Here is a 52,354-nt window from a genome sequence, read left to right as displayed (position 1 = left end):
CAGAGGAGTTCGAAGGTCTCTACTACGCTCAACACCACCCCAACGAACCCATCGCAATCAACCGCTGAGGTCTCCATCAAATTCGGGGCGATTCAGTGTCCATCGTGAAGAAGTCACAAGCCAGCGTGCTGGCGGCGTGGGCGCGGAGGAAATCACGCCAGCGGTCATCGGCACGTCGCGGTGCCGGACCCAGGCGCGCCCGGTTCAGTACCCGGCGGATCGTCGCACTACTCACCTGATGGCCCAGAAGCCGCAGTTCGCCACGGATGCGCTCGTAACCCCAGCGGGGATTCTGCCGTGCCAACTGCTGGATCAACGCCACGACCGCCGGATCGGTCGCTGGCGGTCCTATGTTCCGGTGCATGGTAAGTACAGGGACTTGCGATCAGATGCTGGTGCCAGCGCAGCTGCGTCCCTGATGTGCTCAACCGGCGGCCACGCTGGCAGTTCTCGGCCCAGCGCGGACAGCACAGCTCGGTCCGCCCATGACAGCCGTGGACGGTGGCCTGGCGGCGCAGCACGGTGGCCTCGTGCCGCAGGACGAGGATCTCCATGTTCTTGGAGGCGTCGCTACGGGCCAGCAGCGTCAGCCAACCTACGATGCGGCAGAAGATCATGTAGATGAGACGGAGCGTCACGAGCCTCGAGCATGCCTGGCCCAGGCCACTGCTCCGACCAGGAAGCCGAGACAAACCCGCAGCTCACGACCGTGAACGGAGTATTAACACCCTTCAGGCATAGGCGGTCTCCACTCGTCCGTGGAGGAGAGCTGGTGCGGCATGATGATCGTTCGCGCTTCTTCGCCTGGCCTATCTCACCGTCACGAACGCGTTCGCCGCACTTCGGCCACTGCCGATGAGTGATCATGATTAGGATGTCGAGACTCTTGTCCTGCGTCACCAGGTCATGGTCCTGCAACAGCAGCCTGGCACCAATGCACGGGTGAGGTTCGCCCCTGAAAACCGTCTCTTCATGGGGGCGCTCCTGACCTTTCCGCCCCCAGCGGTCCTACGTCGAGGCCGGCTTGTCGTCCGCCCAGACACCATCCTGCACTGGCACCGCGAGTTGGTGAAGCACCAACATGCCCGTACCTGCCGGCCGAAACGCCGTGAGCGCCCGCCGACCGTCCGCTCCATCTACACACCCATTCTGCGCCTGGTCCGAGAGGACCCCTCCTGGGGCTATCGGCGAGTGCACGGCGAACTCAGCATGCTCGGCCTCAAGGTTGCTGCTTCCACACTCTGGGGATCCTCCAATGGGAAGGTCTTGATAGGGCACCCGAGCGGGCCTCCACCACCTGGGCCCACTTCCTACGATCACAAGCCGACGCACTTCTGGCTTGCGACTTCATCGAGACCATCACCCTCAACGGCAAGCGCCACTACATGATGGCCGTCATCGAGCATCCCACCAGGCGCATCCATGTGCTCGGCACGACCGCCTACCCGACCGCGGTCTGGGTCACCCAGACGATCAGGAACCTCGTCATGAATCTCGAGGACGCGGGCTGCAGGGCGCAGTCCCTGATCCGAGACCGGGACGGCAAGTTCCCTCTCTTATGGATGAAATCCTCGCCGACGCCAGTATCCAGGCTGTACTCACCGGCACCCGGATGCCGCGCATGAACTCCATCATGGAACGGTGGGTGCAGACCTGCCGCCGCGAACTCCTGGACCGCTGCCTGCTCTGGAATGATGGCCATCTACGCCACTCCCTGGGCGAGTACGAGAAGCTCAACAACGAGCATCGCGCTCATCAAGCCCTCGACCAGGCGGCCTACTCCGCGCCGCCCCGACCCGCTCACCGAACCGGCGCGCATCCTGGGCCTGAATATCCGCCGGCACGACCGGAGGTTGTCACTTCAAGTGACACCCTCCACGACCGGCTCGGAGCAATCCTCCACAAGTACCCACATGCCGCCTGAACTGCACGGACCCCAATTTCCGGCAGGCGCAGCGTCACCTTGCCGACACTGTCGTCCGCCTGCGCGAATACACGACGATCACGGCGGTGAAGGCAAGCGACGTCAGGAGAGCCAGGAAGACCGCTGCAACACTTGGCAAACTGCGACAGAAGATGGCACAGCACAGAAGAAACATCGCCAATGCTATGACCGTGGTATTGATCCCGGTGAAACTCCTGATAACCCGCGGATAGCCGCCTCCCGCATGATTGAAGGACAGAAGGATGATGGAGGTCGTAGGGAACATGATCGCGAGACCGGTCCACCCGCTGTCCAGCATTCTGGAAAACAAACTGATCGCAAATACGACCACAAAGGCTATGCCCGCTCGAGCCGAGAGCCGTGGCGATATGATTTCATGAACGCTCGAGAGAACGTCCGATCTCCGACAGACCCTCCTGGCTTTCAGCCAAATCACAGGGAAAGAGGCCATCGCCACCGTTACGCCAACTATTGGGCCGACAAGACTCATCCCGATGGCGCATGAGACCCACACAAGAATGGCTAGGCCAACTACGACGGCCGTGCTCCGCTTCCGGACAGTAACGAACACGAGCAGGCTCGCCTGGAACGGAAAAACACCGGCTACCGCATATACAGCAGCATCGCTGAAGAACTCCGCCGGTTGGCTGAGTGAGAGATAAAGCATCACCGGAAAGGCCACGATCGGAGTCCCTTGCAGAAGCCCGCCTACCGTAGGTCCGAACCATTTTTCGACCAGCGCGATAGTTATGACGATCAAAAGAGCCAGAGCCGGAGACAGGGCAACCTTTATAAGCTCTTCAAAGTGGTACAATGAAAGGTCCGTAATCTTCGACTATTTGACGGCAACGCTCCTGCAATTCTGGCCGATCCCACATTTCGTACAGTTCTCGATCGAGCCAGTCCCTCAGTTCATCACAGTTTGCTCGGACGAAGACGCCGCAGGGCACGAGAAGGAGGGGCAGGTCCGCGAAAACACAGCACAGATTGATCTCCGCTGGATCGACGTCCTTGCAGTACTGCAGCCATCGTGTTCCCGAAACAAGGGCGATGTCCGCATTTCCCAGCGCGATCTGGAGAAACACTCCGGGAACATAATCTGTGTCGATGGTTATCAGCCTCCCGTTCTCGCACGTCGCCCCATAGCGAGTCCGGGCGACCTCCTCTCCCACTTCACCAACGACGGCGGCCACGATTGTGCTTCTGTCCCTGAGCCGTTGGGGGTTCCACTTCGCCACTCCCTCTTTGCGAACGACCCCGATGACTGGGACCCCGAACCTGGCATCTACAACCTCACCAAGGTGCCTTCTTTGCGGGGTCTCAAGAAGGCAGGCGATCGCATCGACCTGCGCGTTCTCGAGCTGGGGAACTATTTGGCTGGCACGGGTCGGAAGGAACTGGACATCGATATTATTACGTCTGCCGATCTCCTGCAGCACCTCGACATAGAGCTCACTGAATGATACGGAGCTGCCGTCTCTATGGAATTTGGCGAAAGGAGGCCAATTGATGCATCCGATCACCAACTTGCGAGACGCCGTGATTGCAGCAAGTGGGGCACCATCAGCCCCCATGGCTGCCGACGTGTCCGCGCCCTTCCGAGCAGGGGCTCCGGGGCTCTTCGTCTTGCTGGATGCATAGTATGAAGCCGCAGTATAGATGGTTCCCACAGCGCCCAGGATCAAGCCGATGATGGTAAACGGATCCATTTGTGCTATTCTTCTCTAGAAATATGATTTAGATCATTAAGGACGTCGATCCATACCTTTCCGTGAACGGGGAAGGGAGACCCTTTGATGATTGAAGAACAGAAGCCTTCAAGCTGCCGGCGGTAAGGGTTCTCGAAAACATAGGTGGATGGCATGCCGTTCAAAGTGACGATTCCGGGCGCTGATCGTCCAAGCAGTCCATCGCACGTGATGCTCCCCTTGTCGCCAAAGAACGACAGCTCTGATTGCGATGGGAAGAGAACGGAGGAAAGGATCTGCGCGGTAAGCCCTTGTTGAAAGATGGCCGTGATCAGAGTGGTTTCCTCGTTGCGGCTTCCCAGAATCCCGCTCATGCACGAGCCGGACAGGAACGAGCGCGTCCAGCCGAACCGATCCATGAACATGCGCATGAGATCGAGGCAGTGAGAGCCCACCCCAGACAGTGACCACCACCGACTGAATGCGGGATCTGCCCGCCAGTCGGCCGTCGTATCACGTAGGAACGTCCACCGCATAGCGATATGACGCACGTTGCCGATCTCTCGCTTTTTGATCAGGTTCAGTACATGTTCGATTCCTGGATGCCAGCGCAAGTGAAAACCCACTCCCAGTTGGAGTCCAGTCTTGTCCGCCAACTGAATCAAGGCGAGGCTCTCGTCGAGAGTCAAGGCAAATGGTTTTTCTACCAGTACATGCTTTCCTGCCTCTAGACACGCCTTTGCCTGTTCGAAGTGCAGTGAGTCAGGACTGGCGATGATCACCGCGTCCAGCGAGTCGTCAGCCAGAAAAGCATCACGGTCGATGAAGGACTTCACCTTTCTGTCCAATACGAATGATGAAGCAAAATTGTCGGCGTTCTCCGCAGTCCTACTAAGTACACTGTTTAGTTGAGCGCCGGCTACCTCGACGCAGGCGGGACCATGTTGATCACGCGCAATGCTGCCCGTGCCGATAATTCCGATTCGGACGGATGTGCCATCTTTCACGTATACGCCCCTTCATCCCCGTCACCTTGGTGAAACTATCAGATCATCATCTTACGGTTGTGCACCACCAGGGCGTGAAGGTATGTGGCGAAGTTCGATCCCCCGGTACCATAGTTTCCTCGAAAAGCGAGGCCCGCGTTCCCTCGGAGATAGATGCCGACATTGTGTAGGTGCGCTTCCCTGAGACGAGCCACCTGCTCAACGACGCGATTATAACTTCTCCTGCAATGAGGGCTTTGGAGAGCCTTTTCCCGTATCCTTGTGGAGGCCGCAACCCATTCAAGAGTGGACCGATGCCACTTCGGTCGGTACTTGTCGAAGTCCCAGTATGTCTGCAGGTTCTCATTCTCGTCAGCCTGCTCTACGTCATGCATAATGGACATGAAGCGGTCAAAAAAGGGAAGAAGCGCACTTCCCGATCCCGTCTCGCCGCGAAGCTCAGAGGCGTTGATGCGGGCGCCCTCGAAGCGAATTGACGGAAGGTTATTCCGCCACCCCATCAGATACAGGCGAATATTGCTTTGAAAGATTTTTGGCGAGACGACGTCTTTGACCTTTAGGAATTCATGCCGCATCTGCTCGATCGTCGCTGCGATCGCGTCGAGACCATCGCTCAGATCGAGGTGGCTCTGCGTCATCAGGCTGATTGCTTTACGGACAGCGGGGAGACCGACCTGCTCATATGCGGTATGGACTACTACGAACTGATTTTCGTCGCTGGTTCCTGAAAACGTGTAGACCGATTTCAGGTTTTCGAGTATTGCAGGTTTCCCAGAATCGATGAGCCTGCTGTTCCGAATCGTGTGGTCGGAGTACAAGTACGTGGGAGGCTCGTCAAGCTCGGCGGATATCGAGATGAGCGGCTTCGCCAGCTGCATGGGAACGGTTGTTCTGGGAAGGCCGCTTTGATCCAGGTGGATCGGCTCCCAGACATACGCCTGCACCAAGAAGCTATACGCCATCTTGAACAGCTCCAGCTCATCGGCGGGCACAGGTGCTTCGATGATGGGAAGCCGCGCGATCTCCTCGCCCAGATCACCTGCCCGCAACAACTGGGGAGCATTCTTGGCCAGGTTGTGGATCACATCGTAGGGCGGCGACAGGTGATCTGGCTGGTCAAGCCGGCCGCTGAAGCCGAAGCGGTTGACGTACTCTACGTCGTGCGGCAGATGTAATTCGCTATCCACGTGAGCTCCCGCTCGATACAACCCAGGATCGGCTATTGAAGCAGAAAGGTCAGAGGTTGACAATGAGGTACGCGGTGGGATTTACGTGACTGATCGACCGTAGCGGTGATCATAGTTGTCGACACGGACGGTTGATGCCCTGAGCAGGAGATATGCGCCTTGCTCTGGCCATTCGCTATTCGTGTGATACTACTGCGTGAGATACGCGATCTGAACTGCTCAGGTTCTTCTGGATTCTAAGCACACGGGAAACGAGATTTAGGTCGGCCTCAATCTGTTTCTCGATGCCCAGGAGGCGAAGGATCACCATGATTTTCGAGATCTTCATGAGTCGAGAGCTTGAAGTTCGTCTTGAAACCTGGGCGGAGCGAGTCTATCCTCCTTCGTTGATCGGCAGGACGTTCGCAGAGGAAGTGGTCAGGCGCTCGGCGCAGGGGTTGCGCATCCTTGACGTCGGATGCGGAAGCGGTCTGATCGGTATAGTCGCCTCCCTGTGCGGAGCTGACGTCACTTGCGTGGATATCGACCCAGCAGCAGTACAGAATACGATCTACAACGCCGGCCTCAACGACACGGAAATTGAGGCATGGGAGAGCAACGCCTTCGAGGCTGTGGGCGACAGGAAATTTGACCTCATCGCCGCGAACTGCCCACACCCGGATCTTGACCTCTTCACGAGAGTGGTCAGCGAAGGAGCCGAGCATCTCGAAGTTGGAGGTTCTCTACTTGTGTGGACGACCAGTGCCTTCAGCATTGAAGAGTGCGAGGCCCTTATCTACGGGACGTGGGATTGCGTTGAGATCGTGCGGGAGCTCAAATATGACTTCCATAAGATCGGGGCTGTATCGCCTGAGGTGTCTGCCGCTATTCCAGCCCTGCTGGAGCAGGGGCGCTTGGAGAAGTATGGATCTCGGCACGTGGCGGTTGCGCGCTGGTATGTTCTCCGAAGAATCTAAATACTCTACGGCTACAGCGGAGGCTGCCATTCGTTGTATGTTGCTTGGGGCCTTTGGGGGTGTCAAGCCAACTAATGCTCGTTCGTTGGTAGACGTCACTGAACTTCGGGCACAACGAATCCCTTTCAACCCTCTCCTGCCGAAAATCCATCCACGCAGGTCAAGCGACGTGTGAGTATTCGTGGAGAACGCCGCCGAGCCGGTCTCGTCGGCGTACATTCAGGTCGATGATTTGAGTCGGATCCGAGATCGGGTCAGGGGCGGAACGCAGCGGCGCTGCTTGGTCCAGGGCTTGATGGGCCCGGTGCTGGTTGTAGAAGTGTCCGTACTCGCGCAGGGCGTGCCGCGGGTGGCGTTCGTTCCAAACGAGGCAGCGGTCGAGAAGCTCGTTGCGACACGACTGCACCCACCGCTCCGTGACCGAGTTCATCTGCGGCATCCGAATGCCGGTGAGCACGGTCTTGATGCCGGCCTCGGCGAGAATCTCTTTCATGAGCACCGAGAACTTCCCATCCCGATCTCGGATCGGAAGCGCGCCCGGCAGCCCGCGTCGGTCAGATCCATCACCAGATTTCTGATCGCTTGGATGACCCAGTTGGCGCTCATGTGAGCGGTGGTGTCGACCACGCAAATGCGTCTGGTGGTGTGCGCGATGACGGCCTGGATGTACTGGCGTTTCGCGGGAGATCTCGGTGAGGTCGGCGGCGTACATGCCCGAAGCGTTGAAGCGGTGCGCGCCGGAGATCTTGAGACCCTCCGAGGGCGGAGGGCCGCCGCGTCGCCTAACGGAGAAGTGCACGGTGCTCTTCTTCGCGAACTGCTTTTTGATCGCCTGCACGACGGAGTCGAGAGACTCCGATGCGGAAGCCGCGTGCACGGCGCCGCCCGGAATCGTCACGCTCAGCAGGCCGGCCACGACCAGCGCGACGCTCATGCGCTTCACGCCTCGATCATCGCAGTCGTTGATCTCTGTCTCATCACGCCAGGGTGCCGGCCCGACGCCGTCGTTCGGCAAGAAGCGGCGCGCAAGCACGGCGGCGATGAGAGGTGGTCTGGTCGGGTGTCCCTCGGCAGGACGGCGTACGAGGGCGAGCCTTGGAGAAGCCGGCAGGGACGGGTGGCCAGGGCGAACACTGATGCCAGCGCGCGGCGCAGGGCTTGCTGTGTTGTGGCTGGACAGAGGTATCGCCTTACGCAATGCTGAACGGTTGGCCTACTTAATCGTCCGTCTGCCGTCCTCGCTCGTGGTAGCGCAACTGTGGATGCGGCTTCCGCGGACAGCAGAGTTCGGAGTGCTCGTGCCGGGTCTGAACGCCGGCTACGAGGGTTTGGGGAGCACTCGCGACAGCGCAGCGAGTACCACCCGGTCTTGCGAGCGGAGATCGGGCCGGTTCACCTGACGGCGCAGCACGGCGGCCTGATGCCGAAGCACCACGATCAACGTCATTGCTGCGGTCTTCACGGCTGAGTAGGACCAGTGGAGGCAGGACGGGTCCGAGGATCATGTAGAGCGAGGACCACCCCACCACCAGCAGGACGCCTCGAAGCGCTCTGTGCTTGAGCCGCATAGCTACTGGTCGACCACATTTTCTAACCCAACAGGTGTCGCCCGGCGGGAGTAGCGTCAGCGAGCCGAGCAACCGGACCAGGAACAGGTACAGCGGGCGTAGGAGCGCGTGTGCCGAGGGTAGAAGGCCGGATCAGATGCCATGGGCGAGTTGTGGCATCGTACAGTGCTCCGATGTCGCCATGCCGGGCCTCCTGGGCAGGAGGCCCGGCGGTGTGTATGTGTCAGTAGTCGCGCAGCTCTTCCTCCGCGCGTCGTGACCACCGCGAAACGAATGCGGGATCCAGCCCTTCCTCGAGAACCGTCACGCGGATCTCTCCGGTCACCGACTTGTGGATGTGCATGAGTTCCCCACCGTTCGGCGCTAGATCCCAGACCTCGGCGACCCAGTCCTCAGTTCCCGGAACGCTGAGGACAGAGAGCTCGATGAGCCGTTCCCCTTCTTTTGCCACGATCACGATGTCATCCCATTTCCCTGAGCGAATGCAGCGTCCACGACCCCGTCCCCCGGGCTGCCGGGCACGATTCGGACACTGTGGAAGCGGTATCGTCACTGGCCCTGGCTGTCTCGCGGGCAGCAAGACGTCAACCGCGACCCACGCCCGCATCCGCGCCATTGGCGAACGCGTCGTCGAGACTTGAAGAGCTGGAAGGTGCTGACCAAGTTGCGCTGCTGCCCCGCGTCGAGCGACTGCGGCCGCTCGGCCGGAAGTGCACCGAGGCCACATCGCTTACATCTGGGACCCTTGGTGCCTGGAAGCGGCTGCCCTCGCTTTGCCTCCCTGGCAACGCCCAGGTCAGGTGCTGCCCCCTGTCCCTGAAGCCGGTTCAGGGGGACGCGCCTACATTCGAGGGATCAAGGATTGCCGGGGTACACGTAACCTTCCTCGGCGATCTCCTCCAACCTCTCGTCGCCGATCACCGCTTCCACAGCGTCACCGACGAGTCCGCGCGCCCTGGCCAGGCGCTGGAACAGCTCACGGTCGACCATGTAGTCCACCAAGATTTGCGGGCTTGCGTCGGCGAAGGCGATCCTGGAGCGGATCCGGTCGAGCGACACGACGAACTCGTTCAGATCGCTGAAGAGCTCGATCGCATCAGGGAGCGGCAGCGTGACCTCTGGTTCACTCATCGCACCACCCTGATGTTCGAGATCGGAGTATCTCCTGTCGCTACCCACTCCGTGATGCCCATCGTCGGATTGGGACGACTGCTGACCAGATCTTCGGCTACATCGAATTCAAGCACATGACGACCACGGCCTCGATTGATGCCGAGTTTGGCTTCCGCGTCCCGTGGAGACATGGGCTTGCCCTTCGCGGGGACCATGAAGACCTTGTTCTGGTCGCTCGCACGGATTACGCCGCTCTCCACGATTCCCGCCTTGCCCTTCGCATTGGTGTAATGACGCATACGAAGGGTGTCGGCTGCTGCGTCAGCGGTTCCGCAGTTGTGGACGAGGACGCTCGGGCCGTTGACGCCGACGTGGTACGTGTGGACACCGGCGACGGTCAAGTTGTGAACGCGCTGGACGGCGGTCCACTTCTCGATCGCAGTGATCTTGACCCAGGTGCCCGCTGCCGTGCGCAGCCGCATCCCGGGGGCGAGCGCCTCCGCTGCAATCCAGGCCTTACCGGCCTCGATCCAGAACGGGTGGCCGTCGGTGGCGACCACGACGCCGGTGGCCTTGCCGCGTTCGCCATCGGTGTCGACGGTGATCTGGACGAGGTTCTTCTTGCCTTCGCCGGTGATGACGTTGACGACGGGGCGTGAGGTTGTCTTGCCTGTCTTCGGATCGGTCGCCTTGACCTTGTCGCCGAGTTCGACCTTCTCGATGGGCTTGGTGCTGCCGTCGGCCATCAGGACGGCCGTGCCGGGGACGAAGCTGTTGGTCAGGCAGTTGGCCAACGTCCGTTCGGCGACGGCGAGCTCGTCCTTGGCCTTCAGCCAGCCGACGAAGGAGTCCTTGGCCTTGACCAGCAGGCCGCCGACCTTCTTGCCGAGTTCGATGGCCTTGCCCCACTTCCAGGGCAGGCCGTACTTGACCGCGGCCTTGCCGAGGACGCCGCCGGCCACCGAGGTGAGGACGTTGACCGCGGTCTCACCGCAGGCGGCCAGGTCGCCGGTGGTGAAGCAGTCGATGCCGGCGGTGAGTCCGACCTCGTCGGCCGCGATCTTCGCCAGCGCCACCACGGTCTGAATGATCTTCTGCTTCTCCGCCTCGACCTTGGTCTGGGCGGCGGCCACCGCCTGCTGGGCGGCCGCGGTGCCGGCGGCACGGCTTCCGCTGGAGGTGGACGTGGGCGTGGAGGTGGACGGCTTGGCCGCGGGCTTGGGCTTGGGTTTCGGCGTGTAGGTGGTGTCGCCCGACTCGCAGAAGGAGGCGCAGGCCGTCAGCAGGCCGGTGGGGTCGCTCCAGGTGAGCGGGTTGTTGCCGGCGTAGGCGTAGCCGTGGATCTGCTGGGGGTCGGTCAGGTCCATGACAGGGTCCACGCTGACGAACCGTCCGAGGAGCGGGTCGTACTCGCGGGCGCCGAGATGGGTCAGGCCGGTGCTGTCGTTGATGCCGGTGCCCAGGAAGCCGTGGTCGCCGGGCCAGACGCCGGTCGAGCCGCGCAGCGCGCCGAAGGGCAGGGTACGGCGCAGTGACACGATCTGGGTGGCGCCCTGGATGGCCACCTGCCCGGTGCCCTGGTGGTCGGGGGCGAGGAAGGTGACCGCGCTGGCTCCGACGCGGACGGCGACGGTCTGGCCGTCCAGGTTGTAGTAGCGGGTGCCGGAGACGACGGTGGTCTTCTTCAGTTCCATGCCGAAGGGCAGGTACAGGGTGACGGTGGTGCCGTCGCGGCGGATCAGCCTGTTGCCGTCGGCGTCGTAGAGGTAGGTGCTGGTCTTGGTGCCGTCGGTGACCTTCTCCAGACGGCCTTCAGTGTCCCAGGTGAGTGTCTGGCTGGTTGTGCCGATCTTGCGGGTGGTGGTGTTGCCGACCTGGTCGTAGCCGAAGCTGTCGGTACGCGCGCCCGCCGCGCCGGTCTGGGTGACCGACGAGAGCCGATGCTGGCCCTGGCCTGCACCGGGGTAGGTGTAGGTGCGGACGGTGTCGGCCGCGCCGCCCACGCCGTGCTGGGTCTCCTTCGTCCGATTGCCGGTGGCGTCGTAGGCGTAGGACTGCCAGTACGGCTGGATGCCGCCGATCACGCTGGAGGCGGGGGCGGCGGAGCAGTCGGTGTCGCCCTCGGTCCAGGCCTCGGTCAGGCGGCGGAGGTAGTCGTAGCCGAAACACTGCGTGTCGGTGCCCGACTTGGACACGTCCGCGATGGAGGTGATGTTGCCGGCCGGGTCGTAGCGGTAACTGGCCGAGCGGTCCACGCCGGCCTGGTTCTCGCGTTCCACCCGGGAGTTGGCCAGGCGCTGGGTGCCGAACTCGTAGGAGTAGGTGAACCAGGAGCGCTTGCCCGCCGTGGTGCCGACCTCGTACTGGCCCACCTTGCCGGTCAGGCCGTAGGTGGTGGCCGTCACGTAGGTGTTGAGGTTGGAGGTGAGGGTGGTGGGCCGGGCCAGTTCGTCGTAGCCGTAGACGGCGTTCTCGGCGTTCATGCCGCCGGCCTGCGGATAGCCGATGGACTGGACGGTGCCGTCCAGGTTGTAGCTGGTGCCGAACTGGTAGCTGCCGGCGAGCGTGCCTTCGGCCGACGGGACGGTGACCGTGGTTTGGGTGGCCCGGCCCATCGTGTCGTAGGCGGTGACCGCGCTGGTGTACGCCTGCCCGGCCGACCAGCGGCTGGTGGAGGTGATCGCGCCCTTGCGCAGGGTGTCGTAGACGAACTCGGTCAGCAGGGTGCCGGTGGCCGAGCCGTCGCGGGTCTGGGTGACGCGGTCGAGGTCGTCGTAGCCGGTCCAGACGGTCTTGCCGCGGGCGTCCGTGCTGGAGGTGACGCGGTCGAGGTCGTCGTAGGCGGTCTTGGTGACGCCCTTGTCCGGGTCGGAGCTCTCGATCAGGCGGCCGCGCTGGTCGTAGGTGTACGTCCAGACGTTGCCGGATCCGTCGGTGACCTTGCCGACCCGCCCGGCCGGTGTGTAACCGTAGGTGGTCGAGTCGTAGGCGCCGGTGGGGCTGTCGCCCTTGTACTGGCGCTTCTCGCTCACCTGGCCGCGCGCGTCGGTGATCGTCGTGACGGGCGTGCCGCCGGCCGGCGGGTCCACGTGCACGCGGTCACCGCCGTAGCTGGTGGTGGTGCGCCACTTCTCCTGGCCGACGCCGTTGCCGGCCAGCAGTTTCTCGACCGTGACGCGGCCCAGGCCGTCGTACTCGTAGGCCGCCTGCGACTCCACGCCGTCGGTCACCTTGAACAGTGACGGCTCCGGCGCGCCGGTGGCGTAGTAGGCGGCGTAGCTGCGGTCGACCAGGCCACGCTCGTTGTAGAGGGTGTCGGTCAGCAGGCGGCCGCCGTTCGGGCCGGGTGACTGGGTCTGGCGCGGGCGCAGCAGGCCGTCCATGAGCGTGTAGCTCCACGGGCGGTAGCCGCCGGAGTTGTTCAGCGAGCGGGTGCCGACCGCGACGATGGCGCCGCTCTTGATCGTGTAGCTGTACTCGGTGTTGGCGTTCAGCCCGGCCGACTTGGGGTTGTTCGGCAGCCACACGCCGATGAGGCGGCCGAGCCCGTCGTAGGTCAGGTCGGTACGCGACCCGGCCCCGTCGATGTTGGCGGTGGGCAGGCTCCAGGCGGCGTCGAGTTCGGTCGTGGTGGTCAGGGCCGTTGCCGCGTCCCCGGCCTTGGCGGGAGGAGTGGTGCTGGCGATCGACGTGGCCAGGCCCTTGGCGGGCGTGTAGGCGGTGGTCGAGGTGCGTCCCGCCGCGTCCGTCGAGGTCAGCTCGCGGCCGTAGGCGTCGTACGTGGTGGTGCCGACCGTTGCGTACGTGGCCGTGGTGCCGTTGTGCGTGGCCAGCTTCTCGACCTTGGTCGACTGGCCCTTGGACGGGGCCGCGCCGAGTGCGCCGTTGTCGAAGTAGGTGCGTACGTCGGCGATGACCTGCTTGGAGCGGTCAGGGGCCGTGGCGCACGCCACGGCGACGGTCTCCTCACGGGAGACGTAGTTGATCAGCCAGTCACGGGTGTTGGGCGTGGCGTAGGTGATGCGGACACACTGGTCGTCGGCCGTGGTGGCGACGTCGCCCTTGTCGTCGGACTGGGTGCGCAGGCCGTAGGTGGTGTCGTAGGCGTGGTCGACGCGGGTCTCCCGCCAGCCGCCCGCCTCCAGTGCGGTCCAGGTGCGGGTACTGCCGATCCCGGTCAGGGCCGCGTTGACGGTGCCCCAGGGGCGGGTGCGGCTGGCGGACTGGTGCCGCCACGGCGTGTTGACCGTCTTGGACACCACCGCGCCGCCGGGCTTGTCGTACGTGGTGGTCTTGAGCAGGAAGCCGTCCAGGCTCTCATGGTCGGTGTGCGTGCCGCCCTCGCCGTCGGAGACGGTCACGGTCTTGGTGTCGGAACCGTCCTTGGTGGCCCGGTCGCCGTTCATGCCGCGCAGGTACAGCGAGGTCTGCTCGGTCTTCATGCCGACCTCGGGGCCGCCGCCGGTGCGCGTGGTGACCTTGCCGTAGCCTCGCCACTGGCCCCACGTCTTGTACTTCTCCTTGACCAGGCCGTCGTCGTCGTCGAAGTGCCAGGCCGCGCCGCCCTCGTAGGCGTAGCTGGTGACCATGTCGGGCGCGAGCCCGGTGCGGTCGGAGGCGATTACCTTGGTGACCACGTACTTGTGGAACCAGTCCCGGACGGGGTTCGCGGTGCCGCCTGGCTCCCAGAACACCGGGAAACAGCGCTTGCCGTTGTCCGAGGGCGCGGGGAGGCTGTCCAGGGTGCATTCGGGCTCGCTGTAGCTGACGTCCAGCTGGCCGCCGGACTCGTCGTAGATCGTCCCGAGCCGGTACTTGACGAACGGCGGGATGTCGTCGCCCTGCTTGTCCAGCCGGTTCATGAGCTGGACGTGGTTGAACGTGACCGGAGGCAGGCTGACCGGGGTGCCGGTGGCCAGACCGGTGTGCTGGATGGACTTCAGCAACAGTGCTTTGTCGGCGTCCGCCTCACCCCAGCTGTGGTCCAGTGTCCAGGAGTCGACCGGGCGGTAGGAGCCGTCGGCCTTGAGAACGCTGGTGGTGACCTTGGTCAGGCGCTTACGGGTGAAGAAGGCGGGCGCGAAGACCTTCTCGCATTCGCCGTCGGCGTTCTTGCACTGCTGGTCCCAGGGCACGTCCGGCCACTGCTGCGGCTGGTTGTCGATCTTGTCGGGAGCGCAGTCGAACCCGGACTCGGGGATGCAGCGTTCGGCGACCTCGAAGTCGACCCGGCCCAGCGGCTTGCCGGTGTAGACGGCGTCGGAGCGCAGGCCGTAGTCGATGTGGTCCAGCCAGGAGCCGCGGTCGTAGGGGGTGTCGTCCGCCTTCTTCAGGTTGCGGCCGTAGTGGTTGCCCTCGACGTTGTAGTAGTACGCCATCGCGTTGCCGGACGGGTCCACGACGTAGTCGAGGTTCCAGCGGTAGGCCTGCTGGCACCAGGAGTCGGCGAAGCCTCCGCCGTTGCAGGGCTCGCCGGAGTTGTTGCCGAAGACCGGGACGGTGAGGGCCGACTTGGTGGCGCCGCTGCCGTTCCAGCCGGGCAGGCGGTTGAGGCCGAAGAAGTACTGGGTGCCGTCGGTGGTGGTGATCCGCCAGTGCTCGCCGTTGTCGTCGCCGTTGGTGGTGCCCGTCAGGTGCTCGATGCGGGTGCCGTCATCGTCCTTGAGCTTCCAGACGTCCGAGCCGGGGACGGTCTGGACGAGGTCGCCGCCCTTGCCGTTCCAGGTGAGGGTGGCGTTGGGGTAGGCCCAGCACAGGTCGCCGGGCTTCTCCAGGTCCGTGCCCTCGCCGTCGTCCTGGCAGGCTTTGTAGCTGCGCTCGATGAAGCCGGGGGAGAGCTGGAAGCCCTCACCCACCCACGAGGTCTGGCTGTTGGTGTTGGCGGTCTTGCCGTCCACACTGGCCGAGGAGTAGGAGACGGCCAGGTCCGGGGTGAGGTCGCCGGGCACGGGCGGCACGCGCATCGGGTAGGACCAGGTGAAGTCGCCCGTGTTGGCGCCCGCGGACCAGGTCGCCGAGGCCGACAACGAGGTCGCCCGGTAGTCGCCCTGGCTGCCCGAAGGCCCGGTGGTGGCGGCCAGCACCATCGGCCCGCTCGCGGTCAGCGCGCGCGCGTCCGCGGCCAGCGTGATCTCGCCGGTGAGCGTGCTCGCCGCAGGGTCGTTGGCGGACGCGATCGGCGTGGCCTGACGGCATTCCGGCTTGTCCGGGCTGGTCAGGGCGCAGGAAGGCAGGCTCACCAGGCGGAGCCGACTGCCGTACGAGCCGCCGTATGCGTGCTTGAACGACGAGTAGTCCAGCTTGATCTCGGCTCGGCCGGGCTGTCCCTCGCTCTGCGACAGGCTGAAGAGCGGGCCGTCCAGGCCGACTCGCTGCGCGGCGGCCCGGTCGTGCACCTGAAGCTTGACCTTGCCGCCCGCGGCGGGCGCGGTGCTCTTGATCTTCGGCGTGGCAGGGACGCTGAGCTGGAGAGGTGAGTCGCTGAGAGGGGCGCCCAAGTCCGCTTCCACCGTGACGGCGCGCGGCCAGTCGATGGTCGCGGGGATCGGCGTGTGCTTGGTGGCCGGATCCGGCTTGCGGTCGCGTACGGCCACCTGGCCGCCCTTGGCGACGCGGTCATGACTGGTGACGTCCGGCCGGCCGTTCTTCTGCGGCTCGGCGCTGACCGGTTGGGCGTGCAGGGTGGTCAATCCGACACCGCTGAGCGCGAGCACGGCCAGTGCCCGGATCCAGCGGTCTCGCCTGCGTGGCAGCGTGCTGCCCACGGGTTACCTCCAGAAAGCCTGTGTCAGGCGGGGAAGGGGGAACGCGGGCTGGGCCCCTGAGGGCCCAGCGGCGTCAGGAATTGGCGAGGAGGGTGATTTCCTCGGCGGTGAGGGCGCCCTGGTAGGCGTGGACCTCGTCAAGAGCGCCGGGGAAGGCGTTGCCGTAGCTGCCGCTGACGAACTTGGTCCGGCCGATCTGCAGCGCGCCGCTGCCGTTCCACGGGGTGTCATGGGCGGCCGAGCCCTGGAGGACGCCGTTGACGTACAGGCTGATCTTCTTGCTGGTCGGGTCGTAGACGCCGGCCAGGTGGGTCCACGTTCCGATGGCCGGCGCGGCGCTGGAGAGAGCGGTGCGGGCGGCGGCGGTCGAGGTGTCGTTCGCCCTGATGCGCATCATCCAGCGTTGGGTGGCCTGCTCGTAGCCCAGGTAGAAGGCGCTGCCTCCGGCGCTGTCCTGGGACACGGCGGCGTGGTTGGCGGTGGCGCTGTCCAGCTTGACCCAGGCCGTCACCGAGAAGGCCCGGTCAGTCCGCACTGGTGAGGTCGAGCTGGCGTAGGCGCCGCCGGTCAGCTGGGCGGCGCAGCTTCCGCGCACGTCCTCCACCCAGCTCGCGGTGCCGTTGAGCGTGGCGTCGTGGCCCTTGCCCGAGTAGTCGTAGACGGTGGTGCCGTCGCACTCGTCGAAGGTGAGCAGCAGCTCGGGCGCGGTGGGCGGGTAGGTGGTGATCTCGGTGCTGTTGGCGAGGGTCTGGATCTGGCTCTCGCTCGCGATGCCGGTGAAGGCCCAGGTGTCGTCGAGCTGGCCGGGCCAGTACTCGCCGTACGCGCCGCCGGTCTTCGTCCGGCCGAGCTGCAGGCCCTTGGCGGCGCTGAAGGCCACCGTGTTGTCGCGGACCGACACCGACTCCTCGAGCTGGCCGTTCACATACAGCCGCAGCTGGTCGGCGAACGCGTCGTAGACCACCGCGAGGTGGTCCCAGGTGGAGTTGGTCTGGAAGCGGGGGTGGCTCGCGGTCTGGGACACCGCGCCGGTGGCGTCCTTGTCCGGCACGTCGATCTGCCAGGCGCCCTGGTTGGCCGGATCGGCCCGGTCGGGCACGTAGCGCAGGGTGAAGGCGCTGTTGACGTTGCCTTCCTCGCTCAGCACGGCGACCGGCTTCTGCGGGCGTCCCGCCGTGCTCGCCCAGGTGGCGACGGTGAAGCTCTCACCGGTGTTGACGACCGGGGCGGCGGTGGCGGCGTAGCCGCTGGTTCCGTTCAGCGTCAGGGCGCCGGTGCCGACGGCGACGTTCGCCGTACTGATCGAGGCGCCGCCGCCCAGAGTGAGGTTGCGGGCCTTGCCGCTGTCGTCGCCGCTGACGGCGGGGGTGCCGGAGGCGGAGTTCAGCTTCCAGCGGGCGGCCACGGTGGGGTGCGTGGTGAACAGGTCACGGGCTTCGGTGCCGGTGACCACGCGGTCGTACAGGCGGACGTCGTCGATCGAGCCGCCGAACAGGGTGCCGGGGCCGCCGCTGTAGGCGCCCGAGCCGATGAACACCGCGCCGGTGGCGTTCCAGCCGGAGGTGAAGGCGGTGCTCTCGGTGAGCGTGCCGTTGACGTACAGGCGGAGCTGTCCGGCGGTGGCGTCGTAGACGCCGACCAGGTGCTGCCATTCGCCGCCCTGCGGGGCGGCGGTGCTGTTGACGCGGACGCCGGTGGCGGTGCTGGTGTCGGTGGTGGTGCGCATGAAGCTCCACCGGTCATAACCGGGCGAGTAGAACAGGTCGAAGCCGGACTTGACCGCGCCGGCCTGGGCCATCACGTTCATCTGCTTGCCGGGCTTGGACGTGGCCAGGCGCACCCAGGCGGCGATCGAGAAGCTCTTGGTGGTGTCCAGGGCCGGGCCCGCGGTCTTGGCGTACGTGCTGGTGCCGTCCAGGTCGAGGGCGGTGCCGTCGGCGCCGGGGATGCCGAGGGTGGCGTTGCCCGTCAGCGTGGCCGGGATCTGCCCGGACAGGGTGGTGGAGCCGGCCGGGTCGTCCATGTTCCACTCGGCCTTGGCCGGGGTGCCGGCCTTGACGCGGAACAGGTACTGGGCCACCGCGCTGGCGTTGCCGGCCGCGTCCAGGGCCTTGACCCGCAGGAAGTTCACGCCCGCCGTGGACGGCATGATGCTGACCGTGACCGGGCCACCGCCGGTGGTGGTGCGCTCGAAGGCCGACGACGGGTCGGTGTTGAGCCCGATCTGGTACTTCACCACGTCGGTCGCGGTGGTGCTGATCGTGAAGTCGCCGTACCTGCCGACGCCGTCGATCCACGGGTCGTCCGGGTTGTCCGGGTCCGATTCCGGATAGCTCGTGGAGGTGATGGTCGGGGCGGTGGGGGCGGCGGTGTCGTACAGGAAGGTGCAGAAGACGGCGCCGGTGCCCTCACTGCTGTAGGCGCTGTAGGTGGTGCCGTCGTAGGAGCGGGCGTCCCAGGAGAGCGTCTTGCCCTGCGGCGGGTTGAGCGTGGCCGGGATCGTCATCTGGAACTGCGAGCCGGACGCCTTGGCGTCGGTCAGCGGCGAGGTCCACTTCAGCGCGCCGTCCCAGAACAGCCGGAACTGGCCGCGGACCTTGGCGGCGTCCTCGGTGTCGGCGTCGCGCAGGGTCGCGTACAGGACCGGCACCTTCTGCAACTTCGGGCCGTTCGGCGACACGCAGGCGCCACCCGGGTTCATGCTCAGGTCGGCGGGCTTGGGCTGCTGCGGCGGGGTGTTGTAGTTGACCCGCAGGTACGCGTCGTCGCCGAACCGCTTCCAGCCGATCATGTCGCTCTCGTTGGCGGCGCGCAGGCCGAAGGCCATCCGCGACTGCCCGGCCGCCAGGGCCTTGGTCAGACCGGCCTTGGCGTCGAACTCGACGTTCTTGGCCGGGCAGTTGGCGTCGTGGCCGTAGGCCACGTCACGGGAGTCGAGCTGCTGACGCCACCAGCCGGACGTCTTCTGCTTGTCCCAGTCCAGGGCGTCGGCGAAGTTGTCGGTCCACCACAGCTGGACGGACCGGTCCTCGCACGAGGCCGACCAGACCTCCTTGGCCTGGAACTCGGCCGAGATGACGGTCTTGCCGGCGTAGGCGCCGATCGGCATCTCGTAGTGCAGGCGCTTGACGTGGTTGCTGCCGCAGCGCGAGTCGAGGCTGGTGCTGCAGTAGCCCATGCCCTCGTCGTTCTTGCCCTTGAACTTGTAGTAGGGCGTGGACGGGAAGGCACTGGTGGTCATCGCCCACTCGTTGGCCTGCTCGGTCTTGAACACCGGGTCGATGTAGACGGGGAAGGTGGTGTTCGCGCCGGTCAGCAGGCTCTGGTCGGGCACCAGCGCCAGCTCGTCCTGGGTCACCTGGACGCCGAGCTCGGCCACGTTGGCGCCCTCGCCCGGGCCCTCGGCGGAGCTGACCTGGCCGGGTGCCGCCGCCGGAGCGGACTTGAGCGTACGGGCCGTCGCGGCCTGGGCGGGCGCCGAGTCCCACATCAGCGGGGTGGGCGCCCTGAAGACGACGGCTCCAGAGGCCGTGTCGACCGCTGACACTGCGCCGGTGTCGTCCTTCCTGGTGGTCAGCCCCTTGCCGGACAGGCTGTAGCTGAGCTGGGACAGCGCGGGGTTCGCGGCCGCCTCGCGGGTCTTGACGACCAGGACGTGGGAGAAGCCGTCCACGTCGGCGCGGGCTCGCAGGTCCACGCCGGGCAGTACGTCGGCGTAGACGGCGGTGTCGCCGTCCAGTGTGGGCGCAGGCAGCGTGTTGTTCCAGCCGAGCGACAGTTCCCGGCCGGCCAGGCCCATCGCCGCCAGCGGCGCGTCGCCGCCGGTGGAGAAGCGCAGCTCGACGGTGGAGGCCACCGGGCCGATGGAGCCGTCGGGCTTCTTCTCCAGGCGGGCGTCGGTCCTGACCCAGCGGCCGGCCTGATGCGTACGGACGGGGCGCAGGTGTTCTACGGCGGTGTAGGTGCCGTCGCTGTTGGCGAACACCTCGCGGGACTCGCCACGGAAGGCGCCGATCTCGACGGGCTTGCCGGTCTTTCGGGCCAGCTTCAGCGCTGCGGCTTCGGTGGCCACCATGGTCTGCGTCGGGTCGGTCTCCGCATGGGCCGCGGAGGGGGCGACTGCCGCCAGAGGCAGCTGAAGGAGGGCGAGCGTGAGCGCCCCCGTCAGCGCAGCGGATACACCGCGCGTATTGATCACTTAAATTCCAAACAAGAGCAAAGAGGACGTAAAGCGGCGATAAAATTAGCAGCTCAGAGGGTCGCCCTCGTGCCGGGGAACCTCGCGCTTATCGATCAAGAAATGGGCGGGAAGCCTTGTCTCATCGATCGTTTCGGCGGGTCGGCATGCTCTTGATCGTGGTTGTCACAGATATGTCACAGTTGGGGGCTGGCCTGCAGGAAGCTGGCGAACACGATCACGTTGTCCGCGTAGCTGCGCGACGTGGTATTGAAGGCGCCGCCGCAAGTGATGATGCGCAGGGCCGGATTCGACGTCGAGCCGTAGACCTGGGCGCTCGGAAACGCGGTTTTGGCGACCCTTTCGACCCGGTCGACGACGAACACGTCACGCCTGCCGTCCGTATGGGCCACTGTGATCCGATCCTGTGGCCGCAATTCCTTCAGGCGCGCGAAGACCGCCGGAGCGGTCCGGGTGTCCACATGGCCGAGCAGGACGGCCGGGCCCACCTCGCCCGGTGACGGGCCGAGGCCGTACCAGCCCACCAGGTTCTCCTCGTCCAGAGGGGGCGGCTCGATCACCCCGCCGGCGTCCAGGCCGACCTGGACGATCGGCGCTGACACGCCGATCGCCTCGATGTCCAGCCGGGTGGGCGGGGCCACGGCCTCGGCGGCTGAGGGCGGGGACGGTTGCGCCGCGGGCGGAGGAGGCGCGGGTATGACGACGTACTGCGGAGGCGGGGACGCGGACGCGGATGCGGCGTCGGCCAGGACCCGGTAGGTCATCGCCAGCGGGGTGCCGACCAGGACGATCACTCCGGCAATGATCATCACCCAGGAGAAGGCGTTCAGCTTCCTGCCCGGCGTCCCCGAGGCGGGCGACGGAGGACAGGCCGCCGGTCGGCTTGCCTTCGCGGCAGCGAAGAAGACCAGCCACGAGTACTCCGAGTGCCGGTCAGAGTCCATGCACGCGCCTGCGCCTCAACTCCCAGCCGATGCCGATCGCCAGCAACAGCACGACGCCGCCGCCCGCCACGTACGGGAGGGGATCCGGCGCGGCCAGGCCGCCACCTCCGGTCGGCGCGCCACCCACGGGGGTGACGACGGCGCCGCCCTGATCGGTGTCCGTGGGTGCTGCGGTCACCGTGACCGTAGGAGTGGGGGTCGGGGTGGGTGTACTCGACGGCGTGGCGGTGGTCGCTGCTTCAGTGCCCTTGACGGTGACGGAGCCCAGGGCGGGGGCTGCGGCGTCGGCGGTGCACACCGTTTCCTGGACAGTGCCGTTACGGGTGATGAGCAAGGAGATGTCGCCAGGGACGACGCTCAGCGTGCCGGCCTGACGAGGTGTGTAGGTGCCCTTCATGGCGCCGCCGTTCAGGGGTTGGCCCTTGGTGATCGCGGCGCTGTTGGGCGGTGAGGTGGTGACGACTGTGGTGGCGGGATCGGCTGACGTGGTGGCGCTGCTCGTGGAAGTGGGTGCCGGGCTGGAGGTGGTGGTCGCGGTAGGGATCACGGTGGAGATCTTCAAGGTGCCCTTCTGCGTCACCGCGCCTGCGGGCAAGGCGTCCGGGGCGAGCAGCCCTGTGTCGACGGACCACTCCAGGTCGAGGTTCTGCCCGATGGACGCGGTGGCCGGAAGGGTCGCCCGGACCTGGACCTGCACGGGCGCGTCCGTGCCCAGGGGCGATCTGCAGATGTAGGTGACGGCCGTGTCAGCGCCGGCCGGAGTGACGCCGAAGCCGAGGACGGCGGCGAACGCGACGATCGGTGGCGTGATCCATCGGGAGAGCATGAACATCCTTTGCGGAGAGGAAGCAGTGAGGGAGAAGTCAGTGGGCCCGGTGCTGCCCGATGTGCGCCTCGCGGCGCGGGCGCGTGATCCTGGTACGCGCCTCGACCAGCACCAGTCCGCACAGCACGGCCACGATCAGGACGATCGCCGGGACGGCCAGCAACATGTCCCGCCATCCCATCCCGGGGCGCGGCGAGGGAGCGCTGACCAGCCGCACCGCCTGCTGGACCGAGGACGAGGAGGACGGTGCCGGCGACAGAGTCGGCGTGCTCGGCGGAGCCACCTGGGGCAACGTCACCTCGGGCGTCGGCGTCCCCACACCAGGCGTTTCGGCATGGATTGGTGGCAAGCTTGCCGCGGGGGGCTGGCTGACGGAAGCGGGTTGCGGAACTGTGGTGACGGTGACCGTGGGCGCCGGTGTTGGCGGCTTGACCGTCTTGGTGATGGTGGGTGCTGGGCTCGGCTTGGCGGGTGGTGTGACGGTGATGGTCACGGTGGGAGCCGGCCTGGGGAAGTCCGGATCGTCCTCGACCGTTCCCCAGTCGGGTTCGACCGTCCCCGGCTGCGGGTCCGCGTGGGCGGTGCCTGGGAACACGCTCAGGAGCAGTACGGCCGACAGGATCAGGATCCTTCTCACCCGACTACTGGCATCGACGTCAGCCTGCAAGGGCAGGTGATCGGAGTGGGCACGGGCACGAGGACCTTACAAGTCGGCGATAGGCGGCCCGAGGAGATTAAGGCAAAGATTTGCCCATGATTGTCCCGTTTGATGTCGAAAAGAGAACCTTTGGGTAGATCTTCTTGGTCCCGCTCGCTGCTGGCCGATCACATAGAGCCGCTGCGGAGTTCGCGAAAGGCGTCGCTTCCGGCGCTCTGCGGGCGGCCGTCCAGGCGTAGGTGGATGCTGGAACCAGCGACGGCGCCTTCAATAAGCGACAGCTTGCGGTGTGAAGATCATTGGCTTGTGCACGGGTTGGAGCGCGCCGAGCACTTTGGTCGTCATCTTTTGATGATGCGGAGACGGCTTGGCGCGCGGGATCCATTCCGGTGCCGTAACGGCGGTGATCGAATGGGGGCGGCCGTGCTCGGCGCGTGCTCGTACGCCCCGTCACGCGCCGTCAGGACCCGGCGCTGCCTGACACGCGAAGTACGCTGAGGTGGGACGAAACATCATCTAGCGTCACTGCGCGACACCAAAAGATCTTGCTTCTAATCCGACGGTCGCAGGTTCGAATCCTGCAGGGCGCGCTTTGATCATGGCCTGACCTGCGATAACGCGGCGTCGGATGCGTTCTAGAATTTTCGTCTAGCGGTTGCGTGCTCCGTGCGTGCTCGGTTGCACCAACCCTGCACACACCATGATCATCCGGCATCTCCGAGCCTGTGCGGCAAGAGCAGCAGCCCCGCCTCGCCGCGAGCAGGCGGCGAACGCGGGGCCGGATGCTTGATCCGACTGTCAGCTCCTCAACGAGACGACTCTCCCCGCCTCGGCCTGCTCTTCCTTGCCGAACAGCAGGGCCGCGGTCTTCTCGGCCGCGGCCGTGGCCACCTGCGGGTAGACGGAAGTGTAGGTGTCGGCGGTGAACGCGCTGGAGGTGTGGCCCAGCGTTTCCTGCACCACCTTCATCTCCACCCCGGCCGCCAGCATCAGCGAGGCCGCGCCATGGCGGAGGTCGTGGAGCCGGATGGGTGGCAGGCCGGCCAGGTAGGCCAGCCACAGGGGTGTAGGTGATCAACCTGCAGTAGCCCATCGCGCGGGCGCCCCGCCAGGCGGCGCCCAGCAGCGCGAAGCAGGCGTTGGGTGTGCCGTCGGTGGCCAGCCGGGTGACCTCAGCGGTGCGGCCGTCGGCGAAGGTCCGGGCGACGGGTCGTCCGACGAGCACGACGCCGACGAGGGTTTCGTCGGTGATCTGGACGGCGATCGCGAACTTGGCACCGGGCGGCGGACCGAGACGCCGGTGGGCCCAGGCGACGAATGCGCGTGCGGTCCGGATCGTGACCGGCGAAATCACCAGCCGCGGGTTCCCCCGCCGCTCCGGATTCTGCTCAGCCTCACCGACCCCGACACGAAAGGTCGAACCTGCGCAGGAACGCCTGCCAGAGGTTGTCCACATGAGACGGACAGACGCCGGTGCGGGACGACCGCAGCCACAACGGTCTCGGGTCACGGTCACCGGGCAGGTGGTGCACCGTGAGCCGGATCAGCATGCCTTCCAGCACGGGCAGGTCGCCGTGGTCCAGCCAGGCAGCCCGGCGGGTCAGGCAGGGATGCAACCGGTCCCACGCCAGGGCGTTCGCGGCGCCGTAGGTCATACCGTGCGCAGGAAGTCGTCCAGCACGTCGACGCCGCTGCGCAGGGATGCGATCGGCACGCGTTCGTCGACGCCGTGCATGCCGGCTGGTGTGCGGCCGTCGGGGTCCTCGCCGAGCGGGGCGAAGCCGAAGCCCGCCAGCCCCAGCTCGGCGAACGGCTTGGCGTCGGTGCCACCGCCCATGCAGAACGGGACGATCACGCCGTCCGGGTCGTGGCGCAGGACCGACGCGGCCATCGCGTCGTACCAGGCGTTGTCCCAGCCGGCCCCGATCGCGGGGCGGTAGGACAGGAATGACCGGGTGACGGACGGTCCCAGCAACTCGTCGATGATGGCGAGCTGTTCGTCCTCGGTGCCGGGCAGCGAGCGTACGTCGATCTCGGCGTGCGCCTCGCCTGGTACCACGTTGAACTTGTAGCCCGCGTCGAGCACGGTGACGTTCGTCGAGCAGCGCAGCGACGGCTCGACGTACTCGCGCAGCGGCCCGATCCGGTCGAGGACGGCCTCGACGCCCTCGTCGGAGGAGAGGTCGGCGTCGAGGCCGAGGGTCCGCACGGCGGTGTCGAGCAGCCGGCGCACCGGTGGCGTCAGCGTCAGCGGCCACCGGTGCGCCGAGATCCGGGCCAGGCCGGTCACCAGGCGGGCGACGGGGTTGTCCGGGTTCGGGCGTGACCCGTGGCCCTCCGTACCGGTCGCGCGGACGCGCATGTGGAGGGAGCCACGCTCGGCGACAGCGATCGGGTAGAACCGCCGTACCGTCCCGTCGGGCGCCCGTACCGGCACGGGCCGCCCGCCCGACTCGCCGACGGCGGTGGTGACCCCGGCGAAGAGCTCGGGTCGGTTGCGCACCAGCCACTCGGCGCCGAGGGCACCGTCCTCCTCCTCGTCCGCGACGAAGGCGAAGACCACGTCGCGTCGTGGTCCGGTCGCGTCGGCCGCCCACCGCAGCAGAGTGGCGAGCATCATCGCGACCGTGTCCTTCATGTCGGTCGCGCCACGGCCCCACACGTAACCGTCCGCCACCCGGCCCTCGAACGGCGCCACCGTCCACCGCTCCGGCTCGGCGGGGACGACGTCGAGATGCCCGTGGACGAGCAGGCCGGGCAGCAACCGGTCGGCGCCCGGGACCCGGAGAACGACGTTGGCCCGGGTCGGTTCGGACTCGATGATTTCGGGGTCGTACCCCGCCCCGCGTAGGAGACTGGCGACGTACTCGGCCGCGGCCAGCTCGCCCTTGCTGCCCGCCTTGCCGTAGTTGCTGGTGTCGATCGCGATGAGGTCGGAGCAGATCGTCACGACGTCCGGGTGGTCTTTCATCGTTCTCCTGTCTTGGTTGGGTAGGTGATCAGGTAGCCGTGCCGCCGGTCGAAGGCGGCGATCTCGGCGCCGCCGGCCAGGGCCCCGGCCAGCACGTCCCGTACGTGGGCACGCCAGGCCCGCGCGAGGAGGGGGTTCTCGACCCGGACCCGTTCGATGTCCTCGGGGACCGGGACGAAGGCGGGCCCGCCGGTCCACGGAACCACCTGGAGCGCGTCGTCGCGGACCATGATCAGCGGCCGATGGTCACCCTCGGGCGGCCCGGCGGCGGCGGGGGAGAGCAGGTCCCACTCGACGAACAACCGGTCGCTGGCCTCGCCGCGGTTGAGCCCGTCGTGCATCGGGCCGTAGCAGTCGGGCAGGTAGTCCGTCGCCCGGGCACCGAGCTTGACCAGGTTGAAGTACGCGTTGCGACGGACCAGGGGGTCGAACGTCCAGGTGATCGAGCCGATGCCGCGGCCCAGCGCCCAGTCGCGCTGGTGGCACTTGAGCAGGTAGCCGATCTGCTGGGCGCGGTACTTCGCCTCGACCCCGGTGATGTGGCTGTGCAGGGATCCGTTGTGCGGCGCGAGGAACCCGACCGCGGCGCCGGCCAGATGCTCCCCGACGAATGCGACGGCGACGTAGTTGCCGGTCATGCTGAAGGCGCGCAGCAACGCGACGGTGATCTGGCTGGAGTCGGGCGCGCCGTCCCAGACCCGGTTGAAGAGGGCGGCGATCGCCTCGAGGTCGGCGAGCCCGGCCGCCTCGCGGACTGACACTTCGTGCTCCGGCGTCATCGCCTGGCCTCGCCGAGCAGGTCGGCGAGCAGCCCGGTCAGCAGGGCGAGACGGTCGCCGAGCCGAGCCACGTCGACCCACTCGTGGCGGGCGTGCGCCCCGCCGCCCACCGCGCCCAGGCCGTCCAGGGTCGGCACCCCGGCAGCGGCCGTGAGGTTGCCATCCGATCCGCCGCCGACCGCGACGCCGGCGAGCGGGCCGATGCCCAGCCGATCCGCCACGGCGCGGGCCCGCTCGAACAGCCCGGCCGTCATCGTGGCATCGAGCGGTGGACGGTCGATGCCACCCTCCATCTCGACGGTGACGTCACCGTTCGCCGGCGCCAGGCCGCGGATCGCGGCGTCGACCCGCCGCAGCTCCTCGGCGGTCCGGGCGCGAACGTCGATCGTCAGCGTGGCCCGGTCCGGCACCGTGTTGACGGCCGTACCGGCGGAAGCCATCGTCGGCGTCACGCTGGTCCCCGCCGCGTCGTCGGCCAGCGCGGCGACGGCGCCGACGGCGGCGCCCAGTGTGATCAGCGCGTTCGCGCCCAGGTGCGGTTCCAGGCCGGCGTGGGCCGCGCGTCCGGCGAAGGTCAGCTCGTAGTGGGCACGGCCCTTGCGCTCGGTCTTCAGGGCGCCGGAGTCGTCGCCGGCCTCCAGTACCAGGGCCGCAGCGCAGCCCCTGGCCTCATCCTCGATCAGCTCGCGGGAGGTCGGAGAGCCGAGCTCCTCGTCGCCGGTGACCAGCAGGGTGACCCCGGACGGGTCGTCGAGCGCGGCGATGGCGTGGAAGGCGAGGGCGAGGCCCACCTTCATGTCCAGGCACCCGGGCCCGCGGATCCGGTCGCCGGCCGTGCAGGGGATCGTGTCGATCGTGCCCAGTGGCCAGACGGTGTCGTGGTGCCCCAGCACGAGCACGCGAGGTGGTTCCTTTCCCCACCGCCAGCGCAGGTGGGTGCGGCCGGCGGTGACGATCGGCTCGGCGGGGCGGCCCAGGATCTCTTCGCCGACCCGCGCGACGCAGTCGGCGCTGCGGGCGACCGCGGCGAGGTCGGTGGAGGGTGACTCGCAGCGGATCATCCGGATCGACGCCGCGACGACGCCGGCGACCCGGGAGCGGGAGCCGACGGACAGTGCGTTCATGGGTTTTCCTCCGGCGCTTTGGACGGCGCCGCCAAGTTTTCATCGGGTGCGGTGGCGACTCTTGTGGCCCGACATGAAAGGCGGTCCCGAGGTTGGGTGTTCGACACCGACGGCGGCCGGCGCCGCCGGTTAGCTTGCTCGAACGAGACGGGTCGCAGCGGGCGGCCCGCGTGTTCAGGAGGACCAGGTGGCGGAACGGGTGGCGGACGTGGTCGTCGTGCCGGTCGGGACCGATGGGGTGGTGCCGGCCCCGGTCGCCGGCTTCCTCGCGGAGGCCGGCGTTGATGTTGACGTGCACGCGATCGGGGCTCGCCTCGGCCCGGCCGAGCCCGGCGACGTGGCCCGGGTTCCCGTCCTCGACGGCCCCGACCTCGTCTACGTGACCGTCGGTGATCCCCGGCCGGGTCTGGCGTTCGACCACGTGCGGGCGGCCGCGATGGCGGCGGCCCGGCACTGCGGGTCCGCGCCGGCGGTGCTCGACGCGATCGGGTGCTGGGAGGCCGACCCGGATTGCGCGGTCGCCGCGGCGGAGGGCTGGACCCTCGGCACGTACCGATACCGCCCCGACTGGACCGTCGCCGACCTGCTCGCCCGGCTCGACCCCGGTCCGCGTCGGCACGGGGGGCCGGAGCATGCCGTACGGGAAGGGGTCACGCTCGGCGCGGCCGCCAACCTCGCTCGGGACCTGATCAACACGCCGCCCGGCCAACTCGTCCCGGCGCGGCTGGCGACCGTGTGCCAGGAACTCGGCGAGGCGCTCGGGTTCGAGGTACGCGTACACGACGCCGCGACGCTGGAGCGCGAGCAATTCGGCGGCATCGCCGGCGTGGGCCGGGGAAGCGTGCATCCGCCGTGCCTGATCGAGCTGCGACGCGGAGGCGACGGCCCGCACACGGCGCTCGTGGGCAAGGGCATCACCTTCGACGCGGGCGGCCTGTCGCTCAAACCCTCCCGGGGCATGCTCACCATGAAGGCGGACATGGCCGGCGCCGCCGCCGTTCTCGGCGCCCTCGTCGCGCTGGCCCGCCTGGGCTCCGACGCGCCGGTGCGGGCCTATCTGCCGTGCGCCGAGAACATGCCGGGCCCGGACGCGGTCCGGATCGGGGACGTCCTGCGCCATCGCGGTGGCCGGACCGTCGAGGTGACCAACGCCGACTGCGAGGGACGGCTCGTGGTCGCGGACGCCATGGCGTACGCCGTGGAGGCCGGCCCTGCCGCGATCGTCGACCTGGCGACGCTGACCTCGGCCACCGGCCTCGGCCCCGACATGTGGGCCGGTTTCGGCACCGACGACGCCCTGCTGGCGCAGGTGCTGGCCGCCGGCGGCGCGGCCGGTGAGCCCGGATGGGCGATGCCGATGTGGGAGCCCTACCGAGCCACCCTCGCCTCCGACGTGGCGGACACCCGGAACTTCGACCCGGACGCGCCCCAGCCGTACGGCGCCATCACCGCGGCGCTGTACCTCGAGCCGTTCGCGTCCGGTGTGCCGTGGGCGCACCTCGACCTCGGGCTCACGGTGATGCGCCCGGCCGCCGACGCCCGGTGGGCCGCAGGCGCCAACGGCCGCGGGGTGCGCCTGCTCGCCCGCTACCTGACCGCCGGCGTGCCGGCACCGGAGGAGAACGCATGAGCGTCGTGGACGGTCCCTGGTTCGACGACCTCGCGGTCGGCGACACCTTCACCGCGCCGGCCGTCACGCTGGATACCGGGCTCCATGCTCAGCATCGGGCGATCCTCGGCGACCGGCTCCGGCTCTGCCTCGACGAGACGCTCGCCGAGCGGGTCACCGGACGTCCCGGCCTCGCGTATCCCGGCGTGGTCTGGGACGTGGCCGTCGGCCAGTCGAGCGTCGTGACCCGCCAGGTGGTGGCGAACCTCTTCTACCGGGGACTGCGGCCGCGGGCGACGCCGTACCTCGGCGACACCCTCGTCACCTCGACCGAGGTTGTCGCTCTCCGCCGGGTCCGGTCCCGGCCCGACCGGCCCGAGCGCGGCAAGGCGGTGCTGAGCATCGTGACCCGGGACCAGACCGGACGTGTCATCCTCGCCTTCGACCGGTGCGCGCTGCTGCCCTGCCGCGACGGGTCCGGACCGGCCCCGGAGGCGGGCCCCCACGTCGACGGCCTTTTCACCGCACCGTCCGTGCCGGACGTGGCGACGGCCCCCGACTGGCTCGCGCAGTGGTCGCTCAAGCCGCTGGCGCCCTCTCCCGGCGGTCTGCCGGCGGCCGGCGACACCTTCGAGCTGGCGGCCGGCGACGTCGTCTCGAGCGCGCCGGAACTGGCGCGCCTCACCGTCAACATCGCGGCGGTGCACCACGACGCGGAGGCCGCCGGCGGCCGCCGGCTCGTCTACGGCGGGCACACGATCGGGCTCGCGCTCAGCCAGACCTGCCGGATGGTCCCGGGGCTGGTGATCGTGACCGAGTGGTTCGCGTGCGACCACGTCGCGCCCGTCTTCGAAGGCGACACGGTGCGCAGCCGTGTCACGGTGCGGGGCGTCACGCCCTACCGGGACGGCACCGCGATCGCCGTGCTCAACACCCAGACGTCGGTGGCCGGTCGCGGAGCCGTCCTCGACTGGACCTTCGCGGCGCTGGTCGCATGAGCACCGTACGAGGCCCGGCCTGGCTCTTCGTCCCGGGCGACCGCCCTGAGCGCTTCGCGAAGGCCGCGAGCGCCGCCGACCAGATCATCTGCGATCTGGAGGACGCCGTGGCGCTGACTGCCAAGCCGGCGGCCCGGGACCACGTCGCGGGCTGGCTCGCCGCCGGCGGATCCGCCTGGGTGAGGGTGAACCCGGCAGGATCACCGTGGCATGCGGACGATCTGCGCGCGCTGGTCGGCTGCGCGGGCCTGCGGGGCGTGGTCGTGCCGAAGGCCGAGTCCGCGGCGGACCTGCAACGAGTGTGCGACCTGCTCCCGGTGCCGTCGGCGGCCCTGGTCGAGTCCGCCGCCGGCGTCGGGCGAGTCGCCGAGATGCTCGCCGTCGAGCGGGTGGAGCGGCTCATGCTGGGCACTGTCGACCTCGCCCTCGATCTCGGCTGCGAGCAGGAGTCCGACGTCGTCAGGCAGGTCCGGAGCCGGCTGGCTCTGGAGTCCCGCGCGGCTGGGAAGCCCGCGCCGGTGGACGGGGTGACCATGGCGCTGCGGGACTACGACGCCACGTTCGCCGACGCCGGGCGAGCGCGCCGCGAGGGCTACGCGGGCAAGCTCGCAGTCCATCCGGTCCAGGCCGGCGCGATCCGGGCCGCCTTCGCGCCGTCGCCGGAGGAGGTGTCCTGGGCGCGCGAGGTGATCGCGGCGGCCGGGCAGGGTGCGGTCGCCGTCGGGGGCGTCATGGTCGATGCCCCGGTCGTCGAGCGCGCGCGCCGGTTTTTGGCCGGGTCGGCCATCGATGAGAAAAGGGGAACTGGGGACTGAGATGGCGCACTTCGAGAGTAACGTCCTGTGGAACCCGGCGTGGTCGGCCCTCGACGGCTGGGCGGAACGCCCTCCGGACGCGATCGAGCACTTTCACCGATCGATCCCGGGATTCGCCGAGTCCGCGCTGGTGCCGGCGCCGGCGATCGCCGACCAGGTCGGCGTCGCGCACGTGCTCGTCAAGCACGAGGTCGAGCGCCTCGGCCTGCCGTCGTTCAAGGTCGTCGGTGCGAGCTGGGCCGTCAGCGTGGCGATCGCCGGCCACATCGGCCGCGTGCCCTTCCCGACGTTCGACGCGCTCGCCGAGGCGGCCGGCGCCCTGCGCGCCTCGATCGTCCTGTCGACCGCCACGGACGGCAACCACGGCCGCGCCGTCGCGTACCTGGCGCGCCGACTGGGCCTGAACAGTCGGATCTTCGTGCCCGCGGACATGGCCGAGGCACGCGTCGACGCGATCCGCGGTGAGGGCGCCGAGGTCGAGGTGGTCGCCGGATCGTACGACGACGCCGTTCGCCGGTCGGCCGAGAGCGCGGAGTGGGACCGGCCCGACGGTCGGCACGAGCTGCTCGTCTCGGACACGTCGTGGCCCGGGTACACCCGGATCCCCGAGGCCGTGGCCGCCGGCTACTCGACGATCTTCGCCGAGACCCGGCGTCAGCTCGCCGCGGCGCTCGGCTCGGACGCGTCGATCGACCTGGCGCTCGTCCCGGTGGGCGTGGGCGCGTTCGCCTCGGCCGCGGTCCGCAGCCTCGCGAGCGGGTCGTGCAGCGTCGTCACTGCCGAGCCGGCGGCGGCCGACTGCCTATGGCAGTCCCTGGCGGCCCGGGAACGGGTGACGGTGCCGGGACCGCACGAGTCCACGATGGCGGGACTCAATTGCGGCGAGGTCTCGCTGGTGGCATGGCCGGCGCTGCAGCGGGGCGTCCGTGCCGCCACCCGGGTCTCCGACCTCGAAGTGGCCGCGGCCGTCCGCGATCTCGCCGCGCTCGGCGTCGCGACCAGCGAGAGCGGCGCGGCCGGCCTGGCCGGTCTCCGGCGGCTGCGGCTCGACTCGCGGGCGGGTTCGCTGCTGCGGCCCAGATCCACGCTCGTCCTCTTCGACACCGAGGGGGTCACCGATCCGGCCGGATACGAGGCGGTCCTGGCCGGATCGTCGACGGCGCGGGGTCGTACCGAAGAAGGGGCAGGTCATGTCGCGGGTCGATGAGCTCATCGCGTATCTCTCCGAAGCCGTTCCCCGCGAAGCGAGGTCGCGGGGGATTCCGGGGGTCGCCGTAGGGTTGTGTGATGCCGACGGCGTCCTTTGGGCCGAGGGATTCGGCGGCGGCATCGGCGTCCGCACCATGTTCAGCGTCCAGTCGACGTCGAAGCTGGTCACCGCGACCGGCGTGCTGCTGGCCGTGCAGGAGGGCCTGGTCGACCTCGACCAGCCGATCCTGCGCCACCTGCCGGACTTCACCGTGCACAGCGACTTCGAGGAGCGGCCCGAACGCCGGATCACCCTGCGCCACCTGCTGACCCACACCGCCGGCTTCACCCACGAGGCGCCGGTCGGGTCCAACTACGAGGTCGGCGACGCCACGTTCGAGGAGCACCTCGCCAGCATCTCCGAGACCTGGCTGCGGTTCCCCGTCGGCCACCACCACGAGTACTCCAACCTCGGGATCGACCTCGCCGGCCAGGTGGTGGCCACTGCGGCGGGGGAGACGTTCGCCGAGTTCATGCGCGGGCGGCTGTTCGAGCCGCTCGGTCTCACCCGGTCGACGTTCGACTTCGGCGCCTTCGACGGCGAGGAGGACCGGGCGCTCGGGCACTCCCGCACGTTCGCCCGCGCGGGTCGCGACGTGCCCCGGCGAGTGCCGATGGTGCCGTCGGGCGGTCTCTACACCAGCGTGGCGGATGTACTGCGCTACCTGCGATTCCAGTTGCGCGAGGGCGACGGCGTCCTACGGCCCGAGTTGGCCCGGCAGCACCTGGACTTCCCGAGGCTGACCGAGGAGCAGACCCAGGGGTACGGGCTGGGGCTCTACGTCGACCGCTGGGCGCCCGGGGTCCGGGTGCTGCACCACGGCGGGTCCGGCTTCGGCTTCCTCTGCCAGGTGTTCTGGCTGCCGGACCTCGGCATCGGCGGTGCGGTGCTCACCAACTCCGTGGACCACGACCTGCAGAACGAGCTGGCGGCCGACATCGTCCGGCGGCTCGCGGACGGCCACGGCTCGCAGGCCACCCCACCCCCGGCGGCGGCTTCGCCTCACCCGCAGGACGCGGTCGGCCGGTACGTCGGGCGCCTTGGCGACATCCGGGACATCGTCGCCCGCGACGGCGTGCTTCACGGCGTCGACGGCCGGTCGGTGTTCCTGCGCGACGCGGCCGGGCACGTCCGTTACCAGCTCGACGCCGTCACCGGCGATGTGCGGTACCGGACCGTCGTGCCCGAGCTCGGCCCGTCGACGCTCGAACCCGGCCTGGCCGGCGACTACGAATCCCGGGTCGGGGAGGTGCCGATGGCGCCGTACCGCCTGCGGCAGGACGGGGATCACGCCGTGATCGACCTGCCCAGTGGGGGTTCCCTCGACGACCCGATCACCCTGCAGCTCACCGCAGCCGGCCCGGGACGCTACCTGTCCGCGACCGGCGAGGTGCTGACGGTCGGCGACGCCGGCCCGGCGTACGCCAACATCCCCCTGACCCGGACCGAGGACTGAGGTGACCCTGATGGGTAAGGTATCCGCACTGGAAGGCATCGAGATGCGGCGGCTCCGGCTGCCCCTGGTGTCGCCGTTCCGCACCTCCTTCGGCACCCAGACGACCAAAGACGTGTTGATCCTCCGCGCCGTCACCGCCGACGCCGAGGGCTGGGGCGAGTGTGTCGCCGCGCAGCACCCGCTGTACGCCTCGGAGTACGTCGGCGCGGCGATGATCACGCTGCGCGACTTCCTCGTGCCCGCGCTGCGCGACCTGCCCGCCATCGACGTCAACCTCGTCAGCGCCGCGCTGGATCGCTTCCGCGGGCACCGGATGAGCAAAGCGGCGCTCGAGATGGCGGTCTGGGACGCCGAGCTACGGGGTCTGGGGATGCCGCTGAGCCGCGCGCTCGGCGCCGTCCACACGTCGGTGCCGGCGGGCGTCTCGGTCGGCATCATGGACACCCTCGACGAGCTGGTCACCGCGGTCGGCGCCTACCTGGCCGACGGATACCGGCGGATCAAGCTCAAGATCGAGCCAGGCTGGGACGTCGCGGCGGTGCGGGCGATCCGGGACGCGTTCGGCGACATCCCGTTGCAGGTCGACGCGAACGCGGCGTACACGCTCGCCGACGTCGACCAACTCCGGAAGCTGGACGATTTCGACCTGCTGCTCATCGAGCAGCCGATGGCCGAGGAGAACGTGCTGGGCCACGCCGAGCTGGCCCGCCACCTGCGAACCCCCATCTGCCTGGACGAGTCGATCACCTCCGCCCGGGCCGCGGCCGACGCGATCAGACTGGGCGCGTGCCGTGTCGTCAACATCAAGGCCGGCCGGGTGGGCGGCTACCTCGAGGCCCGGCGCGTGCACGACCTCTGCCAAGCCCACGACGTCCCGGTCTGGTGCGGCGGCATGGTCGAGACCGGCCTGGGCCGCGCCGCGAACGCCGCCCTGGCCGCCCTGCCCGGCATGCGGCTGCCAGGCGACATCTCCGCCTCGTCGCGCTTCTACCACCAGGACATCACCCCGCCCCTCGAACTCAGCGACGGCTACATGTCAGTCCCAGAAGGCCCGGGCCTGGGCGTCACCCCCGACCCCGAAGCCCTCGCCGCAGCAACAGTTCACACCGAGTGGCTACCTCTATAGGAGGCCGCTGAAGAATCGGCGTATCGTCTGTCGTGATTTATGCCGATATGCGATGATTTCTGGGTGCGGGATGTGGAGCGTGCAGACCGGGAGTCGACGCCGCCGCACTGGTGGGGCGACCGGTGCTCATCCCGCAGCGACCCCGAAGCCCCGGACAGATGGTGCTGCCGCACCAGATCGAGCAGGCCGATAGTGCCGTGGAACAAGATCGGGCGAACCGGCCGTGGCTAGAGTCACGGCTGTGGGGCGCCCGGAGCAGCCGGAAGCATCCGTCGTGGTGGACGGACCGTCGATCACGCTGGCCCGGATCCTGGAGGACGCCGGCCACACCCTGCTCCGCCCGGCGTTCGACGGCCAGGACCTCGACCGGATCGTCGACGGCCTGGTGATCTTCGACCCGGCCGACCAGGTCGCCTGGTCGCGGCGCCCCCTGGTTCTTGCCGTCGGGGTTCAGGCTGGTGAGCAGCTCACCGCCCTCAGCGAGCGGGTGGCACGCCAGGGCGGCGCGCTCATCGTCCACGAGAGCGTCGTCGCCTCGCTGACCGGCCCGCGGACCGTCGTGCCGGTGCTCGCGCTCGGCAACGAGAACTCCTGGATCCAGCTCGCCGCGACCCTCGCGCCGCTGGTGAACGGCTCGTCCGGCCCCGCGCTCGCGGCGCCGCTCAGTGGCGTCCCGACCGGCGACCTGTTCGCCCTGGCGAACGCCATCGCCGAGATCCTCGACGCGCCGGTCACGGTCGAGGACCGGGACTCCCGGGTGCTCGCCTTCTCGATCCGGCAGGAGGAGGCGGACCCGTCGCGCATCGGCGCGATCCTCAACCGCCAGGTCACGCCCTGGGCCACGCAGGATCTCACCGAGCGCGGCATCTTCCGCCAGTTGTACCGCACCCAGGAGCCGCTCTTCGTCGATCCGCCCGAGAGCGGGTACGGCGGTTTCACGATGCCCCGCGTCGTGCTGGGCATCCGGGCCGACGACGAGATCCTGGGCTCAGTGTGGGCCGCGGTCCCCGGTCCGCTCTCGGACGAGCGGATGCAGGCCTTCCGCGAGCTGCAGGGCACGGTCGCCGTGCACCTGCTGAGCCACCGCGCGAACGCCAACGTGGAGCGCCGGATGCGTTCGGACCTCACCGCCCAGGTCCTGGCCGGCGGCCCGGAGGCGGAGGAGGTCGCGGCCCGGCTGGGCCTGCCCCACCGCCCGATGCTGGTGCTCGCGGTCGCGCTCCCGGACGGCGAGGAGGAGCCCGCACGCCTGCGCGGCGACCGCGCGGCCGAGCTGCTGCGCATCGGTGACGCGTTCGACATGCACCTCGGCACCGTCCAGCCGGGCGCCTCCGCCGCGCTGGTCGGCGACATCGTGTACGGGATCGTTCCGCTGCCCCCGGCCGCCGACCCGCACTCGGACCGCGGTCAGCGGATGGCGAAGGACTTCCTCACCCGGGTAGGGCGGCGGTCCGCCGCGGTGATCGGGGTCAGCGCCGTCGCGCCTGACGCCTACGCCCTCCCGCGGGCCCGGGAGGAGGCCGACCGCGCGCTGCGGCTGGCCCGCAGCGCGCAGCTGGGCGACCGCGTCTGCTCGACGGTCGAGCACGCGTACGAGCTGCTCATGATGGAGATGGCCGACCTGGTGTCGGCGCGGGGGATGGGCCTCAGCGGGCCACTCGCCCGCCTCGTCGAGCAGGACGAGCGCCACGGATACCTGGTGCCGACACTGCGCGCGTGGCTGGACCACTTCGGCGACAACATCGCCGCGTCGGCGTCGCTGCACGTCCACCCCAACACGTTCCGCTACCGCCTGAAGCGGGTCGCGGAGGTCTCCGGGATAAGCCTGGACAACCACGACGAGCGGCTGTCGCTGATGCTCCAGTTCCGGCTCTTCATGCGCTCCTGATCGGCAGCCTCGTCGCGCGGCGCTACCCGGCGCCCGCAATTTCGTGCCGCGACACCAGCGCCGCCGCCCCCCGACTTGTGACGATCAGCGGTGTCCGGCATCCAGGCAACCGACGAGAGGACCGGTGTGAACCGCTATCTGACTGTCGACGACATCCGGCGGATCGACGTACCCAAGCAACCGGCGATCAGCCCGGACGGCAGCGCGGTCGCCTACGTCGTCCAGACCGACGACCTCGACGCGGACCGCGTCGAGCAGACCCTGTGGCTGGTGCCCACCGGCGGCGGGAACCCGCTCCGCCTGACCGACGGCGTCGGCGACTGCGCCCCGGCCTGGTCGCCGGACGGCCGGCTGCTCGCCTTCCTGCGCACCACCGACGGCCGGCCCCAGATCTGGCTGCTCGACGTCGGGACGTCCGAGGCGCGGCAGCTCACCCGCCGGCCCGGCGGAGCGGGCGCCCCGGCGTTCAGCCCGGACGGCTCGCGGCTGCTGTTCACCGCGCCGGCCGATCCCCCGGAGTCCGAGGGCACGTGGGCATGGGGCGCGCCGGTCGTCAGCCGTCGCCTCGACTACTACGCCGACGGCGCCGGCGTGCTGAGCGCCCCGCGGCAGCACATCCACGTCGCCGACGTCGGCACGGGCGGATGCGAGCAGATCACCGCCGGCGAGTGGAGCGCATCCGGGGCGGCCTGGTCGGCGGACGGCACCCGGATCGCCTTCTCCGCCGCCATGTCCGCGGACGCCGACCTCACCCGGCAATCCGCCGCGTACGTCATCGACCTCGGCGACCCCGAACGGGTCCCGCGACCGGCGGGCCCGGAATCCGGCAGCGCCGGGCCGCTCGCCTGGACGGGCGACGGCACCCGGCTGCTGGTCTGCGGCCACCCGGAGGGGCCCGCGCGCTTCACCGGCCTGCTCCTCGTCGATCCGGCGGACGGCACGGCCCGGCACCTCACCGAGCAGATGGACCGGCAGGTCATGTACGGCGCGCCCGGTTATCCCGGCTCGACGCCGCGCGTGGTGCCGCAGCTCGGGACGGTCCTGTTCTGCGTGCGCGAGGGCGGCTACGTCGTGCCGTACACCATGCCCGAGACCGGCGGCACCCCCACGGCGCTGCTCGCGGCGCCGGACCAGAACGTCTCGAGCCTGAGCGTGGCCGGCACACTGGTCGCGTTCCTCGGCAACGGGCCGGACACGTTAGGCGAGATCTACGTCCTGGACCTCACGACCGGCACGTCGACCCAGCTGACCAACCATCGCGAGCGGCTCGGCGACCGGCGTCCGGCCCCGCGCGCCGAGCGTACGTTCACCATCTCCGACGGGACGGCCGTCACCGGATGGGTCATGCGCGACCCCGACGCCACCGGCCCGCAGCCGCTGCTGCTGGACATCCACGGCGGCCCGCACAACGCCTGGAACGGCGCCGCGGAGGCCGTGCACCTCTACCACCACGAGCTCGTCGCGCGCGGCTGGACCGTACTGCTGCTCAACCCGCGGGGAAGCGACGGCTACGGCGAGGAGTTCGCCCGCGCCGTGAGCGGCCGGTGGGGAACCTCGGACACCGCGGACTTCCTCGAGCCCCTCGAAGAGCTCGTCGCCGAGGGGCTCGTCGACAACGACCGCATCGCGGTGACCGGTTACAGCTATGGCGGCTACATGACCTGCTACCTCACCAGCCGCAGCGACCGGTTCGCCGCGGCCGTCGGCGGGGGCGTCATCAGCGATCTGCGCAGCGCCGCCGGCACGACCGACAACCGGCGCGCCCTGTCGACCAGCGAGTGGGGCGGCGCGTTCTGGGCGGACGCCGAGAACTACGCGGCGATGTCGCCCATCACCCACGTGGCCGACGTACGCACTCCCACGCTGCTCCTGCACGGCGGTGCGGACGTCCGCTGCCCGCTCGACCAGGCCAGGCAGTGGCACACGGCGCTGCGCGAGCTCGGCGTGCAGACCGAGATCGTGATCTACCCGGAGGCGTCGCACAACATGCTGTTCAACAGCCCGCCCCGGTTCCGGCACGACTACAACGCCCGGGTCGTGGACTGGGTGACAAGGTACGCCGGCTGATGCGCGTCTCGGAGATTCTGGCGGTGCCCGGCATCGGCACCTACAGCAACGACGACCAGGCGGCGATCAAGGCCGGGGCGGTACGCGACGGCTACTTCTACGACGGCCCCGCGCTCACCCCGGGCTACCGCACGATCCGCCAGCCCAGCGAGTCGCTGCAGATTCTGCTCGTCCTCGACGACGACCGCGTGGCCACCGGGGCCGGGGTGTCGGTGCAGTACGCCGGCGGCTCCGGACGTGAGCCCGTCCTGCTGGCGGAGGCGGCCCGCGACCGCTGGCTGCCGGTGCTGCGCGACGTCCTGCTGGACGCGACCGTGGACTCCTTCCGGGAGACCTCCGCCCTGATCGCGCCCCTCGGGCTGCCACGAGCGGTCGCGTACGGGGTCAGCCAGGCCCTGCTCGACGCGGCCGCGACCGCCACCCGGCGCACGATGGCCGAGGTGGTCGCCGCCGAGTACGGCGGCGCCGATCCGATCGGCCCGGTCCCGCTGCTCGCCCAGTCCGGCGAGGACCGGCGGGGGGCGGTCGACCGGATGGTGCTGCGCCGCGTCGAGAGCCTGCCGCACGGGCTGATCAACAACGCCGATCTGCTCGTCGGGCCCGGCGGCCACCTGCTGCTGGACTATGTCGGCTGGGTACGCGACCGGGTGCTGGCGCGGCGCCCGGACGACGACTACCGGCCAGTGATCCACATCGACTGCTACGGCACCCTCGGCGACGTCTTCCCCTCCACGGCCGAGGTGGCCGGCTTCCTCGCCCGGCTGGCCGCGAAGTGCGCGCCGTTCCCGCTGCGCGTCGAGCAGCCGATGCGCGCGGCGTCGCGGGAGGCCCAGATCGACGTCCTCCTGCGCCTGCGCGAACACGAAACCGGCGTCCAGATCGTCGCCGACGAGTGGTGCAACACCCACGAGGACGTGCTGGCCTTCCTCGACGCACGGGCGGCCGACATGATCCAGATCAAGATGCCCGACGTCGGCAGCCTCGACGACGCCGTGCGGTCCGTTCTCGCCTGCCGGGCCGCGGGCGTCGCGGCGTACCTCGGAGGGTCGTGCACCGAGACCGACCTGTCGGCCCGCATCGCCACCCACGTCGCGATGGGCGCGGGCGCGGACGTGCTGCTGGCCCGGCCCGGCATGGGCGTTGACGAGGCAGTGATGGTGACCAGGAACGAGATGGCACGCACCCACGCGGTCATCGAGCACAGGAGCAGACGTGACGGGACTCAGTGACATCAGGATCATCGCCGTCGAGCAGTACGGCGCCGGCCCGTTCGGATCGTTGCACCTTGCCGAGCTCGGCGCCGACGTGATCAAGATCGAGGACGCGCGTACGGGCGGCGACATCGGGCGGCATGTCCCGCCGTTCGCCGAGGACGACGACAGCCTCTTCTTCCAGAGCTTCAACCGGAACAAGCGCAGCATCTGCCTCGACCTCTCGGTTCCGGCCGGCGTGGCGGTGCTGCACCGCCTCGTCGAGGGCGCCGACGCGCTCATGTACAACCTGCGCGGGGACGTGCCGGACAAGCTCGGCCTCCGGTACGCCGACCTGAGCCACCTCAATCCGCGGCTGGTGGTCTGCTCGCTGTCCGGTTACGGGATGACCGGGCCGCGGCGGGCTGAGCCGGCGTACGACTACGTCGTCCAGGGTCTCGCCGCGTGGATGGACCTGACCGGCGACCCGGCCGGACCGCCGACCAAGAGCGGCCTTTCGCTGGTCGACTACTGCGGCGGAGTCGTCGCGGCGATGTCGTTGCTGGCCGGGATCCACGTGGCCCGGCGCGACGGCGTCGGCGGCGAGTGCGACGTCAGCCTCTTCGACACGGCGATGGCGATGCTCTCCTACCCGGCGACCTGGTTCCTCACCCGGGGGCACGAGACCCGCCGCAAGACCCGGTCGGCGCACCCCTCGGTAGTGCCGTTCGGCGCCTACCCCACCGCGGACGGCTGGTTGATGCTCGCCTGCGTCAAGCCGGTGTTCTTCGAGCGCCTGACCAAGGTGCTGGGCGTCGCCGAGGTCGCCGCCGATCCCCGGTTCGCGACGCTCGCCGGCCGCCAGGCGCACCAGGCCGAGCTGGACGCGGTGCTGGACTCCGCCCTGTCCCGGCACGGCACCGACCACTGGGTCGGCCTGCTGTCGGCGGCGGGCGTGCCGTGCGGCCCGGTCAACGGGCTGCGCGAGGCCTTCGAGGAGCCGCAGGCCGCGCAGCGCGGCCTGGTCGTCGACACCGACCACCCCAGCTTCGGGACGGTACGGCACGTGCGCACGGCGGGACGCGCCTGGTGGGAGAACCCGGCGCCGGACCGCGCGCCGGGCCTCGGCGAGCACCGCGAGCAGATCCTGCGGGAGGAACTCGGCATGAGCGCCGCGGAACTGGATGATCTTGCACGGGGCGGCGCCTTCGGCGGTGAGCGGTGAGCGGCGCTCCCGCCGCCGTGGTGGCGCTCGCCGCCCGGCTGAACGCTTTCACCCAGCTGATCGAGGACGGCATCGCGGCCGGGAAGAACGGCCCGATGGCGGGCTGGACCATCGCGGTCAAGGACAACATCGACGTCGCCGGGACGGTGCGCACCGACGGGCTCCGCGCTCCGCATCCGCCCGCGGCGGCGATCGACGCGGAGGTGGTGCACCGGCTGCGGGCCGCCGGCGCGCGGATCGTCGCCAAGGCGAACCTCGAGGAGATCAGCTTCGGGGCGACCACGCAGAACGACACGTGGGGCGCCTGCCGCAACCCGTGGGACCCGGACCGGATCCCCGGCGGCTCGAGCGGCGGGTCGGCCGTCGCGGTCGCCGCGGGGCTGGTCCGGCTCGCGATCGGCACGGACACCGGCGGCTCGCTGCGCAACCCGGCCGCGTTCTGCGGGGTGACCACGCTGCGCCCGAGCCACGGGCTGGTGCCGACGCTGGGAGTGACGCCGCTGAGCCCCAGCATGGACGTCGTCGGGCCGCTCGCGCGTAGTGCGGCCGAGGCCCGCATCGCCCTGGAGGTCATGGCCGGCACGGGCTCGCGGCCCCTTCCGCCGCGGGACCTGTCCAGCCTGACCGTGGCCGTACCCGAGCAGTACTTCCTCGACGACCTGGAGCCCGCGGTCGCCGCCGGCTTCCGCGACCTGCTCGACCTGCTGGGCGCGCACGGCGCGAAGATCCGGCGGGTGGCCCTGCGCGACGTCGATCGGGTGCACCAGGCGATGGCCGCGCTGCAGAACTCCGAGGCGATCCGCCACCTCCGGCCGTACTGGCACGACGCCCGGGTCTGCGCCGGGATCAAGGGGCGGATCGAGGCGGGCCGCCGGGTCACCACCGAGGAGATCGAGAGCGCGCTCGCGGTGGCCTTCGATTGGCGGGCCCGGGTCGACGAGGTGCTCGCCGAGGCCGACGTCATCGCCGTGCCCGCCACGCCCTTCGTCGCGCCCGTTGCCGGGGACGGCGATCTCACCCTCGTCAGCCGGCGGATCAACCAGCTCACCGGCTGCTGGTCGGTCACCGGCCTGCCCGTCCTCGGCCTGCCGGTGTCGCCCTCGCCGGCCGGGCTGCCGGTCGGCGCACAGCTGGTCGGCCGGCGCGGCGCCGACCGGGCCCTGCTCGTGGTGGGCGAAGCCGTGCAGGCGGTCAGCGACTGGCATCGCCGCCGCCCGCCCGGCGCGCTACCCGACGACGCCTGGTAGTGCCGCGGAGACGTGCGCCTCCAGCAAGGGCAGAGGCAGTTGCCCCGCGCCGAGCACCACGTCGTGGAACCGGGCCAGGTCGAAGCCGGCACCCTGCCGGCGCTCCGCCTCCCGCCGGATCCGCACGATCTCGAGCCGGCCGACCAAGTAGGCCAAGGCCTGGCCCGGCGTCACGATGTACCGGTCGACCTCCGCGTCGATGTGCCCCGGGCTCAGCGGGGAGTGCTCGGCCAGGAAGCGCTTGGCCCGCTGCCGGCTCCAGCCCTTGGCGTGCAGGCCGGTGTCGATGACCAGGCGGCAGGCCCGCAGCGAGTCGAACGACAGCATGCCCAGCCGGTCCAGCGGGCTGCTGTAGAGGCCCATCTCGTCGGCGAGCCGTTCGGCGTACAGCCCCCAGCCCTCGAGGAAGCCGGTGACCGTGGTGGTGCGGCGGAACTCCGACAGCTCGGTGAGCTCGGCGGCGAGGCCCATCTGCAGGTGGTGCCCGGGAACGCCCTCGTGGAAGGCGAGGGCCTCAATCTCGTACCGGGCCCAGGCACGCGGATCGGAGACGTTGATGACGAACGTCCCGCCCCGCGAGCCGTCCTTCGGCGCAAGCATGTACTGGCCGAGCGATCCGCTCGTCGCCGCCTCGACCGCGCACGTGGCGCGCGGCAGCCGCCCGAACCGGTCCGGGGCGCGGTCGGTCGCCCGGTCCAGGGCGACCTCCGCGGCGCGTACGAGGTCGGCGGCGTCGTCGAAGTGCAGGGCCGGGTCGTCGCGCATCCTGGCCATGACGGCGGGCACGTCCGAGGTGCCGAAGACCTCCCGGCCGAGGGCGGCGTACTCCTCGTCCAGGGCCGCGACCTGGGCGAGCCCGATCTCGTGGATGCGGTCAGGGTGGAGGTCGGTGGTGGTGTGCGAGCGGACCAGGGCGGCGTAGACGCGATCGCCGTCGTCGAGCCAGCACAGCCCGCACCGCTCGTCGGGCCGCGCGGACGGCGCGACCTCCCATGTCAATGCGTCGGCATAGTCGGCCAGCGCGGGGCGCACCACCTCGCCGACCACCGCGCGCAGGTGATCCGTGCGCGCGGCGCGGTCGACGGCCAGCAGCGGGTCGTCCTCGAGCGGGATGTCCAGCCACTTGCGCACCCTGTCCACGGTGTCCGCCACGGCGAAGGCGACCGGGGTACGGCCGGCCGCGCGGCCCGCGGCGAGACGCTCCAGCCTGTCGCGCAGATTGCGCGCGAAGCCGCGGTACTTCTTCGGCAGGGCGCCGGCCACCTGGGCGGACGGGAGCGCCAGCTTGGCGACCTGGCCCGGGAACTGGGTCACCGGCCCGAAGAGCGGGTCGACGTCGAGCTCGGCGAACCGGTGTTCGAGCACGTCGGCTCTGGTCGCGGCCTGCCAGGCGAGGACCGCGCCGTCGAGCGAGACGGGTGTGCCGTCCGGCGTACGGGCGAGCGCGGCGGCGGCACGTGCCACCTCGCGCAGCTCGCGGAGCTCGGCCGCCTCGGCCGTCGCGCTGACGTCCTCGAAGTGCCCTGCCACCGAGTACTCACCGATCAGGTGCGCCCAGGTGGGCGCCGTGCGGTACCGGAGCTCCTGGTACCGCTTGCCGAGGCTTTCGACGTCCACCAACCCGGACCCCTCCGTCATTTGATCCACATTTCACCTAGTCGGGTACGGTCTGACGGACGACGTTAAAGTGAGGGGCGACCGTGGGGCTTGGGTCTGGCCACGATCGAGCACGGACACCTTTGTGGGCTTGTACAAGAATCGCTGCCGCGCTGTGGCTTCAATCGTGGGTTACATCACCCAGCGCCGAGCTGGCTCGTCCCGCCGGCCGCAGAGGAAGTCACGCGCCAATGGTCCGAAATCGCCCTTTTCGTGTCTCGATTTCCGTATTGTGCTCGACGGTCGCGCTGGCTGCCTGCTCCAACGGTGGGAGCACCGGTAGCTCGTCCGGCGACGACTATGCCGACGGCGGCTCGCTCACCATCGCGATCGACAGCGACCCCGGTGCGCTCGACCCGCAGCGCTCGGTCAACGGCGTCAACAAGATGATGGCCGTCTTCGCCTACGACACGCCCGTCAAGCTGCTGGACTCCGGCGAGGTGGCGCCCAGCGTCGTCAAGTCGTGGACCGGCGAGGGAACTTCCTACACGCTGACCGTCCGCGAGGGCGTCACCTGCTCGGACGGCTCGCCGATGGACGCGCAGACGGTGGCCGACAACATCAACTACGTGGCCGCCGAGGGCAACGGCTCGCCCATGCGCGGCGCCGCCGTTCCTGCCGGCGCCACGGCAACGGCCGACAAGGCCGCCGGCACCGTCGCGGTCAAGCTCAAGGAGGGCGCGCCCTTCTTCTTCCAGAACCTGGCCGAGCTGCCGCTGGTCTGCTCGAGCGCCGTCAAGAACCGCGACTCCCTGAAGGCCGCCTCCGCCGGCTCCGGTCCGTTCGTCCTTTCCGGCGTGCAGGCCGGCAACCAGTACACCTACACCCGCCGCGACGGGTACGCCTGGGGGCCGAACGGCGCCTCGACCGCCGAGAAGGGCATGCCGGCGAAGGTGACCTTCAAGCTCGTGACGAGCGTGACCACGACGGCCAACCTCCTGCTGAGCAAGGGCGTCAACATCTCGCACCTCTCCGGTGCCGACACCCAGCGGCTCAAGGCCGCCAAGGTGTTCTCGGACGGCGGCAGCATCATCGACGACGAGCTCACCTTCAACCAGGCCGCCGGTCTGCCGACCGCCGACGTCAACGTCCGGCGCGCGCTCGTCGGCGCTCTCAACATGAAGGAACTGGCCCAGGTCGCCACCAGCGGCCTCGGACAGGAGGCCAACGGGCTGCTGACCGACCCGAAGATCTGCAGCGGTGACACCGTCACCCCGAACAAGCCGGCGTACGACGCGGCCGCCGCGGCGGCGCTGCTCGACCGGGCCGGCTGGACGGCCGCCGGCGGCGGAGCCCGGGCCAAGGACGGCAAGCCGCTCGAGGTCGCGTTCGTCTACGACAACGAGGACACCACGACCGCGGCGGCGGCCGAGTACATCGGCCAGAAGTGGACGGCGCTCGGCGTCAAGGTGGACCTCAAGGGGCAGTCGTTCGCCGCGCGGTCCGATGTCGTCTTCGGCGGCAAGGGCCCGTGGACCGCGACCCTCATCGGCCTCGGCGTGTCCAACCCGGCCACGCTCGTGCCGTTCTTCTCCGGTGCCACCCCGTCGAATGGCGGCATCAACTACGGCTCGATGCACAACGACGTCTTCGACAGCTCGATCAAGGCGGCGCAGGCGAAGTCCGGCACTGGCGGCTGCGCCGACTGGAACGCGGGCGAGGGCGCCCTGATCAAGGACGCGGACATCACCCCGATCGCCGTCTCGCCCTACCTCTACTGGGGCAACGGGGCCAAGTTCGACGTCGTCGCCCGCGTGCTGGAGCCCACCTCGCTCCGGGTCCTGCGCTAGGTACGGCGGGGAGGATGGGAGGTTCTGTGAAGTCGTCGCTGCGCGCCAGGCACCCGTGGCCGGTATTCCTGATCCGGCGGCTGGGGAGGTTCGTCGTCTCGCTGGCGGTCGTCGTCACCGCATCGTTCGCCATGGTCCACGCGCTGCCGGGCGACCCGGTACGCGGAGCCCTGGGCCTGATGGCGCCGCCGGAGACCATCGCGGCCACCCGGGAGCGTCTCGGGCTCAACGACCCGCTGTGGCGGCAGTACCTGGACTATCTCTGGAACCTGCTCCACCTCGACCTCGGTACGTCCCTGGACACCCAGACGCCGGTGCGGGAGAAGATGGCACAGTTGGTGCCCGCGACCCTCCAGCTCGGCCTGACCGCGTTCGTGGTCTGCCTCGCGGTGGCGATACCGGTGGGCCTGCTCCTCGGCATCGCCACCCGGGACGGCCGGGGCCGCGGTCTGCACTTCGGCTTCGGCGGCGTGACCGGGCTCGCGCTCTCCGTGCCGGACTACCTGGTGTCGGTCGGACTCGTGTTCGTCTTCGCCGTCTCCCTCAATGCGCTGCCGGTCGCGGGCTTGTCCGGTCCCGCGTCGTTCGTGCTGCCGGTGACCGCCCTCGTCGTGGGGCCGGCCGCCTACCTGGCGCGGATCGTCCGGGCCGAGACCCAGCGGGTGCTCGGCGAGGACTACATCCGGGCGGCGCGCGCGAAGCGCCTCCCGGCGCGGCTGATCTACCTGAGGCACGCGCTGCCGAACACGCTGACCCCGACGCTGACCGTCTCCGGCATGATCCTCGCGTCGATGGTGGCCGGCACCGTGCTCGTGGAGAACGTGTTCGCCTGGCCCGGCGTCGGCGCCGAGCTCGTGCATTCGGTGCTCGCCAAGGACTACCCGGTCGTGCAGGCGGTCGCGCTCTTCTTCGGCGCCGGCATCCTGCTGATCAACCTCGCGGTCGACATCGCGATCGCCGTCATCGACCCGCGCTCGACGATCAAGGAGAGCTGACGTGTCCTGGTCACGTACCCGCCATCACCTGTCGTCGCCGCTCGGCGTGGTCACGGTCGCCCTGCTGCTGCTCCTGGTCGCGACCGCCGTCGTGGCGCCGCTGCTGCTCGGCGACCGGGCCACGGAGATCGCGGGCGGCGCGCTCCAGGCTGGGCCGTCGGCGGCGCACCCGTTCGGCACGGACGCCCTCGGACGCGACGTCCTCACGCGGACGCTGGTGGCCACCCGGCTGTCCCTCGTCCTCGCTCTGCTCGTCGTCGGCATCGGCGTGGCCTGCGGGCTGATCATCGGCACCGTCCCCGTCGTGCTCGGCCGGCGCGCCGGCCGAGCGGTGGTCGCCGTCCTGAACCTGATGGTCGCCTTTCCCGGGCTGCTGCTCGCCCTGTTCCTCGCCATGATCTTCGGGGTGGGGGCGCGCGGCGCTGTGCTGTCGATGGCGATCGCCTTCGCGCCCTCGTTCGCGCGGCTGACCCACACCACCGCCAGCGGCGTCGCGAACGCCGACTACGTCTCCGCCGCGCGACTGCTCCGGGTCCCGCGGTGGCGGGTCCTGATTCGCCACGTCATCCCGAACATCTCCGAACCCCTCGTCATCAACGCGACCAGCCAGGTCGGGGCGGCGCTGCTCAGCATATCGGCGCTGTCCTACATCGGCTTCGGCGTGCAACCGCCGCAGTACGACTGGGGACGCATGCTCGCCGACGGGCTGCCGGCCATCTACACCAACCCGGCGGCCGCGCTCGCGCCGTCCATCATGATCGTCGTCGCGGGTCTCGCATTCGTCCTCGCCGGCGAGCTGCTGACCCAGGTCCTCGGCGGCAGCCAGCACGGTCACCTCCGGCTCCCGTCCCTCAGGTCCCGGCGCCGGGAGACGGCCCCGGCCGAGACGCCGCCACCGGGTGACGAGGTGCTCCGGATCGAGCGCCTGACCGTCACCGTACCCGGCGAGACCGCGCCCTTCTCCCCGGTCGTCGACGTCAGCATGCGCCTTCGCCGCGGCGAGATCGTCGGCCTGGTCGGCGAGTCGGGATCGGGCAAGAGCCTCACCGCCATGGCGGCCGCACAGCTCACCTCGTACCCGAACGTCGCTGAGGCCGACGTGCACCAGATCAAGGGCAACGAGCTGCGGCGGATGCGCCCCCGCGACCGCGAGCGGCTGCTCGGCACCTCGCTCGCGATGGTGTTCCAGGACCCGATGTCGTCGCTGAACCCGACGCTCAAGGTCGGACGCCAGCTCGCCGAGGTCGCGGAAACCCACGAACGCCTCGGCCGCCGGGACGCGTGGCGACGAGCCGTCGACCGCCTCAGCGCAGTGCTGATCACCGACCCGCAGGCGCGGGCGAAGCAGTACCCGATGGCGTTCTCCGGCGGCATGCGCCAGCGCGCGTCGATCGCGATGGGTCTCATGGCCCAGCCGGCGCTGATCGTCGCCGACGAGCCGACCACCGCCCTCGACGTGACCGTCCAGAAGGAGGTGCTCGGCCTGCTGCGGCGCATCTCCCGGGAGAGCGATGCCGCCGTCCTGCTGATCAGCCACGACATTGCGGTGGTGGCTGAGAACGCTTCCCGGGTCCTGGTCATGTACGCCGGCCGGGTGGTCGAGGAACTGCCGGTCAGCGGGCTCGCCGAGGCCGCTCATCCGTACACCCGCGCGTTGATCGCGAGCATCCCGGACATGTCGACGGACCGGTCGCGGCCGCTCGCGAACATTCCCGGCCGCCCGCCGCACGCCTCTGACCTGCCGCCGGGCTGCGCGTTCGCGCCCCGGTGCGGCCGGGCGGACGACCGCTGCCGGCAGGCGCGTCCCGAACTGGCCGACTCGGGCGGCGGTGGCGCCGTCGCCTGCTGGCATCCGCTGCTGCCGGTCCTGGAAAGCGAGGCGTGACATGCTCGAGCTCCGCGACATAGTTGTCCGGTACGGCCACAATCAGGGAGCCGTGACGGCCGTCGACGAGGTCAGCCTGACCGTGGCGGCCGGCTCGGTCGTCGGGCTCGTCGGCGAGTCTGGGTCCGGCAAGTCGACCCTCGCCCGGGCGGCGGTCGGCCTCGCCCCGCTCACCTCGGGCGCGATCCTCTGGAAGGGGGCGGCGCTCGACCCGCGCGACCGCCCGCCGTTGCAGTACGTGTTCCAGGACCCGTACGCGTCCCTCAACCCGCGGATGAGCGTCGGCGCGTCGATCGCCGAGGGCCTGCCCCGGGGGAGCGGGCGGCGGGAGCGGTCGGCCCGGGTCACCGAGCTGCTCGAGATGGTCCGGCTCGATCCTGGTGACGTCCACAAGCGCCCCCGGCAGCTCTCCGGCGGACAGCGGCAGCGCGTCGCCATCGCCCGCGCCCTCGCCGCCGAGCCAGAGGTCCTGATCGCCGACGAGATCACGTCGGCGCTCGACGTCTCGGTCCAGGGTGCCGTGCTCAACCTGCTCAAGGAGATCCAGACCCGGACCGGTGTCGGGATCCTGTTCATCTCGCACAACCTCGCCGTGGTCCGCTACATAGCCGACTCGATCGCGGTCATGAAGTCCGGCCGGCTCGTCGAGCACGGTACGACGGAGGACGTCATCGAGCGTTCCGCGCACCCGTACACGAAGCAGCTCCTCGAAGCCGTCCCGACCATGGCGATGGGTAATGGCCGCTCATAGCTGAGAGTCGATGCCGGACTCGAGGTGTCCAAGCCTGTGGGGTGCGAAAACTGTGATTTGCGGGCTGAGCTGGGCGTACCGGAGCCTGATCAGGCTGCTTGCTGATACTGGTTGATCAGTCCGTTGAGTACTCCGTGGCGCTCCAGATGGAGCTGGTCGAGATCGTCGGGTGCCGATACAACGGCTGGTAGCGGTGGTCGTCGATCTCGTGATCGGTGCGGACGATGGTTGTTGTAGTGTCGCTGATAGTCCGCCAGCACCTGGCGGAGGTGAGTTTCTCCGTAGATCAGGAGTCGGTCGGTGCATTCGCGCCGGGTGGTTCCGATCCAGCGTTCGGCGATCCCGTTCGCGCGGGGCGCCCGGATCGGTGTCTTGATGATGCGGATGCCAAGTGAGGTGAACACCTCGTCGAAGACTGCGGTGAACTTTGCATCATGGTCGCGGATGACGAACCGTAGAGTTTCAGCCCGGTGCCCCAGCTCGATGAGCAGGTTGCGTGCCTGCTGCGCGACCCAGGCTCCGCTCGGATGCGCGGTGACTCCCATGACGTGCATGGCTCGGGTGGCATGGTCGATGAAGAACAGTACGTAGAGCCGTTTCAGGAAGACGGTGTCGACGTGAAACAGATCGCATGCCCAGATGCCGGCGGCCTGCGCCTGGAGGAACTGGCTCCAGCTCGGGCCGGTGCGGCGTGGCGCCGGCCCGAGGCCGGCTCGTTTGAGGACGTCGCGCACGGTGCTGGGCGGCACCCGCCGGCCGGCACCGGCGAGTTCGCCGCTGATGCGTTGACAGCCCCACAAGGGATTCTCTCGAGCCAGACGCAGCACAGTTTCCTGAATTACTGCTCGTGTCCGCGGGCGGCCAGGACGCGTGGGTGGGTAGGTCCAGCGGCGCGTCACCAGCTGGCGATGCCAGCGCAGCAGCGCCGACGGGGTCACGAAGAAAACCGGCCACGAAGCTTTCGGGAGCATCCGCGACAGCGCAGCGAGTACCACCCTGTCTTGCGGACGGAGATCGGGCCGGTTCATCTGACGGCGCAGCACGGCGACCTGATGCCTCAGCACCACGATCTCAACGTCCTTGCTGCGGTCGTCACGGCCGAGCAGGACCAGCAATTGCAGGACGCGTCCGAGGATCACATAGAGCGAAGACCACCACACCACCAGCAGGATGCCTCAGAGCACGCTGTGCTTGAGCCGCTTGGCTACAGGCCGACCACTTCGGTGATCGAATTTTCGTACCCAACAGGCTGGCTCCCGGAACCGGTCGGCCTTCCCGGCAGGCAGGCGGCGTCACGAGCCTCGAGCATGCCTGACCCAGGCCACTGCTCCGACCAGGAAGCCGAGACAAACCCGCAGCTCACGACCGTGAATGGAGTACTGACACCCTTCAGCGTCCTCCCGGTAGTGCGGCGGGACTGTTGCACTACCGATGGTGACCGCAAGACTTCTTGTCTGCCGGCGGTTCGCGGTATTGCGCAGAGATCACGGCTCCGACGACTCCTCGCGCAGGGCGTTGCGTAGATGTCCGGCCATCGTGTCGCTGACCGGGACGGTGGTGGGCAGTTGAGGCTCGTCGAAGTAACGGGCCTTGTACCGGCGCAGCAGTGACTCCCCGTGCTCGGGCCAGGAGAAGTCCTTCTTCTTGAGGAGCTTGCCGAAGACGACGCCGGCGCTGTCCGGGTCGGGGTCGGTCAGAAGCCTGATGGCGGCGGGTGAGATGTCGTCACCGCGGAGGTAGAAGGTCAGGGTCTCGCGGTAGCGGCGCCGGTTGATCAGTTTCGGGTTGGCGAAGAGCTCTTGCAGGAGGCCGAACTCGAGGTAGAAGCTGATGCCTGTTTCGGGGTCGAAGTGGATGGCCACCGTTTCGGCCTCCAGCAGGTCATCGGGAAGGGTGAAGCCGGGCAGAGGGTAGGTGATGCCGGGCTGGGCTCGATCCATGCAGGCCCGCATGAAGGCGTCGTATCGCGGGGCCACGTCCTCTCCCTGGACGACGATGTATTCGGCGCCGTACAGGTCGATGAAGATTTCTCGCTGTTCGGCGAGCAAGCGGCGTGCGGTGGCGAGCTTGTCGGGGTTGCGGAAGACCAGCTTGGGGTTGCGCAGGCCGAAGTCCGCCGCCTGGGTGAGGAGTTGGTCGCGGGCGTCGGCGCGGAAGAGGCTGATGTTCGCGCTGACCAGCCAGTCCTTGCCGAGCGGCACCAGGCGGCAGATGAGGAACATGCCCTTCTTGGCCGGGCGGAAGGCGGACTTGCCCATGTTGGACCGGGCGCGGTAGGTGAGCTCGTCGATGAGGTTGAACAGGATCACGGCGTCCTGGTCTTTGCCCTGGACCTCGAAGATGCCTTCGACCACGTCCCTCCAGCTGAGGAGCATTTCCCGCTCCTGGGCGCTCAGGCGGGGGCGGGCTCGCAGGAAGCAGTCGATGACCGTGTCGCCGGAGGCGAGCCGGTGCTGCAGGACGAAGTGATCGATGATCATGCTCGCGGCTGCCTCGCCATCGGCGAGGCCTTCGGGGGCGCTCTGCTCGAAGGCCTCGTTGAGCTCGCGGGCGAACCGGGGTGACAGGGCGAAGTCGATCAGCTGCCCCTTGAGGGCCGCGGCCTGCTTCATGACGTCCATGACGGCGCCTCTCTTCCTTGGGCCTGTTCGGTTACTGGCCCACGGACATTCGTTTGCT

The 52,354-nt window shown here is 68.9% G+C and carries 38 protein-coding genes and 2 pseudogenes; 18 read left to right on the top strand and 22 right to left on the bottom strand.

What is annotated here, in order from left to right; translation table 11 throughout:
• Positions 1–76: 76 nt before the first annotated feature.
• Positions 77–364 (bottom strand): helix-turn-helix domain-containing protein, encoded by a 288-nt coding sequence (locus ACFYUV_RS49740; protein WP_387682863.1) that lies wholly within the window; start codon positions 362–364, stop codon positions 77–79.
• Between the two features lie 1,194 nt (positions 365–1,558).
• On the opposite strand from ACFYUV_RS49740, the gene ACFYUV_RS49735 reads away from it, so the two are divergent.
• Complete coding sequence (locus tag ACFYUV_RS49735; protein ID WP_387682862.1) at positions 1,559–1,924, top strand: hypothetical protein; 366 nt, start codon at positions 1,559–1,561, stop codon at positions 1,922–1,924.
• A gap of 34 nt (positions 1,925–1,958) precedes the next feature.
• Here ACFYUV_RS49735 and ACFYUV_RS49730 read toward each other — a convergent pair whose 3' ends face one another.
• The 4 genes from ACFYUV_RS49730 to ACFYUV_RS49715 all read right to left on the bottom strand — a co-directional run bounded on the left by ACFYUV_RS49730 (position 1,959) and on the right by ACFYUV_RS49715 (position 5,827).
• Entirely contained in the window at positions 1,959–2,759 is an 801-nt protein-coding gene (locus tag ACFYUV_RS49730; RefSeq protein WP_387682860.1) for a hypothetical protein, read from the bottom strand.
• Positions 2,746–3,519 (bottom strand): substrate-binding periplasmic protein, encoded by a 774-nt coding sequence (locus ACFYUV_RS49725; protein ID WP_387682873.1) that lies wholly within the window; start codon positions 3,517–3,519, stop codon positions 2,746–2,748. Before ACFYUV_RS49725 ends, ACFYUV_RS49730 begins: the two co-directional genes overlap by 14 nt.
• A gap of 140 nt (positions 3,520–3,659) precedes the next feature.
• Positions 3,660–4,640: a Gfo/Idh/MocA family protein gene (locus ACFYUV_RS49720; RefSeq protein WP_387682858.1), complete on the bottom strand. Its 981-nt coding sequence runs from the start codon at positions 4,638–4,640 to the stop codon at positions 3,660–3,662.
• 38 nt (positions 4,641–4,678) lie between these two features.
• Positions 4,679–5,827, bottom strand: a complete 1,149-nt coding sequence (locus tag ACFYUV_RS49715) for a hypothetical protein (RefSeq protein WP_387682856.1) — start codon at positions 5,825–5,827, stop codon at positions 4,679–4,681.
• 308 nt (positions 5,828–6,135) lie between these two features.
• On the opposite strand from ACFYUV_RS49715, the gene ACFYUV_RS49710 reads away from it, so the two are divergent.
• Positions 6,136–6,783, top strand: a complete 648-nt coding sequence (locus ACFYUV_RS49710) for a methyltransferase (RefSeq protein ID WP_387682854.1) — start codon at positions 6,136–6,138, stop codon at positions 6,781–6,783.
• A 160-nt stretch (positions 6,784–6,943) separates the two neighbouring features.
• Here ACFYUV_RS49710 and ACFYUV_RS49705 read toward each other — a convergent pair whose 3' ends face one another.
• Positions 6,944–7,816 carry an integrase core domain-containing protein gene (locus tag ACFYUV_RS49705; RefSeq protein ID WP_387682852.1) on the bottom strand — a complete coding sequence of 291 codons (873 nt, stop codon included), beginning with the start codon at positions 7,814–7,816 and terminating at the stop codon, positions 6,944–6,946.
• A 758-nt stretch (positions 7,817–8,574) separates the two neighbouring features.
• Positions 8,575–8,808 carry a hypothetical protein gene (locus ACFYUV_RS49700; RefSeq protein WP_387682850.1) on the bottom strand — a complete coding sequence of 78 codons (234 nt, stop codon included), beginning with the start codon at positions 8,806–8,808 and terminating at the stop codon, positions 8,575–8,577.
• Positions 8,809–8,859: 51 nt separating this feature from the next.
• Between ACFYUV_RS49700 and ACFYUV_RS49695 the strand changes: the two are divergent.
• A pseudogene (locus ACFYUV_RS49695) lies at positions 8,860–9,030 on the top strand (IS5/IS1182 family transposase); the annotation flags it as partial.
• A 176-nt stretch (positions 9,031–9,206) separates the two neighbouring features.
• Here the strand turns inward: ACFYUV_RS49695 and ACFYUV_RS49690 are convergent.
• The 12 genes and pseudogenes from ACFYUV_RS49690 to ACFYUV_RS49635 form a co-directional block, all read right to left on the bottom strand.
• Positions 9,207–9,482, bottom strand: coding sequence for a hypothetical protein (locus tag ACFYUV_RS49690; protein WP_387682848.1), 276 nt, complete (start codon positions 9,480–9,482; stop codon positions 9,207–9,209).
• A complete protein-coding gene (locus tag ACFYUV_RS49685; RefSeq protein WP_387682846.1) occupies positions 9,479–16,228 on the bottom strand; it encodes an HYD1 signature containing ADP-ribosyltransferase family protein in 6,750 nt (2,249 codons plus the stop codon). The genes ACFYUV_RS49690 and ACFYUV_RS49685 overlap by 4 nt, the downstream gene beginning before the upstream one ends.
• 73 nt (positions 16,229–16,301) lie before the next feature.
• Positions 16,302–20,303: a LamG domain-containing protein gene (locus ACFYUV_RS49680; protein ID WP_387682844.1), complete on the bottom strand. Its 4,002-nt coding sequence runs from the start codon at positions 20,301–20,303 to the stop codon at positions 16,302–16,304.
• A gap of 299 nt (positions 20,304–20,602) precedes the next feature.
• Positions 20,603–21,370: a class F sortase gene (locus ACFYUV_RS49675; protein WP_387682842.1), complete on the bottom strand. Its 768-nt coding sequence runs from the start codon at positions 21,368–21,370 to the stop codon at positions 20,603–20,605.
• The gene (locus ACFYUV_RS49670) at positions 21,360–22,196 is read right to left on the bottom strand and encodes a hypothetical protein (RefSeq protein ID WP_387682840.1); all 837 of its coding nucleotides are present in this window, start codon (positions 22,194–22,196) and stop codon (positions 21,360–21,362) included. The genes ACFYUV_RS49675 and ACFYUV_RS49670 overlap by 11 nt, the downstream gene beginning before the upstream one ends.
• A 37-nt stretch (positions 22,197–22,233) precedes the next feature.
• Positions 22,234–22,479: a hypothetical protein gene (locus ACFYUV_RS49665; RefSeq protein ID WP_387682838.1), complete on the bottom strand. Its 246-nt coding sequence runs from the start codon at positions 22,477–22,479 to the stop codon at positions 22,234–22,236.
• A 1,173-nt stretch (positions 22,480–23,652) separates the two neighbouring features.
• Entirely contained in the window at positions 23,653–23,847 is a 195-nt protein-coding gene (locus ACFYUV_RS49660) for a hypothetical protein (protein ID WP_387682871.1), read from the bottom strand.
• An 82-nt stretch (positions 23,848–23,929) separates the two neighbouring features.
• Positions 23,930–24,310, bottom strand: a pseudogene (locus ACFYUV_RS49655) (XF1762 family protein); the annotation flags it as partial.
• Positions 24,249–24,509 (bottom strand): hypothetical protein, encoded by a 261-nt coding sequence (locus ACFYUV_RS49650; protein ID WP_387682875.1) that lies wholly within the window; start codon positions 24,507–24,509, stop codon positions 24,249–24,251. The pseudogene ACFYUV_RS49655 and the gene ACFYUV_RS49650, both read right to left, overlap by 62 nt.
• Complete coding sequence (locus ACFYUV_RS49645) at positions 24,506–25,825, bottom strand: M20/M25/M40 family metallo-hydrolase (protein ID WP_387682836.1); 1,320 nt, start codon at positions 25,823–25,825, stop codon at positions 24,506–24,508. The genes ACFYUV_RS49650 and ACFYUV_RS49645 overlap by 4 nt, the downstream gene beginning before the upstream one ends.
• A complete protein-coding gene (locus tag ACFYUV_RS49640; protein WP_387682834.1) occupies positions 25,822–26,586 on the bottom strand; it encodes a GNAT family N-acetyltransferase in 765 nt (254 codons plus the stop codon). The genes ACFYUV_RS49645 and ACFYUV_RS49640 overlap by 4 nt, the downstream gene beginning before the upstream one ends.
• A 14-nt stretch (positions 26,587–26,600) precedes the next feature.
• Complete coding sequence (locus tag ACFYUV_RS49635) at positions 26,601–27,728, bottom strand: M20/M25/M40 family metallo-hydrolase (RefSeq protein ID WP_387682832.1); 1,128 nt, start codon at positions 27,726–27,728, stop codon at positions 26,601–26,603.
• Positions 27,729–27,915: 187 nt separating this feature from the next.
• Here ACFYUV_RS49635 and ACFYUV_RS49630 point away from each other — a divergent pair, with 187 nt between their 5' ends.
• The 11 genes from ACFYUV_RS49630 (at position 27,916) to ACFYUV_RS49580 (ending at position 42,598) form a co-directional block, all read left to right on the top strand.
• Complete coding sequence (locus tag ACFYUV_RS49630) at positions 27,916–29,358, top strand: leucyl aminopeptidase family protein (RefSeq protein ID WP_387682830.1); 1,443 nt, start codon at positions 27,916–27,918, stop codon at positions 29,356–29,358.
• A complete protein-coding gene (locus ACFYUV_RS49625) occupies positions 29,355–30,335 on the top strand; it encodes a MaoC family dehydratase (protein WP_387682828.1) in 981 nt (326 codons plus the stop codon). The genes ACFYUV_RS49630 and ACFYUV_RS49625 overlap by 4 nt, the downstream gene beginning before the upstream one ends.
• A complete protein-coding gene (locus tag ACFYUV_RS49620; protein WP_387682826.1) occupies positions 30,332–31,150 on the top strand; it encodes an HpcH/HpaI aldolase/citrate lyase family protein in 819 nt (272 codons plus the stop codon). Before ACFYUV_RS49625 ends, ACFYUV_RS49620 begins: the two co-directional genes overlap by 4 nt.
• A 1-nt stretch (position 31,151) precedes the next feature.
• A complete protein-coding gene (locus ACFYUV_RS49615; protein ID WP_387682825.1) occupies positions 31,152–32,357 on the top strand; it encodes a pyridoxal-phosphate dependent enzyme in 1,206 nt (401 codons plus the stop codon).
• Positions 32,341–33,855 carry a serine hydrolase domain-containing protein gene (locus ACFYUV_RS49610; protein ID WP_387682824.1) on the top strand — a complete coding sequence of 505 codons (1,515 nt, stop codon included), beginning with the start codon at positions 32,341–32,343 and terminating at the stop codon, positions 33,853–33,855. Before ACFYUV_RS49615 ends, ACFYUV_RS49610 begins: the two co-directional genes overlap by 17 nt.
• A 10-nt stretch (positions 33,856–33,865) precedes the next feature.
• Positions 33,866–34,981, top strand: a complete 1,116-nt coding sequence (menC, locus tag ACFYUV_RS49605; RefSeq protein WP_031169933.1) for an o-succinylbenzoate synthase — start codon at positions 33,866–33,868, stop codon at positions 34,979–34,981.
• Between the two features lie 241 nt (positions 34,982–35,222).
• Complete coding sequence (locus ACFYUV_RS49600; protein ID WP_387682822.1) at positions 35,223–36,869, top strand: PucR family transcriptional regulator; 1,647 nt, start codon at positions 35,223–35,225, stop codon at positions 36,867–36,869.
• 126 nt (positions 36,870–36,995) lie between these two features.
• A complete protein-coding gene (locus tag ACFYUV_RS49595; protein ID WP_387682820.1) occupies positions 36,996–38,936 on the top strand; it encodes an alpha/beta fold hydrolase in 1,941 nt (646 codons plus the stop codon).
• A complete protein-coding gene (locus tag ACFYUV_RS49590; RefSeq protein ID WP_387682818.1) occupies positions 38,936–40,165 on the top strand; it encodes a methylaspartate ammonia-lyase in 1,230 nt (409 codons plus the stop codon). Before ACFYUV_RS49595 ends, ACFYUV_RS49590 begins: the two co-directional genes overlap by 1 nt.
• Positions 40,149–41,351: a CaiB/BaiF CoA transferase family protein gene (locus ACFYUV_RS49585; RefSeq protein ID WP_387682816.1), complete on the top strand. Its 1,203-nt coding sequence runs from the start codon at positions 40,149–40,151 to the stop codon at positions 41,349–41,351. The genes ACFYUV_RS49590 and ACFYUV_RS49585 overlap by 17 nt, the downstream gene beginning before the upstream one ends.
• A complete protein-coding gene (locus ACFYUV_RS49580; RefSeq protein ID WP_387682814.1) occupies positions 41,348–42,598 on the top strand; it encodes an amidase in 1,251 nt (416 codons plus the stop codon). Before ACFYUV_RS49585 ends, ACFYUV_RS49580 begins: the two co-directional genes overlap by 4 nt.
• Here the strand turns inward: ACFYUV_RS49580 and ACFYUV_RS49575 are convergent.
• Positions 42,578–44,215, bottom strand: a complete 1,638-nt coding sequence (locus ACFYUV_RS49575; protein ID WP_387682812.1) for a DUF885 domain-containing protein — start codon at positions 44,213–44,215, stop codon at positions 42,578–42,580. The genes ACFYUV_RS49580 and ACFYUV_RS49575 overlap by 21 nt on opposite strands.
• 269 nt (positions 44,216–44,484) lie before the next feature.
• Between ACFYUV_RS49575 and ACFYUV_RS49570 the strand changes: the two genes are divergently transcribed.
• From ACFYUV_RS49570 to ACFYUV_RS49555, 4 genes are read left to right on the top strand one after another with little or no spacing between them, the layout of a single operon-like run.
• Positions 44,485–46,044 (top strand): ABC transporter substrate-binding protein, encoded by a 1,560-nt coding sequence (locus ACFYUV_RS49570; RefSeq protein WP_387682810.1) that lies wholly within the window; start codon positions 44,485–44,487, stop codon positions 46,042–46,044.
• 14 nt (positions 46,045–46,058) lie between these two features.
• Positions 46,059–47,039 (top strand): ABC transporter permease, encoded by a 981-nt coding sequence (locus ACFYUV_RS49565; RefSeq protein WP_031169949.1) that lies wholly within the window; start codon positions 46,059–46,061, stop codon positions 47,037–47,039.
• A 1-nt stretch (position 47,040) separates the two neighbouring features.
• Positions 47,041–48,924, top strand: coding sequence for a dipeptide/oligopeptide/nickel ABC transporter permease/ATP-binding protein (locus tag ACFYUV_RS49560; protein WP_387682807.1), 1,884 nt, complete (start codon positions 47,041–47,043; stop codon positions 48,922–48,924).
• A gap of 1 nt (position 48,925) precedes the next feature.
• Positions 48,926–49,675: an ABC transporter ATP-binding protein gene (locus ACFYUV_RS49555; protein ID WP_387682805.1), complete on the top strand. Its 750-nt coding sequence runs from the start codon at positions 48,926–48,928 to the stop codon at positions 49,673–49,675.
• Between the two features lie 89 nt (positions 49,676–49,764).
• Here the strand turns inward: ACFYUV_RS49555 and ACFYUV_RS49550 are convergent, their stop codons facing one another.
• Positions 49,765–50,835 carry an integrase core domain-containing protein gene (locus ACFYUV_RS49550; protein WP_387682804.1) on the bottom strand — a complete coding sequence of 357 codons (1,071 nt, stop codon included), beginning with the start codon at positions 50,833–50,835 and terminating at the stop codon, positions 49,765–49,767.
• A 324-nt stretch (positions 50,836–51,159) separates the two neighbouring features.
• The gene (locus ACFYUV_RS49545) at positions 51,160–52,296 is read right to left on the bottom strand and encodes a hypothetical protein (protein WP_387682802.1); all 1,137 of its coding nucleotides are present in this window, start codon (positions 52,294–52,296) and stop codon (positions 51,160–51,162) included.
• Between the last annotated feature and the right edge of the window lie 58 nt (positions 52,297–52,354).

This window comes from Nonomuraea sp. NPDC003560 (genome assembly GCF_042878785.1).
Classification (GTDB): domain Bacteria; phylum Actinomycetota; class Actinomycetes; order Streptosporangiales; family Streptosporangiaceae; genus Nonomuraea.
The sequence above is the reverse complement of the archived record's forward strand: the minus strand, read 5'-3'. Positions and strand labels throughout refer to the sequence as shown.

What these genes read in the sequence shown, in the direction of transcription:
- ACFYUV_RS49740 (WP_387682863.1), bottom strand. Translation starts at nt 364, where the DNA reads ATGCACCGGAACATAGGACCGCCAGCGACCGATCCGGCGGTCGTGGCG.
- ACFYUV_RS49735 (WP_387682862.1), top strand. Translation starts at nt 1,559, where the DNA reads ATGGATGAAATCCTCGCCGACGCCAGTATCCAGGCTGTACTCACCGGC.
- ACFYUV_RS49725 (WP_387682873.1), bottom strand. Translation starts at nt 3,519, where the DNA reads ATGGGGGCTGATGGTGCCCCACTTGCTGCAATCACGGCGTCTCGCAAG.
- ACFYUV_RS49710 (WP_387682854.1), top strand. Translation starts at nt 6,136, where the DNA reads ATGATTTTCGAGATCTTCATGAGTCGAGAGCTTGAAGTTCGTCTTGAA.
- ACFYUV_RS49690 (WP_387682848.1), bottom strand. Translation starts at nt 9,482, where the DNA reads ATGAGTGAACCAGAGGTCACGCTGCCGCTCCCTGATGCGATCGAGCTC.
- ACFYUV_RS49680 (WP_387682844.1), bottom strand. Translation starts at nt 20,303, where the DNA reads ATGGTGGCCACCGAAGCCGCAGCGCTGAAGCTGGCCCGAAAGACCGGC.
- ACFYUV_RS49675 (WP_387682842.1), bottom strand. Translation starts at nt 21,370, where the DNA reads ATGGACTCTGACCGGCACTCGGAGTACTCGTGGCTGGTCTTCTTCGCT.
- ACFYUV_RS49670 (WP_387682840.1), bottom strand. Translation starts at nt 22,196, where the DNA reads ATGCTCTCCCGATGGATCACGCCACCGATCGTCGCGTTCGCCGCCGTC.
- ACFYUV_RS49650 (WP_387682875.1), bottom strand. Translation starts at nt 24,509, where the DNA reads ATGACCTACGGCGCCGCGAACGCCCTGGCGTGGGACCGGTTGCATCCC.
- ACFYUV_RS49645 (WP_387682836.1), bottom strand. Translation starts at nt 25,825, where the DNA reads ATGAAAGACCACCCGGACGTCGTGACGATCTGCTCCGACCTCATCGCG.
- ACFYUV_RS49635 (WP_387682832.1), bottom strand. Translation starts at nt 27,728, where the DNA reads ATGAACGCACTGTCCGTCGGCTCCCGCTCCCGGGTCGCCGGCGTCGTC.
- ACFYUV_RS49625 (WP_387682828.1), top strand. Translation starts at nt 29,355, where the DNA reads ATGAGCGTCGTGGACGGTCCCTGGTTCGACGACCTCGCGGTCGGCGAC.
- ACFYUV_RS49620 (WP_387682826.1), top strand. Translation starts at nt 30,332, where the DNA reads ATGAGCACCGTACGAGGCCCGGCCTGGCTCTTCGTCCCGGGCGACCGC.
- ACFYUV_RS49615 (WP_387682825.1), top strand. Translation starts at nt 31,152, where the DNA reads ATGGCGCACTTCGAGAGTAACGTCCTGTGGAACCCGGCGTGGTCGGCC.
- ACFYUV_RS49610 (WP_387682824.1), top strand. Translation starts at nt 32,341, where the DNA reads ATGTCGCGGGTCGATGAGCTCATCGCGTATCTCTCCGAAGCCGTTCCC.
- menC (WP_031169933.1), top strand. Translation starts at nt 33,866, where the DNA reads ATGGGTAAGGTATCCGCACTGGAAGGCATCGAGATGCGGCGGCTCCGG.
- ACFYUV_RS49590 (WP_387682818.1), top strand. Translation starts at nt 38,936, where the DNA reads ATGCGCGTCTCGGAGATTCTGGCGGTGCCCGGCATCGGCACCTACAGC.
- ACFYUV_RS49565 (WP_031169949.1), top strand. Translation starts at nt 46,059, where the DNA reads ATGGGAGGTTCTGTGAAGTCGTCGCTGCGCGCCAGGCACCCGTGGCCG.
- ACFYUV_RS49555 (WP_387682805.1), top strand. Translation starts at nt 48,926, where the DNA reads ATGCTCGAGCTCCGCGACATAGTTGTCCGGTACGGCCACAATCAGGGA.
- ACFYUV_RS49545 (WP_387682802.1), bottom strand. Translation starts at nt 52,296, where the DNA reads ATGGACGTCATGAAGCAGGCCGCGGCCCTCAAGGGGCAGCTGATCGAC.